General features: G+C 41.5%; 47 protein-coding genes and 1 pseudogene. 28 read left to right on the top strand and 20 right to left on the bottom strand.

Annotated features, from left to right (window positions below):
* A partial coding sequence (locus tag WBM98_RS02935) for an FISUMP domain-containing protein (protein WP_424364528.1) occupies nucleotides 1-1,101 on the top strand: 1,101 nt, incomplete at its 5' end.
* Nucleotides 1,102-1,123: 22 nt separating this feature from the next.
* Here the strand turns inward: WBM98_RS02935 and WBM98_RS02930 are convergent.
* Nucleotides 1,124-2,326, bottom strand: a complete 1,203-nt coding sequence (locus WBM98_RS02930; RefSeq protein ID WP_424364527.1) for a winged helix-turn-helix domain-containing protein — start codon at nucleotides 2,324-2,326, stop codon at nucleotides 1,124-1,126.
* A 291-nt stretch (nucleotides 2,327-2,617) separates the two neighbouring features.
* Between WBM98_RS02930 and WBM98_RS02925 the strand changes: the two genes are divergently transcribed.
* Entirely contained in the window at nucleotides 2,618-2,866 is a 249-nt protein-coding gene (locus WBM98_RS02925) for a hypothetical protein (protein WP_424364526.1), read from the top strand.
* A 192-nt stretch (nucleotides 2,867-3,058) separates the two neighbouring features.
* Here the strand turns inward: WBM98_RS02925 and WBM98_RS02920 are convergent, their stop codons facing one another.
* Together WBM98_RS02920 and WBM98_RS02915 are read right to left on the bottom strand one after the other, a co-directional pair.
* Nucleotides 3,059-3,571: a YybH family protein gene (locus tag WBM98_RS02920; protein WP_424364525.1), complete on the bottom strand. Its 513-nt coding sequence runs from the start codon at nucleotides 3,569-3,571 to the stop codon at nucleotides 3,059-3,061.
* A 205-nt stretch (nucleotides 3,572-3,776) separates the two neighbouring features.
* A complete protein-coding gene (locus tag WBM98_RS02915) occupies nucleotides 3,777-5,741 on the bottom strand; it encodes a helix-turn-helix domain-containing protein (protein ID WP_424364524.1) in 1,965 nt (654 codons plus the stop codon).
* Between the two features lie 396 nt (nucleotides 5,742-6,137).
* Here WBM98_RS02915 and WBM98_RS02910 point away from each other — a divergent pair, with 396 nt between their 5' ends.
* The gene (locus WBM98_RS02910) at nucleotides 6,138-6,980 is read left to right on the top strand and encodes a 1,4-dihydroxy-2-naphthoyl-CoA synthase (RefSeq protein WP_424364530.1); all 843 of its coding nucleotides are present in this window, start codon (nucleotides 6,138-6,140) and stop codon (nucleotides 6,978-6,980) included.
* Between the two features lie 281 nt (nucleotides 6,981-7,261).
* Here the strand turns inward: WBM98_RS02910 and WBM98_RS02905 are convergent, their stop codons facing one another.
* Nucleotides 7,262-8,590 (bottom strand): serine hydrolase domain-containing protein, encoded by a 1,329-nt coding sequence (locus WBM98_RS02905; protein ID WP_424364523.1) that lies wholly within the window; start codon nucleotides 8,588-8,590, stop codon nucleotides 7,262-7,264.
* 221 nt (nucleotides 8,591-8,811) lie between these two features.
* On the opposite strand from WBM98_RS02905, the gene WBM98_RS02900 reads away from it, so the two are divergent.
* The 4 genes from WBM98_RS02900 to WBM98_RS02885 are packed head-to-tail and all read left to right on the top strand — an operon-like array spanning nucleotide 8,812 to nucleotide 12,932.
* Complete coding sequence (locus WBM98_RS02900; RefSeq protein WP_424364522.1) at nucleotides 8,812-10,350, top strand: FG-GAP repeat domain-containing protein; 1,539 nt, start codon at nucleotides 8,812-8,814, stop codon at nucleotides 10,348-10,350.
* 4 nt (nucleotides 10,351-10,354) lie between these two features.
* Nucleotides 10,355-10,801, top strand: coding sequence for a 3D domain-containing protein (locus WBM98_RS02895; protein WP_424364521.1), 447 nt, complete (start codon nucleotides 10,355-10,357; stop codon nucleotides 10,799-10,801).
* Complete coding sequence (locus tag WBM98_RS02890; protein ID WP_424364520.1) at nucleotides 10,798-11,466, top strand: peptidoglycan recognition protein family protein; 669 nt, start codon at nucleotides 10,798-10,800, stop codon at nucleotides 11,464-11,466. The genes WBM98_RS02895 and WBM98_RS02890 overlap by 4 nt, the downstream gene beginning before the upstream one ends.
* A complete protein-coding gene (locus WBM98_RS02885) occupies nucleotides 11,463-12,932 on the top strand; it encodes a M14 family metallopeptidase (RefSeq protein WP_424364519.1) in 1,470 nt (489 codons plus the stop codon). Before WBM98_RS02890 ends, WBM98_RS02885 begins: the two co-directional genes overlap by 4 nt.
* Before the next feature lie 74 nt (nucleotides 12,933-13,006).
* On the opposite strand, the gene WBM98_RS02880 is transcribed toward WBM98_RS02885, so the two are convergent.
* Both WBM98_RS02880 and WBM98_RS02875 read right to left on the bottom strand, forming a co-directional pair.
* Nucleotides 13,007-13,174: a hypothetical protein gene (locus tag WBM98_RS02880; protein ID WP_424364518.1), complete on the bottom strand. Its 168-nt coding sequence runs from the start codon at nucleotides 13,172-13,174 to the stop codon at nucleotides 13,007-13,009.
* Nucleotides 13,175-13,371: 197 nt separating this feature from the next.
* Nucleotides 13,372-14,463 carry a vWA domain-containing protein gene (locus tag WBM98_RS02875; protein ID WP_424364517.1) on the bottom strand — a complete coding sequence of 364 codons (1,092 nt, stop codon included), beginning with the start codon at nucleotides 14,461-14,463 and terminating at the stop codon, nucleotides 13,372-13,374.
* Nucleotides 14,464-14,693: 230 nt separating this feature from the next.
* Between WBM98_RS02875 and WBM98_RS02870 the strand changes: the two genes are divergently transcribed.
* The 7 genes from WBM98_RS02870 (at nucleotide 14,694) to WBM98_RS02840 (ending at nucleotide 21,613) form a co-directional block, all read left to right on the top strand.
* Nucleotides 14,694-15,704 carry an XdhC family protein gene (locus tag WBM98_RS02870; RefSeq protein ID WP_424364516.1) on the top strand — a complete coding sequence of 337 codons (1,011 nt, stop codon included), beginning with the start codon at nucleotides 14,694-14,696 and terminating at the stop codon, nucleotides 15,702-15,704.
* Entirely contained in the window at nucleotides 15,704-16,315 is a 612-nt protein-coding gene (locus tag WBM98_RS02865) for a nucleotidyltransferase family protein (protein WP_424364515.1), read from the top strand. The genes WBM98_RS02870 and WBM98_RS02865 overlap by 1 nt, the downstream gene beginning before the upstream one ends.
* Before the next feature lie 4 nt (nucleotides 16,316-16,319).
* Nucleotides 16,320-17,414, top strand: coding sequence for an amidohydrolase family protein (locus tag WBM98_RS02860; RefSeq protein ID WP_424364514.1), 1,095 nt, complete (start codon nucleotides 16,320-16,322; stop codon nucleotides 17,412-17,414).
* A 119-nt stretch (nucleotides 17,415-17,533) separates the two neighbouring features.
* Nucleotides 17,534-19,237 carry a GMC oxidoreductase gene (locus tag WBM98_RS02855; protein ID WP_424364513.1) on the top strand — a complete coding sequence of 568 codons (1,704 nt, stop codon included), beginning with the start codon at nucleotides 17,534-17,536 and terminating at the stop codon, nucleotides 19,235-19,237.
* Between the two features lie 16 nt (nucleotides 19,238-19,253).
* The gene (locus WBM98_RS02850) at nucleotides 19,254-20,342 is read left to right on the top strand and encodes a Gfo/Idh/MocA family protein (protein ID WP_424364512.1); all 1,089 of its coding nucleotides are present in this window, start codon (nucleotides 19,254-19,256) and stop codon (nucleotides 20,340-20,342) included.
* A 7-nt stretch (nucleotides 20,343-20,349) separates the two neighbouring features.
* Complete coding sequence (locus WBM98_RS02845; RefSeq protein ID WP_424364511.1) at nucleotides 20,350-20,901, top strand: gluconate 2-dehydrogenase subunit 3 family protein; 552 nt, start codon at nucleotides 20,350-20,352, stop codon at nucleotides 20,899-20,901.
* A 1-nt stretch (nucleotide 20,902) separates the two neighbouring features.
* Entirely contained in the window at nucleotides 20,903-21,613 is a 711-nt protein-coding gene (locus WBM98_RS02840; RefSeq protein WP_424364510.1) for a galactosamine-6-phosphate isomerase, read from the top strand.
* Nucleotides 21,614-21,682: 69 nt separating this feature from the next.
* Here WBM98_RS02840 and WBM98_RS02835 read toward each other — a convergent pair whose 3' ends face one another.
* Nucleotides 21,683-21,850 carry a hypothetical protein gene (locus WBM98_RS02835; protein ID WP_424364509.1) on the bottom strand — a complete coding sequence of 56 codons (168 nt, stop codon included), beginning with the start codon at nucleotides 21,848-21,850 and terminating at the stop codon, nucleotides 21,683-21,685.
* A gap of 123 nt (nucleotides 21,851-21,973) precedes the next feature.
* The gene (locus WBM98_RS02830) at nucleotides 21,974-22,606 is read right to left on the bottom strand and encodes a GntR family transcriptional regulator (RefSeq protein WP_424364508.1); all 633 of its coding nucleotides are present in this window, start codon (nucleotides 22,604-22,606) and stop codon (nucleotides 21,974-21,976) included.
* A gap of 167 nt (nucleotides 22,607-22,773) precedes the next feature.
* Here WBM98_RS02830 and WBM98_RS02825 point away from each other — a divergent pair, with 167 nt between their 5' ends.
* The 9 genes from WBM98_RS02825 (at nucleotide 22,774) to WBM98_RS02785 (ending at nucleotide 34,726) form a co-directional block, all read left to right on the top strand.
* Nucleotides 22,774-24,939 carry a DUF5916 domain-containing protein gene (locus WBM98_RS02825; RefSeq protein ID WP_424364507.1) on the top strand — a complete coding sequence of 722 codons (2,166 nt, stop codon included), beginning with the start codon at nucleotides 22,774-22,776 and terminating at the stop codon, nucleotides 24,937-24,939.
* A 304-nt stretch (nucleotides 24,940-25,243) separates the two neighbouring features.
* Nucleotides 25,244-27,355 carry an elongation factor G gene (locus WBM98_RS02820; RefSeq protein ID WP_424364506.1) on the top strand — a complete coding sequence of 704 codons (2,112 nt, stop codon included), beginning with the start codon at nucleotides 25,244-25,246 and terminating at the stop codon, nucleotides 27,353-27,355.
* 1,006 nt (nucleotides 27,356-28,361) lie between these two features.
* Entirely contained in the window at nucleotides 28,362-28,805 is a 444-nt protein-coding gene (locus WBM98_RS02815) for a hypothetical protein (RefSeq protein WP_424364505.1), read from the top strand.
* A gap of 11 nt (nucleotides 28,806-28,816) precedes the next feature.
* On the top strand, nucleotides 28,817-29,185 hold the full coding sequence (locus tag WBM98_RS02810; RefSeq protein ID WP_424364504.1) for a GerW family sporulation protein: 369 nt from the start codon (nucleotides 28,817-28,819) through the stop codon (nucleotides 29,183-29,185).
* A 313-nt stretch (nucleotides 29,186-29,498) separates the two neighbouring features.
* Nucleotides 29,499-29,954 carry a cold-shock protein gene (locus tag WBM98_RS02805; protein WP_424364503.1) on the top strand — a complete coding sequence of 152 codons (456 nt, stop codon included), beginning with the start codon at nucleotides 29,499-29,501 and terminating at the stop codon, nucleotides 29,952-29,954.
* A gap of 241 nt (nucleotides 29,955-30,195) precedes the next feature.
* Nucleotides 30,196-31,125 carry a nuclear transport factor 2 family protein gene (locus tag WBM98_RS02800; RefSeq protein WP_424364502.1) on the top strand — a complete coding sequence of 310 codons (930 nt, stop codon included), beginning with the start codon at nucleotides 30,196-30,198 and terminating at the stop codon, nucleotides 31,123-31,125.
* Between the two features lie 157 nt (nucleotides 31,126-31,282).
* Complete coding sequence (locus WBM98_RS02795; RefSeq protein ID WP_424364501.1) at nucleotides 31,283-32,389, top strand: MBL fold metallo-hydrolase; 1,107 nt, start codon at nucleotides 31,283-31,285, stop codon at nucleotides 32,387-32,389.
* A gap of 188 nt (nucleotides 32,390-32,577) precedes the next feature.
* Entirely contained in the window at nucleotides 32,578-33,684 is a 1,107-nt protein-coding gene (locus WBM98_RS02790) for a DUF7486 family protein (RefSeq protein ID WP_424364500.1), read from the top strand.
* Between the two features lie 121 nt (nucleotides 33,685-33,805).
* Entirely contained in the window at nucleotides 33,806-34,726 is a 921-nt protein-coding gene (locus WBM98_RS02785) for an EamA family transporter (protein ID WP_424364499.1), read from the top strand.
* A gap of 4 nt (nucleotides 34,727-34,730) precedes the next feature.
* Here the strand turns inward: WBM98_RS02785 and WBM98_RS02780 are convergent, their stop codons facing one another.
* The 11 genes from WBM98_RS02780 to WBM98_RS02730 all read right to left on the bottom strand — a co-directional run bounded on the left by WBM98_RS02780 (nucleotide 34,731) and on the right by WBM98_RS02730 (nucleotide 45,112).
* A complete protein-coding gene (locus WBM98_RS02780; protein ID WP_424364498.1) occupies nucleotides 34,731-35,375 on the bottom strand; it encodes a Crp/Fnr family transcriptional regulator in 645 nt (214 codons plus the stop codon).
* 124 nt (nucleotides 35,376-35,499) lie between these two features.
* The gene (locus WBM98_RS02775) at nucleotides 35,500-36,543 is read right to left on the bottom strand and encodes a porin (RefSeq protein ID WP_424364497.1); all 1,044 of its coding nucleotides are present in this window, start codon (nucleotides 36,541-36,543) and stop codon (nucleotides 35,500-35,502) included.
* Between the two features lie 25 nt (nucleotides 36,544-36,568).
* Nucleotides 36,569-37,567, bottom strand: coding sequence for a rhodanese-like domain-containing protein (locus WBM98_RS02770; RefSeq protein WP_424364496.1), 999 nt, complete (start codon nucleotides 37,565-37,567; stop codon nucleotides 36,569-36,571).
* A 29-nt stretch (nucleotides 37,568-37,596) separates the two neighbouring features.
* A complete protein-coding gene (locus WBM98_RS02765; protein ID WP_424364495.1) occupies nucleotides 37,597-38,595 on the bottom strand; it encodes a rhodanese-like domain-containing protein in 999 nt (332 codons plus the stop codon).
* 335 nt (nucleotides 38,596-38,930) lie between these two features.
* Nucleotides 38,931-39,542, bottom strand: a complete 612-nt coding sequence (locus WBM98_RS02760) for a rhodanese-like domain-containing protein (protein ID WP_424364494.1) — start codon at nucleotides 39,540-39,542, stop codon at nucleotides 38,931-38,933.
* A 12-nt stretch (nucleotides 39,543-39,554) separates the two neighbouring features.
* On the bottom strand, nucleotides 39,555-40,211 hold the full coding sequence (locus WBM98_RS02755; protein ID WP_424364493.1) for a rhodanese-like domain-containing protein: 657 nt from the start codon (nucleotides 40,209-40,211) through the stop codon (nucleotides 39,555-39,557).
* Between the two features lie 18 nt (nucleotides 40,212-40,229).
* Nucleotides 40,230-40,820 (bottom strand): YeeE/YedE thiosulfate transporter family protein, encoded by a 591-nt coding sequence (locus WBM98_RS02750; RefSeq protein WP_424364492.1) that lies wholly within the window; start codon nucleotides 40,818-40,820, stop codon nucleotides 40,230-40,232.
* A gap of 21 nt (nucleotides 40,821-40,841) precedes the next feature.
* Nucleotides 40,842-41,372 (bottom strand): YeeE/YedE thiosulfate transporter family protein, encoded by a 531-nt coding sequence (locus tag WBM98_RS02745; RefSeq protein WP_424364491.1) that lies wholly within the window; start codon nucleotides 41,370-41,372, stop codon nucleotides 40,842-40,844.
* A 15-nt stretch (nucleotides 41,373-41,387) separates the two neighbouring features.
* A complete protein-coding gene (gene nrfD / locus WBM98_RS02740; protein WP_424364490.1) occupies nucleotides 41,388-42,329 on the bottom strand; it encodes an NrfD/PsrC family molybdoenzyme membrane anchor subunit in 942 nt (313 codons plus the stop codon).
* A gap of 9 nt (nucleotides 42,330-42,338) precedes the next feature.
* On the bottom strand, nucleotides 42,339-42,872 hold the full coding sequence (locus tag WBM98_RS02735) for a 4Fe-4S dicluster domain-containing protein (protein ID WP_424364489.1): 534 nt from the start codon (nucleotides 42,870-42,872) through the stop codon (nucleotides 42,339-42,341).
* Nucleotides 42,869-45,112 (bottom strand): molybdopterin-containing oxidoreductase family protein, encoded by a 2,244-nt coding sequence (locus WBM98_RS02730; RefSeq protein WP_424364488.1) that lies wholly within the window; start codon nucleotides 45,110-45,112, stop codon nucleotides 42,869-42,871. Before WBM98_RS02730 ends, WBM98_RS02735 begins: the two co-directional genes overlap by 4 nt.
* Before the next feature lie 182 nt (nucleotides 45,113-45,294).
* Between WBM98_RS02730 and WBM98_RS02725 the strand changes: the two genes are divergently transcribed.
* From WBM98_RS02725 to WBM98_RS02705, 5 genes and pseudogenes are all read left to right on the top strand, one after another.
* On the top strand, nucleotides 45,295-47,193 hold the full coding sequence (locus WBM98_RS02725; RefSeq protein WP_424364487.1) for a hypothetical protein: 1,899 nt from the start codon (nucleotides 45,295-45,297) through the stop codon (nucleotides 47,191-47,193).
* A gap of 184 nt (nucleotides 47,194-47,377) precedes the next feature.
* On the top strand, nucleotides 47,378-48,043 hold the full coding sequence (locus WBM98_RS02720; RefSeq protein WP_424364486.1) for a metal-dependent transcriptional regulator: 666 nt from the start codon (nucleotides 47,378-47,380) through the stop codon (nucleotides 48,041-48,043).
* Nucleotides 48,030-49,049, top strand: coding sequence for an iron dependent repressor, metal binding and dimerization domain protein (locus tag WBM98_RS02715; protein ID WP_424364485.1), 1,020 nt, complete (start codon nucleotides 48,030-48,032; stop codon nucleotides 49,047-49,049). The genes WBM98_RS02720 and WBM98_RS02715 overlap by 14 nt, the downstream gene beginning before the upstream one ends.
* 3 nt (nucleotides 49,050-49,052) lie before the next feature.
* Nucleotides 49,053-51,244 (top strand): annotated as a pseudogene (gene feoB / locus WBM98_RS02710) (ferrous iron transport protein B).
* A 58-nt stretch (nucleotides 51,245-51,302) separates the two neighbouring features.
* Nucleotides 51,303-51,989: a 3-keto-disaccharide hydrolase gene (locus WBM98_RS02705; protein ID WP_424364484.1), complete on the top strand. Its 687-nt coding sequence runs from the start codon at nucleotides 51,303-51,305 to the stop codon at nucleotides 51,987-51,989.
* A 9-nt stretch (nucleotides 51,990-51,998) separates the two neighbouring features.
* Here the strand turns inward: WBM98_RS02705 and WBM98_RS02700 are convergent, their stop codons facing one another.
* The gene (locus WBM98_RS02700; protein ID WP_424364529.1) at nucleotides 51,999-54,191 is read right to left on the bottom strand and encodes an amino acid permease; all 2,193 of its coding nucleotides are present in this window, start codon (nucleotides 54,189-54,191) and stop codon (nucleotides 51,999-52,001) included.
* Between the last annotated feature and the right edge of the window lie 5 nt (nucleotides 54,192-54,196).

The following is a 54,196-nucleotide window of genomic DNA, read 5'->3' as shown; positions in this document are numbered from 1 at the left end:
ATCACTGAAACTACGGCGAGTGGAGGGGGGCGCATCTATAATGCCGGGAAATCAACGGTAACTTCCCGAGGTATATGCTGGGCTACCGACCCCATGCCAACCCTTGCGGACAAGAAGACGATTAACGGCACTGGAGATGGTGGTTTCATCAGTGAGTTGACCAATTTAACCCCCAACACCACATACCATGTACGGGCTTATGCCAACAACGCAGAGGGCATTTCCTATGGTGACAATGTCACCTTTACTACCAAAAGCGCAGCGCTTCCCATCCTGCAAACCACCCCGATTTCAAATGTAACATCGACCTCTGCCAAAAGCGGGGGTACAATTGTATTTGAAGGCAAAGGGAGTGTAACAGCAAGAGGAGTGTGTTGGAGTGTCAATGATCTTCCGACCCTTACGGACCATAAAACCATGGATGGAATGGGTCAGGGAGTATTCACAAGCACGATTACCGGTATGGACCCTGATTCTACGTACTATGTAAGGGCCTATGCAACGAATAGCGAAGGTACCGCATATGGTAATTCGGTTTTTTTAAAGCCTTATAAGAATACGGTTACCGATGTGGAAGGCAATGTTTATGCCACGGTAACCATCGGAACACAGGTATGGACGGCCGAAAACCTGAAAACCACAACGTATCAAAATGGGGATCCCATTGAAAACATTCCCGACAATGGATTATGGAATACAACCCAAACAGGCGCCTATTGCGACTATGACAACAATGCGGGACATACCACCGATTACGGACGACTTTATAATTGGTATGCTGCCAGTGATCCAAGAAATATTGCCCCGAAAGGATGGCATGTCGCCACCTATGACGATTATCTGGTTTTGATCGACGAGCTGGGAGGTCCTTTTACAGCTGCTGAAAAAATGAATACAGGGGTATTTAAAGCGCTACCAGGTGGAAAAAGGAATAGGGATGGGGTTTTCTTCGATCAAGGGTTATTGCCCTATTTTTGGACAGCTACCGAATATCATGAAGGTAGCGCTTGGGCCCGGTTTATTCTGTTGGATCCCGGGGAGTTGAACATTATCAATCTTAGCAAGAATTATGGATTTTCAGTACGTTGTGTACGCGATTGAACTTGCTGAAAAAGGAATAAGGCTATGAACTTTCGAAATACCTGGATAGTTCCATTTTGATGCTATCGGGATTGGATTTATGTACATTGATTCGCGTACAGGCATTGAATTTCATGAACGCATCGAGCTCCTTAACAAATGCGGCTAAAAAGTTATCCATCCTTACGGTATTTTGTTCCATGAACATTTGATGTACATGTAAGACGGACGTCTTTCGGTCAGCCTTGCAGTCCATTCGGGCCACAAATTTGCCATTCCATAAAATCGGCAGCACAAAATAACCATATTTTCGTTTGGCCTCGGGAACATAACATTCGAGCACATAATCAAACCCGAATAGGTCCGAAATACGTTTACGCTGAATGATGAGATTATCAAAGGGGGATACGATTTTGCATTTGCTTCGCATCAATGGTCTGTTTAATAGTTCCAAAGATGTTGTTAGCGCATAATAGACCTCATTCCCCACCATAAGCGGTTGTACTTTTCCTTGCACGCACAGGTCATTCAGTGCACTGTCAATATGGGTCTTCATGTTTTTGAGCAAATAGCCCATTTCATTGGCTTTGGCTATTCCGTGGGCCCTAAGGAACGAAGTGATCAAAAATTGTGCATATTCATCGGGCGTGGGCATTGAAGTATTAATGGCATTCGGCAGTACACGTTCGGTGAGATCATACACTTTATGGAAGTTCTGTCGGGAACGGATCATGAGTTTGCCTTGCATATACAGGTTTTCCAAGGCCTTTTTTGCAGGTTTTGTCTGCCAGTCGCCAAGTTTCTTCCCCTTATTTTCAAAATCCTTAGCCATCAAGGGTCCCTGGGCTGCAATACGGTCAAGCACCCTTTGCATCAGTTTTTTATCCTTTGCATACCAATGCCTCTGTTCACCACTGGCAATCGCCATTTTGCGGGGCAGACTAAAACGATACTCCTTCATGGGAAGGTAGGCGGCCGCATGGGACCAATATTCAAAAATGGATTTATTGGCCATTAATTCCCCAAGATGTTCGTTTTTGTACCTAGGATTTCGGTTCCACAACGTATGGTGGTGCGCACGCGCAATTGTCGAAATTGTGTCAATTTGAATATACCCAAGATGTTCAATGGTAGCTAAAGTAGCGGCCAAAGCATTCCCTTTTTGATGGGTAGGGGGTATGCGTTGTGAAAGCAACACTAACTTACAGACCTGTTTTAAGGATATCGATGGTATGCTGTTACTCATGTAGTCTCCATTCTCATTTTGATGACCTGAAACATACAAAAGTATGCTACTAATCGACAAAAAAACATCAATTTTAGTATTTCTATTGCTTTTAGGTCCATGAAATCCTGCTTTTACACCGATGAAATACTCCTTTTTTCGGTAAGCTGTTTTTGGGGGACTTCCCGTTTATCGAGGGAATTTTACACTTTATCCCAAAATTGGTCGAATAACGATAAATAGGGGCGTTCAGCGTTTTTCAACCCTGTGAAATGCACTTGTTGCGGTTATAATTATATAACAAAACAAGTCATGAAAGCAATAGCAACCATCATCTTTATCATCTTCTTCGGAATCGCTGCCCAAGCACAAAACAATACCCAGGAAGTTAAGGTTGCAACTATTGAAATGAGCATCGTTACTACAACGGCTTCAGAAACCAAGAATGAAGTTAAGACTGAAACCACTACTGAGGTTGCCCGTTTATACAAATTCAAAAACTCCAGAGTTAAGAAAGCTCTTTCTTTTACCACGAAAAGAAACAAAGCTAAAATGGCGTAAGCAATTCAAAGAAGGTTTTTATTCTAAGCGAATAGAAAATTAATTAAGGTAGTTTCGTTATAGGTTGGTATATGAAAAGTAACGGATATAGGTATGCTTATTTTGCGTATTGTTTAAATGTATGAGAAAGCGCAAGTCATACTGATTTGCGCTTAATTAACTATTTTTTATATATCTTGTTGTAGCACGTTTTTAAATTTCCTCTTTTTTCAAAGGGGAATGATGCTCATGAACCATTTTCCATCCATCAGATGTTTTTACGAATAATAATGTGATTTGGTCGTTTACAACCATAAGATCTTCACCAAATTTGAGGTGAAAATCGGAGTGAAAGGTTAAATTGGCTACGTCACCATAAACGGCAATCTGTAAGTCATTGGCATCGAACTTAACCACTTCGGTTACAGAGCCAAAAACATTACGTTCGTGAGCTTCATTTGCCTCACCACCATTACGGGGTTCCCCATTTTTGAATTCAGTAAATTTTGGACCATAGGCGTGGAAGGAAATTAGTTTATCCAAATCACCATCTTTAATGCTTTGGGCAATAGCACCAAAGGTTTCCATAACTTCTTGCTTTGCTTCGGGAAATTCTTCAGTGATCAAGTCAATTTTTATTTCCTCCACTTTTGAAGTTTGTCCCTTACAACCTGTAAATGCAAGTAATAAAATACCAATAAACATAAATGTCGATCTTGTTTTCATAATTCTTGATTTTAGTGTTAAATTTTGATTGCAGTACAAGATTATCTTGCCCCTCAAAATTGAATGTTATAAAGATGCAAAGAAGTACCAAACACCACCTAACAGGCATGTTGCGGTATTATTAAATTTTTTTCCAGAGGTTGAAATTATGGTGCAGAACCTTCAAACGATGTTGAAAACGTCATTTTGGGGAAACTAATTTTTGTTAAGTCTTTATAGGTATTCCGATACTTGAAAAGCCAACTTTCCTGTACAGATCTACGTATCGTGGATCGTTCCTTAACGGGGCTAAAAGAGGTTCTTCCCGTAACCAGGTCAACTCGACTTCATGTCTTTCATAAGACTTGTTCAACCACTCAAAAGCGCGTTCATAATCATTCAAGGTGCAATAGTAGAGCGCTATGAACCAAGCAGGACTGCCCGATGAGCCTTCATTGTACTTAGTGAACAACTCTTCCAAATGTTTATTTACCTCATTCTGACTGCCATCCATCTGGGCATAAACCAAGTTCAGCCACATCAAAATCGGGGGATAATCGGAGAATTTGGATAGTATTTTATTAAGCTGCTTTTTTGACTTTTCATATTCACCAAGATAGAAATATATCTTTGCGGATTCTCGCAAATACCACAAGTTGTCGTCATATAAACTATTGGTGCTTTCCAACAATTCCAATGCCTCGTCCGTTCTATCAAGAAATAGGAATGTCTCTGCCTTGAAACAGAAAAGAACGCCGAAAGAAGGGTCGATCAAGAGAAGTTCATCCATAGCCTTCGCCGCCAGCAGGTATCTTCCTGTTTTTATGGCATAATCGGCAACTAAAGATGGCGTATCGTCAAAATAAGAATCTTTCAATATCTTTTGGTAATAGGGTTCTACCACTTCAAAATTCCAGTCATAGTAGAAATAGCCTGAATACAATTCTTCTTCCACCTCTTTATTACCGGGGTCAATTTCAAGCGCTTTTTCCAATAGCCTTTTGGTATTCTCCCATGCAGTCCGTTCATCAAAAATCCCCCAAACCAATCCACCAAAACTCCAAACCCTTGCCTGACTAATATAGGCTTCCACAAAACTGGAATCTATTTCAATCGATTTTTCATAAAGTTCGATAGCATTGTCATAGGTTGATTCATTCGCTTTATTTCGCTGAAACTCGGCTTGAAGAAAATAGGAATATGCCTGTTTACTTTTTGTAGGTATTTTTTGAATAGCCACCATTTCGTTTTCGGAAATGGTGGCCCTCATATTTTTGGCTATGGCTTCGACCACCTCGAACTGTATCTTGAAAATTTCATCACTTTTCCATTCTTTAGTGTATTCTTCGGACCATAGATGCACATTAGAACTGCCATGGATCATTTGTAGATTGATTTTAATCTGACTGCCGGAAATTTGAAGATTTCCCTGTAAAAGGTTAGCCACCTTCAATTCCTTCGCGATTTCTGATATGGTTTTTTCGGTATCCTTGTATTGTAGGACCGAGGCAAACGGAACTACCTTATCAATAGCTTCGATTTTCGTGAGTCTTGAGATAACGGCATCGGTCATACCATCGGAGATATATTCCAAATCAGGGTTTCCTGTCCAGTTTTTCAAGGGTAGTACGGCTATCGATTTTCCATGGATGTTGATTTCGTTTTTTTGCGATTCTTGGTTCTCCTTTGCATATGGACTAAAAAAATAAAAGACTACCAATACGAATATCGGTAGTAAAACTAACGCCCAAAGCAATCTTTTTTTGGTATTGCTTTGTACGATTGTGGTATCTCGACCATGGATAAGAATTTTAATTTCATTGCTGTTTTTTGATTTGACTTCTCCAGGGGTAATCCCATAAAATTTATGGAAACAGGTGTTGAAGTACGTTGGACTACTGAATCCTACCCGATATGCGGTCTCAGAGGCGGTAATCCCTTCGTTCCTAAGAATCTCCATAGCCCTCTTTAATCGGTATTCGCGGATAAATTGGCTTGTTGAAACACCCAAAAGTCTGTGCAATTTCCGGTGAAGACTAGACCTGCTCATTCCGACCGCCTGTGCCAAACTATCGACCCCGAATTGGTCATTGTTAAGATTAGACTCGATTTCATAGGTCAGTTTATCGACCAGAGTGCTACCGATTGGTTTTCCTTTAAAATCTTTATTTGAATTAAGATCCGTACTCATTTACATATCGAATTTCTTTAGTGGAGGGCATTACAAGTTAAACAAATTAAGAACTAATTGAGGTTTAACTAGATGGCATTTTATGAGTTTTATTAAACGATATAAGGAATTATCTTAGGCATAGTCTCAAATCAACTAAATGTGGTACAACATAATAGGATAAGGATTGGTTTTATCATGTATACCCACGGATAATCAAGTTAGCTGAAAATCTTAAATGTTTCAAGTGTAAAGCTATGACATGTTCACAAAAGTTTTAAATAAATAAAACAGTTTGCTCTTTTCAGATGATTTTGTTTTAAAAACCTTGATCATTCGTGAAATGTAAAGGCAAAAAACACCATTTACTTTTCCCAAATTGTAGTATTTTGCACTATAAAATTAAAGACCAAGATGATGCAAAAAGCCAAATGGGAAACTGCCCTCCAATTTGAGGATATCACGTATAAAAAGAGCAATGGGGTCGCCCGCATCGCCTTTAACCGGCCCAATGTGCGCAATGCCTTTCGGCCCAAGACCACCAGCGAACTTTATAAGGCATTTTATGATGCCCAAGAAGACACTTCGATTGGCGTGGTGTTGTTATCCGCCGAGGGTCCTTCGACCAAGGATGGGGTATACTCTTTTTGTAGCGGTGGCGATCAAAAGGCCCGAGGTCATAAAGGATATGTGGGGGAAGATGGCATGCACCGTTTGAACATTCTCGAAGTGCAACGGTTAATCCGTTTTATGCCCAAAGTGGTCATAGCTGTGGTACCTGGTTGGGCGGTAGGTGGTGGACATAGTCTGCATGTGGTTTGCGATCTGACCTTGGCCAGTAAGGAGCACGCCCTTTTTAAACAGACCGATGCCGATGTCACTAGTTTTGATGGAGGTTATGGCTCCGCATATCTCGCAAAGATGGTGGGTCAGAAGAAAGCCCGGGAAATCTTCTTTTTAGGGCGTAGTTATACGGCCCAGGCCGCCTATGAAATGGGGATGGTCAATGCCGTGATTCCCCATGAGGAATTGGAGGATACCGCCTATGAATGGGCGCAAGAAATATTGGAAAAATCACCTACGTCTATCAAAATGTTGAAATTCGCCATGAACCTTACCGATGACGGTATGGTCGGTCAACAGGTCTTCGCCGGCGAAGCTACCCGTTTGGCGTATATGACCGAAGAGGCCAAAGAAGGGCGAAATGCCTTCTTAGAGAAACGCAAACCTAATTTCGGGAAGAACAATTGGATTCCATAGGGATTTGTTTGCAAGGATATGACTTTGCCCTACCTAACGTTTTCAAAAATACACCCAACTAAAAAGGGTCTCACCGTTTTACCGACAAGACCCTTTTACGAGAACACTATATGAAAATGAAAAAATTTATTTACTTGATTACTACGATGTAAATATAGAAGGCCTATCCGGTATCATCGAATTATTGTTGTGAGCCTAGGCAGAAATGTGGTGAACGCCTTAAAAAAGTATATTTCAGGGTTGCGTAGGCATCTTTTTGATCTTTGACAAGAACTAACCCCCTAGTTCAGTGCTTTGATGATCTCGCTTAAAAAGTGGTTTACATCAAATTCTGGAGACTCAGCCAGTCCAGTACGCACCACCACTAAATCTTTTGAAGGAATAATGAATACGTATTGCCCTTGGTACCCATTGGCAGAATACAGGTCTTTGGGGACATCGGGAAATTTACCTTCCGCATTGAGCCAAAAATGGGCCCCATAGGTACCGTCTGAATGTAAGGTAGGTTTGGTAATATAATCGACCCAACGTGCATCAAAGAGTTGGTCGCCGTTCCAACGGCCCTTATTTAAATAGAGCAATCCGAATTTGGCCCAATCCCGTGTGCTGGCCCAACCATAGGAAGAGCCTACATAATTCCCTTCCATATCGGCCTCAATAAGCATGGAATACATGCCTATCTTATCGATTAAGGCAGTGTAAGGAAAGTCAAGATATTCTTGATGTGTGTCAAAATAACCCCTTAAAATGCCTGAGAGTAGGTTCGAAGTTCCTGAGGAATAGTTCCAAATTTCGGTGGGAGGGGCAAGAGCTTCCTTTTCCTCCTGGGCAAGGGTCATGTCGGCGTCTAGAAACAACATTCGGGTAACATCCGAAATACTGGAATAATCCTCATCCCAGGCCAGACCACTCTGCATGCGCAGTAAGTGGTTCAGGGTAATGTCCTTACGTTCATCATCTTGCCAGGAGGCGATGGGCGTGGGTTGGTTCAAATCGATTTTCCCTTCAAATTCTAAAATACCATATAAGGTGGCCAAAATACTTTTGGTCATTGACCAACCCAAAATAGGGGTTTCCTTGGTAAATCCGTCTATATACTTTTCTGAAACGATATGATTCTTATAGGCGACCAGCACGGTTCTTGTTTTTTGTATCCCGGCATTGGCAAAAGCCCCATCAACCGCTTTTTGTAGTTGTTGGTAGTCTACATTTGCAAAGAGCGTGTCTTTTGGTTCGTTATTCCCATAGGGGAAAGGTAGCCCAGTTTCCTTATGCGTTCGTTTGGGCGTAAAGTCATATCTATTGGGATCATAATCATCATTGATCAGTACACATCCCATTCCATCCCTACAAATGGCATCACGTTCCATGAGACCGTACACCGCAGCAGCAGCACCGTCCTCGATAACTTCAACATCGGCCAATTTGATCAAGGGTACATTAAGGTCGTTGGCTTTTACTGCTTCTAAATCTCGATGGGCAATAAACTGGTTCGAGGCCATACTTTTGGCGGCAAAACCCGAAATGATGTTCAATTTGGGGTAATTTATGTAGGCAAGTACCGCCAAAATAACAAGTAGTATTAAAAGAATGCGTTTTACTGATTTCATTCCTATGGTGCATTAATGTACAAATGTAATATTAAGATTTGTTTTTAGCCTTTTCCTAGATCAAAGCCCTACTACTTAAAACATATTTTATAACTTGCTCTACGATTATAAAACGATCAGGTTCGGCACTGGGTCACCAAGACATACGATATGGGTACTTTGGGCATTTTTTACCGGTGCCTACAAGAAAGTTACAGGCTCCTTGTACGGACATGATATTTATGAGAAACCAAGCCATACCGATGCGCATATCAAAAACGTTTCTACTCATTTACTCAATGGCCATGTTAGGGGTCTCCTGCAAGGATAGGAAAGAGCAAAAGGCCGTTGCATTGTTCAATTCCTACTGTGCCACATGCCATATAAAACCATCGATCCAATCGCTGCCCAAAGATTTATGGAAAAACAGGGTATTACCTGAAATGGGGGCGAGATTGGGCCTACGGGACACAGCCTTTAATCCATATGAAGGCCGTTCCTATAGGGACCAGGAAGCCATGATGCGATCAGGAATATATACCTTGCCGCCCATAATCAAGCATGAGGACTGGGAGTTATTGAAGGATTATATCATTGGGCAGGCCCCTGATTCCGTAAAGATGCCCCCTGTAAAAATCGCCCATGATCAATTAGACGGCTTTTTGCCCCAAACCATTACCTTTGATTCCTTATCAGGGTTGATGTTTACGTATCTTCATATAGATAGCATTACCCAAAAGATTGAATTGGGGGATATGTCAGGCCGGCTATTGACCTATGATTATCCGCAACGGAAATTGGGTTTTTTAAATAGTTTTCCCCGGCCAATCACAGGGCTCAATAGGTCCCAAAGTGCAGCTTATGTCACCTCGGTAGGCAAGTTGAATCCATCGGAAATCGCATCAGGGAGCATATTCATGGAGAAAGCGGGTACAATTACCGAATTACCCCTTGTTTTGCATAGGCCCGTGCATACGGTCGTTGATGATCTTAATGGAGATGGACGCGATGAGCTGTTGGTCAGCGAGTTTGGATATCTGACAGGTAAACTTTCCTTATTGAAACACAACGACAGCACCTATTTTGAAAGGCAAGTGCTCTCGGGGTTGCCTGGTGTGATCCGCTCGGTCATCAAGGATATGAACGGAGACGGCAAAAAGGATATCGTCGCCTTGTTTTCCCAAGGGGATGAAAATGTTACCATTTACTATCAATTGGAAGATCTGAAGTTCCGTATGGACAAGGTCATCCGCTTTAGTCCAATATATGGTAGCAGCTGGTTTGAATTGATCGACTATGATCTTGACGGGGATGATGATATCATCACTGTAAACGGCGATAATGCCGATCAAACGTATATTCCCAAACCCTATCATGGCTTACGGTTACACATCAATGATGGAAACAATCAATTCGAGGAAAAATATTTTTATCCCATGAATGGAGCCACAAGGGTGGTAGCCCGCGATTTTGATGAGGATGGGGATATTGATTTTGGGTTGTTGTCCACGTTTCCTGATTATGAAAATCCAGCGGAGCCTTCATTTATTTATCTGGAGAACAAAAATGCCTCAGCATTTACTTTTGAGAATTCAACGTTAAAGGAATCGAATTATGGCCGATGGTTGCTTATGGATGCGGGCGATGTAGATGGCGATGGGGACGAAGACATAATCCTGAGTTCCTTTCTATATTCCTTTACCCCGGTTCCGATAGAAAAAATCGACTTGTGGCGGGAAAAGGGTATTGATATCATGATATTGGAGAATAAATTAAAATAAGTTCATGACCGGCAAAAGCTTTATTGTGTTTCTTTTGATGGTTTCCCTCACGGGATGTAAGGAAAAAAAAGAGGATTCCTATGTCTGGTTGCCGATGGAAGTCACGGCAACTGCCTATAATTCGGTAAAATCACAAACCAATGAACAACCCACGATTACAGCATGGGGAGATACGTTGACACTCGATTCAAACTCATTGGCCGTTTCCAGGGATTTAATCGCGAAGGGGTTAACATACGGTACGATGGTCCGTATCGAAAAGTTTCCTGATACCTTTTTGATCAACGACAAGATGCATCCAAGATGGCGTAACCGAATCGATATCCATATGGGAAAAGATAGGAAAAGGGCAATGGAATGGGGAAGAAAAAAAATAAAGATCTACTATGCTGTTTTAAGGGATAGCTTGGACGCTTCTTCTATGGGCGCATCAGAAATCAACGAAAAATGAAGCAGTTATCGGCAATTTTAATTTTTGTTTTATTGGCATCCTGTTCATCTTCACGAAAGATTGTGGACAAACCTATTGTATTCAGTGAAGAACGCTCCGCCCTTACCTTAGACTACTTGAGGGACAGGTATGGATTGGCTCAGGAAGTTCCTACGATAGCACCTAAGATGGTGGTATTGCATTGGACCGCCATACCTACCTTGGAAGGATCCTTTGAGGCGTTTCTGGACCCAAAATTACCGAACTGGCGTCCAGATATCAATAGCGTCAGTGGCCTGAATGTCTCTGCCCATTTTTTGGTCGATAGGGATGGTACTATCTATAGACTGTTACCGGAAACAACCATGGGAAGACATGTCATTGGCCTGAACCATTGTGCGATAGGAGTGGAGAATGTTGGAGGCACAAAAGATACACCGCTGACCAAAGCGCAATTAAGATCGAATATCTGGTTGGTGCATTATCTAGCAAAAAAGTATGATATCGAATATGTCATCGGACACCATGAATATACCTTATTTGAAGGCCATAGTTTATGGCTGGAGAAAGATGACGGATACCGAACCAAAAAATCAGACCCAGGGGATGAATATATGTCCATGGTCCGCAAAGCAACGAAAAGTCTCCATATGAAGCCATTGCCCAAAATAAAACCAATACTATGAAATCAAGATTAATAGTCCTATTCCTGTTCCTTTTCTTATGTAACTTCGGACATGCCCAAGATCAGGAACTGACCACTAAACTATATGAAACATATACCCACTTCAAAGAGCAACAACTCAATAAGCGACGTATTAAGTATCATGATCTGCAGCCGCTGCTTGCACAGTATGCAGCAAATCATCTTTTCACGATTAAAAAAGTGGGGGAATCGATTGAAGGACGTGACCTTAACCTAATCAGTATAGGCACCGGAGACACCCATGTTTTTCTATGGTCGCAAATGCATGGGGATGAGCCTACAGCAACCCAGGCCATTTTCGATATATTCAAGTTTTTTTCGAGTGACGATTTCAATGCGGAGAAACAAGATATCCTAAACAACATTACCCTACATTTTTTACCGATGTTGAATCCTGATGGGGCAGAACGCTTTCAACGCAGAAACTTGTTGGGGATCGATATCAATCGGGATGCATTGCGGTTACAATCCCCTGAGAGCAAGACCTTAAAACGGGTCAGGGATAGCATACAGGCCGATTTTGGATTTAACCTGCATGACCAAAGTACCTATTACAATGCAGAGCTTACGGAGAAGCCGGCCACGATTTCCTACCTGGCACCAGCCTATAATTATGAAAAGGACATTAATGAGTCTCGTGGAAATGCCATGAAGATCATTGTTTTCATGAATAACATCATCCAGAAATACGCACCTGGACAAGTAGGGCGCTATAATGACGATTTTGAACCAAGGGCTTTTGGGGACAACATACAAAAATGGGGCACAAGTACCATCTTGATAGAATCAGGTGGCTATGCCAATGATATTGAAAAACAGGAAATCAGAAAACTAAACTACGTCTCTATCCTTGCTGCCATCTATACGATTGCCAATGGCAATTATAAGGATATACCTCTTGAGGACTATGAGGAAATCCCTGAAAATGACAGGAAACTCTTCGATTTAAAAATCTCCGATGTCACCTATAACCTATTGGGTACCGATTATATTCTCGATTTGGGGATCAACCGCTTGGAAGTCGATAAGAAAGGGAACTCCGATTTCTGGTACAGCAGCCGCATACTGGACCAAGGTGATTTGTCTACTTTTTACGGGTATGAAACCTTAGATGCGGCAGGGTTTACGTTAAAACAAGGTAACGTATATCCTAACACCCTGGCAACCATGGCCGAGATAAAGCAGCTCGATGTCATGAGCCTATTAAAACAAGGGTATACCTATCTCCGAGTGGCCAAGATTCCTTTGGAAGCATTGGAGTCCCCAATTCCACTCAATATAGTGGGAGGTACCTATAAACTATCCGAATTTCAATTGCAAGTAGGCATGAATCCTACTTTTTTATTGGAGAAGAACGGAAAGCCGGTCTATGCGGTAATCAATGGTTTTCTATTGGACCTCGGTACAGGCATAGGGAACTTTAAGAATGCGATGATTTATCGATAAATGGGGGGTAATATTAATCGAAAAGTATTCAGTATTGAGTACTGAATACTGAATATTTAAAACGGAGCAAAACCTCAATACCCAAACCGTATCGTCATATAGGGTCCATATACCAATAAGATCACAAGCATGGTCAGTAAAATCGATACAATGGTGGAAAACAATAATAGCACAAGGCTCTTATAGCCCTTAGACAGTTGGCCAGCTGCGCTGTTTTGAATAATTTCGTTGATTACATCCATGATTTTCAAACTTTAAATTAAACGTCTTCATAGTCTTTAGGATGTAGGTATTCAATATAAATGGGGTTGTTGGTAATAGAACAACAGGAAGAACAAAAACCCTACCTGAACTTTAGGAAAACAAACCATCATAAATTTTATAAAATAAAAAAGCGCCCTGTGTAGGACGCTTATATTCATGCTAGTGTATGCTGGAATCATTCACAACCACCGGTAAAGCCATCAGCACTGAATTCAGTCTGTACCGCTCCTTTTTGATTGCCATCAACAACTCGGATCACTAAATTATTGTCCCCACTACCATCGCGTTTGGGGCTACAATATTCGAAAAGATAAAAGCTGTTGGCGCGTTCTGAGATTTTAATGGAGATCGCATTAAAAGTATTTTCCAATTCCTCCGCATTTCCGGCAAAAACACTATAGGTCTTACCGATATCGGTTAGTACTTGCGTATCTATTTCCGAGCCTAGACCAATGGTAAAGAAGGATACGTTAGAGCTGGCATCATTCACTTTCTTCAAGGCCGCCTCTTCTGTATAGCGCGAGGCCTGATCGGTACCATCGGTGAAAATGACCACAGAGGCCGCACCGATAACTTCATTCTTTATACTCTCCTTTAACAAATCTTCTGCAATTTTGGTGGACTTTATCACCGCACCATAAAGATCCGTTGATGGGTCATTGCTGATATCCTCAGTAATCGAGTTGATAGCATCGACCAATTCCTGTTTTGAACTGGTTAAATCGTTCAAAAGATGTAATTCATCCTCCCCATCGAACCAATAAATGGCCATTTTATAAGACTCCTCCGAAGTAGTCGGCATCACATTGTTCACAAAACTCACCGACGCCGTCTTCAGTTCATCAAGACTACTACTCAACACACTGTTACTTAAATCCAAAACCAATAAGGTGTTTGCATTGAATATTTGGGAATTGGATGAGATTCGGGCTTGTGATTCCGATTGTGATATCGTATTGAAACAGGCATCATTACGTCCTTGTTCATAAATGGTGAATTGATCGGCAGTCAATCCTGCAACGGGGCTGCCATCGGTATCGGACACTTTGAATAAAATGGAGACCTTCCCGGGCAAGGTGGTGTATTGTTCCTGTATGGATAACACCAAATCACTTTCTCCAAAGGCAAGACAATCATCAACCGGTTTACCCTTTCCGAGGCCATCCCCGAAATTAAGGTCCAAATTAACATCATCATCGGCATTACCGCACGAAAAAGCTATAAAAAGCAACGTAAAAACACTGAAGTATCTTAGATAGGATTTCATTTTCATTATTTTGAGGTTCAACACACAGAACGTACAATTGGTTTTTAAATTATATGCGAATAAAAAAAGTTTGTTAAATCTTGTTAAAGTAAAATCCACCGGATTTTTTTATCGCTGAAAATAGAAGGGAATACCGCTTTAGTCTTTTGAAATAGCATTTTTGGATGTACATTTATGTTTTATCGTATCTCATTCCTAACTAGGATTATTTTTACTTATAATTTCGCAACATGACCCATGAGTTCAAGGCCATCGTAAAAGCCTACATTTCAGCAAAGGAACAGCACATTAAAACAGTTTTAGCCACAGTCGTTGACCTTGATGGTTCATCGTATAGAAGGCCTGGGGTTCGCATGTTGATTACAGGGGATGGGAAGTCCATTGGCGCCGTGAGTGGTGGTTGTGTAGAAAAAGAAGTGATTCGACAGGCCCAAAGTGTCTTAAAGGATGGTATTCCGAAAATGATGACCTATGACGGTAGATACCGTTTAGGCTGCGAGGGCCTACTCTATATTCTTATTGAACCTTTTAGTCCCAGTGACGAATTTTTAAATGCGTTCGAAATACATTTGGAAATCAGGAAACCTTTTCGTGTCACCTCTTATTTTTCACATAGTGAGGGGGTAAATGAATCCTTCGGATCATTGATCCAATTAGCTGACAAAACATATACCTTCAGGAATTACAAACGATCAAAAGAAGAAATGCAGGTTTTTGTCCAAGACATGAAACCCTGCTTTAAATTAATGATCATAGGGGCGGAACACGATGCCGTTCAATTAAGCGGCTATGCATCGCTTACGGGTTGGGAAGTCACCGTTGTGGTGGCGCCTTATGAGCGCAAAACCCTTGCAGATTTCCCTGGGGCCCAGGAATTGTGCTGCGTGGATGCGGAAAACCTAGAGGTAGGCCTTATTGATGATCAAACCGCAGTAATGCTCATGACCCATAATTATGTGAAGGACCTACAATTTCTTCTGAGAATAATGGAAGTGCAGCCCGCCTATCTTGGTATTTTAGGTCCTGCCAACCGTCGTGAAACACTTTTGGGGGAATTGATAGAACGTAATCCAGAAATCGAGCCCTCCTTTTTCGATACCATATACGGCCCTTCAGGCTTGAATATTGGGGCAGAGACCGCACAGGAGATAAGTATTGCTATTTTGGCCGAGATCTTGGCTGTGGTCCGTAATCAAAACCCAATAATGCTTAAGAATAAAACCCGTCCTATTCACTACTAATGGGTAAAAAAGATCAGATAGCAGTGATCCTATTGGCCGCTGGGGAATCTTCCCGCATGCGACAGCCGAAACAACTGTTACCTTGGGGCGATACCACACTCCTTGGCCATGCCATAAAAGTTGCACAGGATAGTAATGCCCAGGACGTATATGTAGTATTGGGGGGCCATGCACAAACGATCCAAGAACAGCTTGATCTTTCCCATATCAAATGTATCCTGAACAAAAATTGGAAGAAAGGTTTGGGTACTTCCATAGCATGTGCGGTGAAACACCTTGCACATGCGCACAAGGCCTATGATGGTTTACTTTTTATGCTTGGGGACCAACCATTAATCGATGCCCAGGTGCTGAATACCATGCTCAGAGCATTCAGTCAGGGGAATAAAGGCATGGTCGCTACAAAATATCCACAAGGCAATGGGACACCCGTACTTTTCCATAAGAAGTTTTTTGGATTTTTAAAGGAACTGGATGGGGACAAGGGGGCCAAAGAAATCATCGCGAACAACAGTGATGATGTAATAGCCCTTGCTCCCGACGGGAAAGAGGTGGACCTAGATACCTATGCGGAGTACCAACAGCTGAAACAACAATTAAAACCAAGATAACGCAATGGGGAATAAACAATTTTTCATAGGTATAATGGCCTTGTTATTATCATACGCCACGATTGTAGGTCAAGAAATGGATTTTGAGAACTATAATCCCAAATCAACCTTGGTGGTTCCTGTACATGAGGTGAAAAAGGCAAAATTTCCTTTTATCGACGTACATAGTCACCAAAGGGGCATGTCGGCTGAGGCCTTAACAGCGCTGATCAAGGATATGGATGCCCTCAATGAGGGTATTATGGTGAATCTGAGTGGTGGTTCGGGAGAAGGATTAAATTCCATGCTAAAAAACATAAAGGCAACCTACCCCAATCGGTTCGCGGTTTTTGCCAATGTGGATTTTGACGGAGTCGGTACCGAAGGATGGGGCCAGAAAGCTGCTTCCCAATTGGAAATCGATATCAGAAATGGTGCAAAAGGACTTAAAATTTTCAAAAGTCTGGGATTAAGATATAGGGATGCTGACGGCAAACGTTTAGCTATCGATGACCCCAGATTAGCCCCTATTTGGGCCAAGTGTGAGGAAATGGGTGTTCCGGTTCTTATCCATGCGGCCGATCCAAAGTCATTTTGGGACCCTATGGACAGTGACAATGAACGATGGTTGGAATTAAAGACCCATCCCCGAAGAAAAAGATCGGCCACCGATCCCGCGCCATGGGAACAGATCATACAGGAACAACACAATGTGTTCAAGAGACATCCAAAAACCAAATTCATCAATGCCCATATGGGTTGGTATGCCAATGACCTTAAAAAATTAGGGCAATTATTGGATGCCATGCCGAATATGTATGTGGGTATAGCTGCCGTTATCGCCGAGTTGGGAAGACAGCCCAAAACTGCCCATGAATTCTTTATTAAATACCAAGATCGGATTCTTTTTGGTAAGGATAGTTGGCAACCAGAGGAATTCCCCACCTATTTCAGGGTACTGGAAACTGGGGATGAATATTTTCCCTATTACAAGAAATATCATGCCTTTTGGGCGATGTACGGGCTCGATTTGCCCGATGACGTATTGAAAAAAGTCTACTATAAAAATGCGTTGCATCTCATTCCAGGCTTGGACAGCGGTTTGTTCCCCAAAGATTGATTGATGTGATCAATTATATCAGCAATGTATTTGGTATTCAATGGAAAAGATTGGAACTTTAAAGGATTATGTTTGAACGATGACCCTTCTATACAGATGCCCATATTAATTCATATACTATGACAGAACCCGAAGCGAATTCTTTTGATGCCATTGTTATTGGCTCCGGTATTTCCGGTGGCTGGGCCGCAAAGGAATTATGTGAAAAAGGCCTGAAGACCCTTGTGCTCGAACGAGGGCGAAATATTGAGCATTTAAAAGATTATCCTACAGCACATTTACATCCTTGGGAATTTAAATACCGAGGATCAATGAGTAAGGAATTTTATGACAAGAACCCATTGATAACCAAAGCAGCGGGTTTTGATGACAGTACAGACCATTTCTTTATTGAGGATGACGACCATCCTTATGTTCAGGAAAAACCATTCGATTGGATACGCGGCTACCAGGTGGGTGGCAGATCATTGACATGGGGTAGGGCCTGTCAGCGGTGGAGTGACTATGAATTTAAAGCCCCGAATAAGTATGGGTATGGTATTGAATGGCCTATTTCCTATGGGGACGTTGCACCATGGTATTCCCATGTGGAAAAATTCATTGGTGTGTGCGGCAATAAAGATGGTATTGAAGCCATGCCCGATGGGGATTTTTTACCCCCCTTCGAATTTAATTGCGTAGAGCAATATTTGAGCGATAAGATTAAAGAACACTATCCCGATAGGCATGTGGTACAAGGAAGGTGGGCACAATTGAGTGAACCCCAGGAAATTCATTTGGAACAAGGCCGTGGAAAGTGCCAGGCACGAAATTTGTGTATGAGGGGCTGCCCTTTTGGAGGCTATTTCAGTTCCGTATCCTCAACGCTTCCGTGGGCAGATAAGACTGGGAACCTTACCATTAGGCCTTTCTCCGTAGTACATTCCATTCTATATGATGAAGAAACCGGAAAAGCTTCCGGGGTAAAGGTAATCGACACCAATACACATGAGGAGATCGTCTATACCGCCCGGATCATTTTTGTGAATGCTTCCGCTCTGAACACCAATTTGATTTTGCTCAATTCAAAGTCATCCCGTTTTCCGAACGGTTTGGGCAATGACAACGGACTTTTGGGAAAATATATTTGTTTTCACATCTATAGGGGCTTCGCTGTTGGTAAGATCGATGGTTTTGAAGATAAGTATATTTATGGGAGAAAGCCATCAGAACCTATTTTGGCCAATTACCGTAATCTAAAGGAACAGGAAATGGACTATGTTGGTGGGTTCACTACCTTTTGCGGTGCGTATCGTGTGCGAAATAATGAACTACCAAAGAGTGAAATTCAGATTGGGGCCGACTTTAAGCATGCGATAAGTGAAGCGGGGCAATGGTATATTCAAATGTACATGCAGGGGGAAACCATTCCTAAAAAGACCAACACCGTTTATCTAAGTACCGAGAAGAAAGATCAATGGGGTGTTCCGCTATTGGTTACCGATGTGGACTATGATGAAAACGATGAGAGGATGGTGGCCGATTTTTTAAAGCAAAGTACCGAAATGTTGAAGAAAATAGGATGTACGGATGTCCATGTCCAGGATAGTAAGCAACCCCCAGGATTGGATATCCATGAAATGGGAGGTGTAAGAATGGGCCGTGATCCCAAAGACTCCCTCTTGAATGAATGGAACCAAATGCATTTGTGTAAAAATGTATTTGTCACCGATGGTGCTTGCATGACCAGTACGGGAAACCAAAGCCCGTCAATTCTATACATGGCACTTACAGCAAGAGCTGCAAACTATGCCGCTGAGGAATACAAAAAAGGAAATATATAAATTAATCGTTTTAAAAATGGAAAAAAAGATTGGTGTTGGACTCGTTGGCTCACAATTTATATCATCCATTCATGCAGAGGCCCTAAAATCGGTTTCTGATGCTGAGATCATTGCGGTCATGTCGCCAACCCCGGGCAACGCCAAGGAGTTTGCAACCAAACACGGCATCCCACATCATTTTAGCGATCTCGATAATCTATTGGCCATGAAAGAGATCGATTTGGTGGTCATTGGGGCGCCCAACAATGTACATTGTGAAATTGCTTTAAAAGCCGCAAAGGCAGGGAAGCACATGGTCGTGGAAAAACCCTTATGCATGAATTTGATGGAAGCAGATCTTATGATCGATGCCTGTAAAAAAGCCAATGTCAAATTAATGTATGCCGAAGAGTTGTGTTTTACCCCCAAGTATGTGCGACTAAAGGCATTGTTGGACGAAGGTGCCCTGGGTCACCCTGTTTTATTCAAACAATCCGAAAAACACGATGGCCCACATGCCGATCATTTTTGGGATGTGGAACGATCCGGTGGTGGTGTTACAATGGATATGGGTTGTCATGCCATTGAATTTTTTAGATGGTTGAACGGTAGAAAACCTATAAAATCGGTTTATGCACAAATGAATACCAGTGTCCATAAAGACAAAACCATTGGGGATGACAATGCCATCATTATACTTGAATTTGAAAATGATGTTATCGCCATGGCGGAAGAGAGCTGGACAAAATTAGGTGGCATGGATGACAGGGCAGAAATCCATGGTTCTGAAGGAGTAGCTTATGCCGATGTGCTCCAGGGAAATTCCATACAGACCTATAGTAAAAAAGGGGTAGGGTATGCCGTGGAAAAAGCTGGGAATACCGTGGGATGGAGCTTTACCATGTATGAGGAGATTTGGAATTATGGTTTTCCACAAGAATTTGCCCATTTTGTTGATTGTGTAAAGAACGATAAAAAACCGGCCGTTTCTGGGGAAGATGGGCGGGCCGTTTTAGAGGTTATTTTCGCGGCTTATGAATCGGCGGGTACGAACAAGAAAGTTTTCCTGCCATTTGAGTCAACCGTGGACAAGCCTTATAAATTATGGAAAAACCGAAATCAATAATATAGGTATGGATCGAAGAAAAGCACTTTTACTCACCACCAGTATCTTGGGCAGCACCATGATCGGCGCTGATTTTTTTCTATCGGGCTGTACACGTAAGATAACGAACAAAGCGCTGTTCTCAGATGCCGATATGCTCTTCTTGGATGAGGTGGGTGAAACGATTTTGCCGGAAACCGATCGTTCACCTGGGGCTAAGGCAGCCAAAATAGGTGCATTCATGGTGACCATCGTAACCGATTGCTATGATCAAAAGGAACAAACCATTTTCAAGGAAGGAATAGATACAATAGGGAAAATGGCCCATACCGCCTATTCCAAAAGCTTTTTGAAACTTGACCCAGATCATAGGCAGGATTTATTGGTACGCTTGGATAACCAAGCCAGAACCATCCCCGAAGGAGAACCCCCACATTATTTTACCATGCTGAAACAACTTACGATTTGGGGTTATTTCACTTCTGAACCGGGGGCTACAAAAGCATTGCGATATCTTCCGATTCCAGGGAGTTTTAAAGGATGTGTTCCTTATAACAAAGGTGATAAAGCATGGGCATGATATGAACGTACACTATTGTTCCGATTATCAAGAAATGAGCCAACGTGCCTATGAATCCATTATTGCAGATCTTAAAGGACATCCCGAACAATTGATTTGCACAGCAACCGGTAGTTCTCCGACGGGTGCCTACGAAAAATTGGCAAGAAGGTTCACGAAAAATCCCGAGTATTTCAAAGCATTGATGCTCTTAAAATTGGATGAGTGGGGAGGCATTGATAAGAAGGAACCCAGTAGCTGTGAATCTTACCTTCAAGAGAAAGTGATCCAACCATTACAGATTCCTAAGGACCGATTCATTGCTTTTGATTCCAATCCCGATTCCCCTGAGAAGGAGTGCGCACGAATACAAGGGGAGATTGAACAAAAAGGGCCTATCGATCTATGTATTTTAGGAATGGGTCAGAATGGCCATATAGGATTCAATGAACCTGCAAGTTCTTTATCCCCACATTGTCATGTAGCCAAACTCACTCCGGAATCCTTAAACCATCAAATGATACATACTTTGGGCAAAAAACCGAGTTATGGATTAACCTTGGGAATGGGGGATATACTGAAATCAAAAAAGATCATCCTATTCCTAACCGGAGCGAACAAAAAGGCTGTCATACAAAAATTCCTCTCCAAAAATGTCACAACCAGCTTACCAGCTTCATTTTTGTGGCTACATCCGAATGTGGAATGTTTTATCGATTCGACAGCTGTCTGAATCTTAAGTTTCTTTATGAAAGATAAAAGGGCAGACCGATCCCCTGGTTTCATTCAAGGATATAAGAGATTAGTCCATTTCAATGAAATCACTTCCTTTTAGATCTTGTTGAGGATTGGTATAACTAGATCCATAATCCTGAAAAATCCCACAGGAATAGACTTTTTTGGCCAATGGGGCTTCTTCTTTTATTTTCTTTTTGGACAAGGCTTTAATTTGGGGAGACAAAAAGTTCATGATGTATCTTTAAAGGCATTACTTCTTATTAAACGCATAAAAAGCCATTTTCATATGGCCTTTATAGATCCAATTTCATATTTTTTTCTTAAAACTGCGATTTTATTGTGTACGGTAAAAGGATTATATAAAACGAAGTTGCTTTTGAATATAATCTAGGATCAGCATCCAGTTCATTTTAAGCACTAACGCAGCGGTTGGTACATTATCATCTTCGATGGCGGAGATAATGCCATCATGTTGGTTATCCGACTTTGCATAAATGGAATCATCGGACATAAAAGCTTTTTCGTAAAAAATGATACGTGTTTTTAAATCGGTCAAGATTTGTTGGGCAAGGGCGTTTTCGTAATGTTGGGTCAGGATTTTATGGAATTCAAGCTTTGCATGTATCCGCGCTAACGTATCCTTTGCATTTTTGAATTTGATCTGTATCCGTTTTAAGTCCTCTATCGATGTTTCGTCAAATACCGAGTTTTCAAGGGCCAAAACCTCTAAATCAGCAACCAGTTCATATAAGTCTTTTGCCTCGGAATAATTCAAATCGGCAATGATAAACCCTCTATTGGGTATGGCCTTGATCAACATGGATTGTTGTAATTGGGTGAGTGCCTCCCGTATGGGTGTCACACTCACATCGAGTTTACGTGCCAAGGCTGCCAAATTCAGGGTCTTTCCAGGTTCCAATTTCCCTTGTGTCATTTGGTTTAAAAGATGTTCCCGTACTTGATCGCGTAAGATTACTTTTGAAATCATATGCTAATATACTATATCGTATACGATTTAACGCAAAATCTTTGTCGTTGGTATCTAACAAAAGGAAAAATGGTCAATACCAACTCATAATAATGACAAATTATAGCTGATAATAGTGGATATTTTACAAGTATTTTCCTTAATTATTGGCTACATTAGTTCTGATTATGAAGAGCCAACTTACCGCCATACTGCTCACCATTATTTGTTTTTCGGGTTGGGCACAAAAAAAGAATGAATCGTTCCGCTTGCATATCAGAAAAGCGACTGCACCCATTGTCATCGATGGAGTGGCCGACGATTCAGCATGGCAGGATACTGATGTAGCCGATGATTTTTTTATGGTTTTACCCATGGATGGTCGAAAAGCCCTTGAGAAGTCGGAAATTCGAATGGCATACGATGATAAACAGATCTATCTTGTCGCAACTTTCTATAATAGTACGAAAGGGAAGAATTTCGTGGAATCCTTGCGGAGGGATTTTAATTTCGGCAAGAATGATAATTTTCTACTTTTTTTAGACCCCTTTAATAACCAAACGACAGGATTTTCGTTTGGTTCAAATGCTGCAGGAGCACAATGGGACGGCACTATGTTCGGCGGCGGTAGCATTGATCTCAACTGGGATAGCAAATGGGTGTCCGAAGTAGTTCGCGATGAAGACAAATGGGTCTTTGAAATGGCCGTCCCCTTTAAATCGATCCGCTATAAGGATGGGGTAAAGGAATGGGGTATCAATTTTAGCCGGTTAGATTTAAAAGCGAGTGAAAAATCGAGTTGGACCCCCATTCCCCGACAATTCCCTACAGCTTCTTTGGCCTATACCGGGGTTTTGGTTTGGGATGCACCCCCACCTTCACCAGGAACCAATATATCGTTGATTCCCTATATGTTAGGTAGTGTGACTAATGATGATGAAGGCACGACGTACGACAAAAAAGTGGGGGGCGATGTTAAAGTCAGTCTAACATCGTCCTTAAATCTCGATTTAACGGTAAATCCTGATTTTTCCCAGGTAGAAGTCGATCGACAGGTCACCAATTTAGATCGGTTCGAACTGTTCTTTCCTGAAAAACGGCAGTTTTTTCTCGAAAACGGTGATCTTTTTGCCAATTTCGGCTATGCCAGCATTCGACCTTTTTTTTCAAGGCGTATCGGTCTAGGTGTTCCGATTAAGGCAGGGGCAAGGGTCAGTGGCAACCTAAATGAAAAGTGGCGTTTGGGACTCATGGATATGCAAACAGCCGCCGTTGACGAAACGGGGTTACCCAGTCAGAATTTCGGGGTGTTGTCATTGCAACGTAAAGTATTCGGTAGATCTAGTATCGGGCTGATGGTCGTTAACAAGGAATCGGTCAACTATCCCCAAGAGAACGATTCCTTGACCGCCCTTTATCCAAAATTCAATAGGAACGTGGGGATGGAGTATAATTTGGCCTCTTCGAACAATTTATGGAATGGTAAGGCCTTCCTATTAAAATCATTCTCCCCAAATGATCAGGGTAATGGATTGACACAGGCGGCACATTTGGAATACAATAGTAGAAAATGGAATTGGCGTATCCAAGAAGAATCCGTAGGCGAAAGTTATACGGCCGAAGTAGGTTATGTCCCTAGAAATGGATATGTCAGGATCCAGTCTTTTTTAGGACACCTATTCTTTCCCAAATCCGGCAAGATCTTAAGTCATGGTCCCACCTTGAATACCAGCTATTATTTCGACCAAAATTTTGCCCGTACCGACAATACGAGCTATTTGCTGTACGCTTTTGATTTTCGTGATCGAAGCAGTTTGAATTTCTTCATATCGGATGACTTTGTGGAATTACTTTCCCCTTTTGACCCTACGAGATTAGGTAAGGAGGAGTTGGCGGCAGGTACGAAACATCAATGGAACGCTTTTGGGTGGATGTACGCCTCCAAGCCCCAAAGTCTGTTCACCTACACCTTTGACTCTCGATTTGGCGGCTATTACGAAGACGGCAACAGAACGAGTCTTACCACGGAATTGGGATACCGGTTTCAACCCTATGTAAGCCTTAGTGCCAACTTGAATTACAACCGTATAAAAATGCCAGCCCCATGGAATACGAATGAATTCTGGCTTATTGGGTCGGAAGTCGACATCACCTTCACCAACACCTTGTTCTTTTCAAATCTTTTCCAATACAATGAGCAATCGAAGAATTTCGATTTGAATTCAAGGTTCCAGTGGCGTTATAAACCGGCTTCTGATCTATTCATTGTCTATACCAACAATCAGTTGTTGTCTCCCTACACCGGCCGAACCTGGTCACTTACCTTAAAACTGAATTATTGGTTCAATCCCTAGGCCTTTGGTAGGGATACCCATACTTGTCCTCACCCAATTAAGCCCGCAGGATTGCTTTAAACGTGAAACAGGCATAACAAATAGTGCCCAATCTTATTTTTCATAAAAGCAGAGGATTTTGGTTTTGATTTCAATCCATTTTAGTATTTTTAAGAGATACTTTATTGGTTTCCATATCAAAATCTTAAATAGGTGCTCCTTGCCTTAAGAATACAACATTATTTGGGTATAAAAACTAACAAATGTCATGTTATTCGACTGAATGAAATTCTAGATTTGTAAGACAACTAAAAACCACTACTCCATGAAGATATACGATGACAAACACATAAAAAATGTAGTTCTTGTAGGTGCTCATAACGCGGGGAAGACCACCTTGGCAGAGACCATGCTTTTTGAGGCAGGATTGATCAATAGAAGAGGTGCCGTTGAAAATTTCAATACCGTCTCGGATTATCATGAGCTTGAACATGAAAGAGGAAATTCAGTATATGCCACGCCTATGCATACCGAATGGCGGCAGTACAAGATCAACATTATGGATACACCCGGATTGGACGATTTCATCGGAGAGATCATTGCCTCGATCCGTGTGGCAGATACCATTGTCACGGTCATCAACGGCCAACAGGGAGTCGAAGTAGGTACAGAGATCATTTGGAACTATGTTGATAAATACCAAAAGCCAACGATATTCGTAATCAATCAAATTGACCATGAAAGCCTGAAGTTTGAGGAAAGTTATAATAGCCTTAGGAATTTGGTAGGCAATAACATCGTAAAAGTACAATATCCCATAAAGGTCGATGGTGCCCAGTGCATTATCGATGTATTAAAGATGAAAATGTACAAGTTCGGACCTGAAGGCGGAAAACCGGAAAAACATCCCATACCCGAAGACCAGAAAGAACTGGCGGATATACTACATAATGAGTTGGTCGAGAAAGCGGCAGAAAATGATGAGGAATTAATGGAGCTTTTCTTTGATAAAGGCACCTTGAACGAAGATGAAATGCGGCAAGGTATCAAGGCAGGTATGCTCAACCTTGAATTGTTCCCCGTATTCTGTACCTCTGGACTAAACGATATGGGGAGTGGACGACTTATGGGTTTCATTGATAATGTAGCCCCATCCGCGGCCGACCTTAAACCAGAACAAAGTGTCGAAGGCAATGCCATAGAACCAAAAAAGGAAGCCCCTACGGCGCTTTTCGTATTTAAGACCATACATCAACCTAATTTGGGCCAGATTACTTTTTTCAAGGTCAAAGCTGGAGAAATCAACCAGAATGATAAATTGGTGAATTCAAGAAATGGGGAAACCGAGATTTTGAACCAACTCTTTATTATGGATGGTAAAAAACGGGAACCGGTTTCAAAATTGACCGTTGGCGATATTGGCGCCACGCTGAAGTTGAAATACACCGAAACCAATGACACCCTGCATGAGGCTGGGAATCCCATAACGATCAAACCCATTCAATTTCCTGAACCTCGAACCAAAAAATCGATTTCAGCCGCCAATAAAAAAGAAGAGGAGAAATTGAGTGATGCCTTAAAGAAAATCCATAGTCAGGACCCAACAGTGGTCGTATCCTATTCAAAGGAATTAAAACAGCTTATTTTGGGTTGCCAGGGTGAACTGCATTTGGCAACCATTGATTGGGTATTAAAAAATGTCTATGGCATTGAAGCTAAATTTGAACGTCCTAAAATTGCCTATCGCGAAACGATTCAGCGATCTTCAAATGCGAGTTATCGACATAAAAAACAATCTGGGGGCGCAGGACAATTTGGAGAGGTGCATTTAAAGATAGAACCGTGGTATGAGGGCATGCCCGAACCCGATGGCTTCAATATCAGGGGCAAGGAAGAGGTGGATCTTCCATGGGGCGGTAAGCTTGTCTTTTACAATTGTATTGTCGGTGGTGTCATTGATACACGATATTTACCATCCATAATGAAAGGAATCTTGGAAGTCATGGAAACGGGCCCCTTAACAGGTTCCTATATCCGTGATGTGCGGGTTATGGTCTATGATGGCAAAATGCACTCTGTCGATTCCAATGATATTTCCTTTAAAATTGCCGGGGCCCACGCCTTTAAACAGGCATTTCTAAATGCGAATCCGAACTTATTGGAACCCGTTCAGGAATTGACCGTGAAAGTACCCGAAGAGATGGTGGGGAGTGTCATGACCGATCTTCAATCACGACGTTCCATAATTCAAGGAATAGAGACCCAGGACCATTCCCAAATTCTTAAATGTATGGTCCCGGCAGCAGAACTTTATGGGTACTCCACCAATTTAAGGTCCATGACCCAAGGTAGGGCTACCTTTAAATCCGTTTTTTCATCGTTTCAAGGTGTTCCTTCGAATGTGCAAAAAGAATTGGTACAACAATCTGAACAGTAAATCGCTAACCAACCTAAGTAGAGAGGGCCCTGACAATTCTGTCAGGGCCCTCTTGTTTCTTGCTCTAAGGATTTGATTCATAATCCCTATCTATAGTGGCGATGTGCAGTCCATTGCACTCTTTTACTATTCTTGAAATTGGAAAAATAAGAATTCTTCCGAGCTTCAGTGGGTGTGGATAATGTGACTATTGTTCTCATGTTTTTTGTTTTTATATCCCGAATGAATTTGGGATTAAGTTGTTGTTTGTTGTTTTTTTGCTATCAATTATGGCTTCTGTACTCAGCCCAACGTACCCGTTTGCTATCCTTAAAATGCGAGAAATAAGCATATTTTCTGGCCTCGGTGGGTGTCTTGCTTAATGTTGCTTTCATGATTTCTGTTTTTTATGACCTATCGAATGCGGTTTGGTCTGATTGTTTTTTGATTTGATGATGATGGTTTTATTAGCGATTATAATTCCTATAACCTGCCCATTGAACCCTTTTACTTTCTTTTAATGCGGAAAAGAATGAATTGACTCTTGTTTCCGTTGCTGTTCTTCTGCTTGATGCTCTCATGATTTCCTTTTTTAGTTGTTGTTTAAATTGTTTTTAGTTTTTAAGTCGTATAACCAATCGGTGTTCCAGCCTTTACCCATTTCAAAATAGATTTTAGGTCTTACTTGGTGTGGATGCAATGTTTTCATTTTCGTTGTATTTGATTGACTTACACTAAACAGACGAGAGAGGGATTGATTTGTTACAGTACTATGTATAAAAAGGTACTATTTTATAGATTATTTAACAAATCCAGGAGAGAGGTGGAGGGGGTAGTACCTTCTAATATATTGAATATAAGCGTATTAAGATGATGCTAAAAACAATAAAAAAAACTGTTAAATAGTTACATGGTTGATGTACATCATTGTTGAATTGACATTCTTCCATTTTATTTGCATAAAAATATGATGTCAGTGTATATAATCATCCTTATAATATGCCTAATTATGGTGTACCTATTATTTATGGATCTAATACTTTTCATAAATACGGGCACCAATGAATATTATATTCGTGCCAAAGGACTCATGAAAGCTTCTCTTGAACCACATAAGGAAGAGCTGATACGTATTCATATTCAGGCCTTGTTTATGAATTTCTATTTCTATCCCATTAAAAAGATCGGTGCCTCCAAAAAACAGAAAAAAACAAAAACCAAGAGTACGAAAAAAAAAGGCCATGTCTCTTTTCAAAAAGGAATACGCGTCATTCGAACATTCAAAGTCAAACGCTTCTCTGTTGATTTAGACACAGGCGATTGTATCACAAATGCAAAATTATATCCTGTGTTCGCTTTATTGAACCATCATACGGGCAATTTCAGGTTGAATTTTGAAGGTAGAAACCAACTCTTACTTTATATGCATAATAGACCAATACATATTTTAAAATCATTTATTAACTTCTAAAAACGCATATCATGGAATTACATTTTGAAGAATTATTAGGAAAAATTACCGACTTTATGAAGTCTGAGGCCAATACCGACACGGTTGTAGGCAAACAGTTTGATCTGGGGGAATTTAAATGTGTGCCAGTCATTAAGGTAGGCATGGGATTTGGTTCTGGCGGTGGTGAAGGTACTGAAGCCAAAGCAAAAAAAGGCCAAGGAATGGGTGCCGGTGCTGGCGTAGGCATAGAACCTATTGGTTTTTTGGTAACCAAAGGTGATGAAATCTCCTTCTTGCAAGCTGGCAAGACCCATGGTTTGGCCGCTGCTTTTGAAAAAGTGCCCGATTTAATTGAGAAAATCGTCAACAATAGGGCGAAAGAAGAAGCCGTGGCGTAAGACCGGCGTATTATTAAAAGTCAAAAAATTAAAACAAGGTTGGTTTGTTCACCAGACATTCCAACCTTTTATTTTTACAGTAATGGGCTTAAAAAGTAATTTAAAGGTGACTAAATGGAACGAAATCATGGCAACAATACCATACACCCCCCCACAATTAAAAGCAATACCTTATATTTGCATAAAAATTTAAGAAATGGGATTCCTCTTTTGAACAAAGAATCCTAGGTTTTCTTCAGGATTATTTTTTATCATTGAATGATATGTGTAGCCTTTCTTTCTTAAATTATTAACTAAAACAGCGAAGTATAGTATGGCGAAGTCGCAGCAGACATTCAATAAAAGTGAAAAGGAAAAGAAACGTTTAAAAAAACGGGAATTAAAGAATAAGAAAAAATTGGCCCGTAAAGCGGCATCCAAGGAAAGCGGGGGAGGTATTCAATTCGCCTATGTGGATTATAATGGCAATTTAACCGATACACCACCGGACCCATCCCTAAAGATTGAAATAGAGGCCGAGGATATTGTTTTGGGGATTCCCAAGAAAGAAGAAAGCGATGAGGAAAAGTTCGACCCGGTAAGAAACGGTAAGGTTTCCTTTTATGATTCATCAAAAGGATTCGGATTCATCATCGACAGCGTTAATCAAGAAAAATATTTCACCCATGTAAGTGGGTTGATCGATGAGATTATCGAAAACGATAAGGTATCTTTTGAACTCGAAAAAGGACAACGCGGCATGAACGCTGTCAGGGTAAAAAAGATATAACGCCACACAGATTCCAATAGAATATTATATAAAAAGACCGCAAACCATTTGCGGTCTTTTTATTTCTCGTAATTCATAGAGGGTTGGTAGCACAAACAGATAAATAAACACATGGTTTGGGACAGGAATAAGGGGTATTCGTCCTTTTTCATTATAAAAAAATCACAAAAGTTATTTCATTACGATAGAAATAGTGATGCAATAGTTGTATTCACAATGTATAATCTAACATTCTATTAAAATGAAAAAAGTAACACTCTTGACCCTACTGCTCATTGTGGCTTTGAGCTATTCACAAAAGAAAAAAAACGGGACGGTTTATTTGGAGCATCCCGCGTTGGATGCAGTTGACCAAATGCAACAAGCCTGGATGGCTGGTGATGCCGAAAAGGTTGCAACGTATTTAGCCGATGATTTTAAATCCTATTATGGATCCAACGTTAACAAAGATAGAAAGGGGCAAGATAGGGAGGGCTTTTTAAAACAAGTGAAATCCATAACCGAAAACTTATCCTATGTATCATTAAAACCCTCAGAAGGGGCTTTTCCCGATGCCATTGAATATAAGGATGGCGATACATGGGTACAGACTTGGGACCACATGAAGGCCATTCATGATAAGACCGGTGTAAAATTGGATATGCCTTTCCATAGATTATATAAGTTAGATGATAAGGGGAAAATCAGTGTACTGATCAACTACTATGAAAATAGGATGTTCTGGGAAATAGGGAGAAGTTATTCAGATCGGGAAAATGGCACCATCTATAATCACCACGATAATATTAACAGTGTTCGAAGAATGATGGGAGCCTTTGAAAATGCCGATTTTGAAACAGCTTATAGCTATTTTGACGATGATTGCCGTTTTAATACCTTAGAATTACCCGATGGTGAAACAATGAGTCTTGATGAAATCAAGGAACGCAATAAAAAAATGTGGGAAGCCTATGAATTCAATAGTATTGATGTCGTCGGATATCCAGATTATCTGGAATATGACCTGAGGGATGGTCGAGTGGTACAATCCTGGTGGAAATTTAGGTTGACAAGAAAATCGGATGGTAAAAAGTTCATCGTTCCAGCCATGTATACCCATGATTTCAATGAAGATGGTAAAATTGTAGGCTCAAATGCATATGTAAGCACAAAGGTTTTGGATGCCAAATAAACGTAATATGATTTGATAATGAAAGAGGGCTTTTGGCCCTCTTTTTATATAATATTGGCAAAAAACGGTTCCTATTCATACTTCAATTGTACTACATTTGCTTTTTTATTCTGGAAATTTTTAAATGCTCAAAATATTTTTAATACTAATAAAACGAATGTTGCTAGGAATTGGAATTCTCTCGGGTATAGTATTGATAACCACAACAGCCTTCATAAATATCAGCCCAGAATTTGGCGGTAAGGCAACTAAGGAACAAAAAGAGTTATACGCCAAGTCCAATAATTTTAAAGAAGGAAAGTTCATTAACCGTGACAATATTCAAATGAGCATGGACTTCAAGAAGTTCGTAAAAAGCATGATTGGTTATTTCAAACCTTTACCAAACACAAGACCTAACGCTGATATTTCCGTACAAAAGATAGATTCCCTAAATATTGTACAATACAAGGACAGCACGCGATTGGTATGGTTTGGCCATTCCACCTTTTTGCTTCAAATGAACGGAAAGAACATACTAATAGATCCAATGTTCGGTGATGTACCTGCACCACATCCGATGTTGGGCGGCAAAAGGTTCAGTGGTGAATTGCCCATTGAGATAGAAAAATTGCCTCATATTGATGCTGTAATTTTGTCCCATGACCATTATGACCATTTAGATTATGGATCAATACGGAAGCTAAAAGACAAGGTAGGCCATTTTTTTACTCCTTTAGGTGTGGGCATCCATTTACAGGAATGGGGTGTTGAAGCGGGGAAAATAACCGAGTTGGATTGGTGGCAGGAACGTAATTTTGACGATTTGATATTTAGATGCACACCGGCCCAACATTTTTCAGGTAGAGGGGTCAATGACCGAGGCAATACCCTCTGGGCCTCATGGATCATTGCTTCAGATACCGAGAATATATTTTTTAGTGGAGATAGTGGCTATGGCTCACATTTTAAGGAAATAGGGGACAAATATGGCCCTTTCGATTTTGCTATGATGGAGTGTGGGCAGTACAACGAAATGTGGACGGAAATCCATATGATGCCCGAAGAAACTGCGCAAGCCGGTCTCGATCTGAAGGCAAGAATAATTATGCCCATTCATTGGGGCGCCTTTAAGCTGGCCATGCATTCATGGACAGACCCCATTGAACGGCTTATGACCAAAGCATCCGATTTACAGGTACCCGTATTGGTGCCTCAAATAGGGGAACCTATTTTTATTACCGAACAAGAAATCAAAAACTCAAATTGGTGGGAACTATATTAGTAGTCCAGTCCACTTCGAGGTGATGGCCATCTTCCCATTTTATTTGATGTGGCCGCGTGTACGACAGCATGATTAATATCAGCTTTCTTTATGGTTTTGAACTGTAACTTTGAATACTAATCTAGATTCGATCCATATGCCCAAAGCGTATGGTGTAGTATATTTCGAACCTAATAAATCAATTGACGATGGGAAAAACATATCGTATTTTAACCGTACCCAAAAATTTCCGGAACATTATTTTTCTTGCTGTGGTGCTTGTTTTAAGCAACTGTAAGGACGCTGAAAAACAGGAATCTCCTACTATTGAAACAGCGCTGGTTGCAGCTGAAGAAGCGATTATCTGGCATATTAAGACCATTCATCCCGATGGAAGGCTCATTGATGTCAAGGCGATTGACAAGGATGGGAACCGCTATGATGTAAAGGCCATTCAAGATACGAAACAGACCAGTTTTTTAGATATAAAGGCAATGGTAGGTGACAAACAACTACCGGTAAAACTATTGGTAAGTGGGGATAAATATACCCGTGTAAAGGCACTTGCCGATGACGGTAGTGTATATGATATCAAGGCTTTGACTCCTGAAGGGGATACATTGGATGTCAAAGGGGTAAGTAGAACCAAAAACATCATCCATATAAAGGCTATAAGCAAAACAGGGGAATTTTATGGCATAAAGGCCATTTCTCCAGAAGGGCGGCTCAATGACGTCAAAGGGATAAAAATAAATGATGAACAAACGGAAGAATTGATCAATGGACATGCTATTTATGCCCACGTTAAGGCGCTCCCTCAAGCAGGTGCCGCAAGCAATAATGGAAGATGGCATATCAAGGCCATTCATCCGGAAGGCTATGTGTTGGATATTAAAGCCTTCGATACCGATGGCACTATTTATGACGTGAAGGCCATTCAGGATTCCTATCAAAGAAGCCTAATGGATATTAAGGCAATTGTAGGTGAGAATGGGTATTTACCTATAAAAATGATTGTAAGCACCGACGAATACAAACCCATAAAGGCAATTTCGGACAACGGAACCTTGCTTGATGTGAAAGCTATCGCTAAAGATGGTACTAAACTAGATGTGAAAGGGGTGTTGCGTGACGGAAATATTATCCATATTAAGGCAATAAATGCCGAGGGTAAGTTCTATGGTGTTCAAGCTATATCCCCAGATGGCGAGTTGAACGATGTAAAAGGAATAAAGTTGCACAAAGAAGATCTGGAAACCGAAACAAACGGACAAAAGGTTTTTGCACATGTAAAGGCCATTCCACAGGCCTATTAAAATAATGAATCAATAGGATTGAAAAAGAGGGTCATATACCCTCTTTTTTGTTTTAATTAAATCAAATAATAAAAAGGATATCTTTACCAATGAACTTTAAATGGTATAATTAAAGCTTTGTATGCCTAAATCCCAAAGTCCAATATTGATTATTTTGGCGTTTTTCTCCATATATGTAATATGGGGATCCACCTACCTATTGAATAAAATCGCTGTAAACGAATTACCTCCATTTATGCTTGCATCGATACGTTTTATCGTCGCTGGTGTATTGATTTTCATCATAGCGAAACTTATGGGAAAAAGCATAGCCATAAACTGGATACAGTTAAAGAACGCCACAATTGCAGGATTTTTATTCTTGACTTTTGGCAATGGGGTAGTGGTCTGGGCCCTTAGATATGTCGATAGCGGTTTCGCTGCTTTGGAAATATCGGCCCAACCATTGATCATTTTGCTGCTTATGCGCATCATGCAAGGCAAGAAAATACAAATGATGTCGGTGGTCGGTGTTGTCTTGGGGTTTGTTGGTATTTATTTATTGGTAAGTCAAAAGCAAGTGCTCAATCAGGAGAATTCCATAACGGGTATGCTCATGATCTTTGCCTGTATGCTGAGCTGGGGATATGGAAGCCTTTTTGTGGGTAAGGCCGATTTACCGCGTAATTATTTTGTGAATACCGGGTATCAAATGCTCACAGGGGGCATTATGTTGGCGTTTTCGAGTCTATGCTTTGGGGAATCTTGGAGTTCACCATGGGTGTGGACCAAACCCGTGCAATATTCCATGTTGTTGCTTATTGTTTTTGGGAGTATTGTAGCCTTTACTTCGTTCAATTACCTACTGAAAGTCGTCTCCCCTGAAAAAGTGGCCACCTCTACCTATGTAAATCCTATTATAGCCCTTGTTTTAGGCTGGTACTTTTTAAATGAGCAGATTACCCTGCAATCGATTTGCGCGGCCGTTATTCTGCTTACAGGTGTATATTTTATCAACACGAAAAGAAAATTTGTGGTTCTTCCGCGTTTTTTTCGATTTTGAAGGGCTACAATACCCTTATCTTGTTCCGTGTTGAAAAAATGTCGCCCTCATCGTGAAGTTCCTGTATTAATCGTGTTATTACAACCCTTGAGGTGTTCAGGTCTTCTGAGATTTCCTGATGGGTGATCTCAATCATAGAATCCTTGGAAGATTTCGCTATATTTCTTAGGTACTTGAGAAGGCGTTCCTTCATTTTCAGAAAGGCAAGGGCATCAATTGAATCGACCATTTCGAGCAACCTAAAATGATAACTATCTATGATATAATGTCGCCAGGATTCATATTTGACCAGCCAGCCTTCAATCCGATCGACCGGTAGCAGAAGCATTTCGGCATCCTTCTCCACCAAGCCCTTGAAAACACTTTTACTCGTGTGTAAACAGTTTGCGAATGATATGGCACAAGTGTCCCCCTGTTCCAAATAATACAGGGCTAGTTCCTTATCATTTTCTTTTCTACTTATTTTGATCGTTCCTTTTAAGATCAAAGGGATAAATTTCAGTTCATCACCGATATCGATCAAAAGATTCCCTTTTGTGATCGTCGCGTATTCGCTCACGTCACAGATTTCATTCAAGAGAGCCTCCTCAAATAAATTTGAATATTCATCCCGAAGTTTGTCACAAACAGAAGGGTCTATTTTTTGCATCTTTCCTTAAGATATATCGTTCTACACAAAGTTAACCAATAAAAAAAGAAACCCCTTGTAAATACAAGAGGTTTCTTGGATTAAAACTCAAATGATTGAACAAAAAAAAGCTAATTATAAACTTTTAGAACTTAACTTGAACCTGAGCCAATAACATATCATTATCAACATTGATATGGGTTTCTATATGGGCTTGGTAGTTTACCTGTACCCTGATTTTTTCGTTGACAAAGTAGTTGAATCCCAAGGTCATCATTTCTTGGTACCCAATTTTCTTTACATCGATATTAGGGTCAAAGTATTCGTATTTAAAGACGGGTTGTACTTTATATTTGGTATCATAGGAAGCCATGATGTAGGCTCCATCCCTTTTTTCACCAAGTTCAACTGGGGTGGCACCACAACCACCACCGGCGGCACGGTTATAATCCCCTTCATCATAAATATACTCTCCTTGAACTTTAAGATTGTTCAACACAACGGCAAATTCACCGCCAAAAGTGCTTCTGGATGTACCATTCGTATTTGGGTAACCATGTCTAAAACTACCCCCTAAGGTTAAGAAGTCAGTGACTTTATACGTAGCCCTACCTACAATATCCTTATTTGAGTTATTATCTACCACACCTAAGCCCCTACCGTTCATTAAAGCTAGGGCATAATTGAGTTTAGTGTATTGGTTGCCGCCGAACAAGCCGATCCCAAAATCCCTTTGTGGCGCTACCAATTGATCGGCCACTATGGATCTATCGATGGTGACAAGGCTATGGCATGGGGTTGCGACCTCTAGGCTAAAAGGCTGTTTATAGGAGCCCAAAGAGATTCTTGCCCAACTGTATTTTTCATATGTGACAAATGCATCCATGATATAAGCGTCACCGGTACTGCCAATAAAGGGACTGGTTTCGAGCATGAAATAGTATGAAAAATCATCCATGACTTTGCCTCTCACACCGATTCTAGCCCTCTTGAACTTAAAGGTACTTACACCGGGATCGGAGAACGTATAATCATATTGGGTTTGTAAATATCCAAATAGGATTGGTTTGTTCGCGCTAAGGGAATCAGTGCCCGCACTCGGCATATCACCTTCACAACCTTGCGAAAAAGCATTAGTTCCCAGGAATAGTAATGCAATTACTACGATACTATATATTTTGTTTATCATCAGATCTAAATTTTAAGGATTGGAATTAATTCACCAAGGGTAAATTTTTTGAATTGCTATCACCACCCCATTGATTAGATGTAAAAGCTGTATTGGAATTGAACATGCCATTCATTCCAAATAATAAACTGTAGGCATCATACCCCAAAACCCTTAAACAAGCTGTTAAAACCGCTGAAGTTTGCCCTGTATAACAATAGGACACAACTTTAGCATTGGGGTCTGGGTCAAGGCCTAAATAACTATTATCTGCAAGTGTTAGTGGTAGTATACGATGGGCACCATCGATATGACCAAAGCCGATATAGTCTGCTTCACTGAAATAATTATTGATAAAATAACCGCTAGGAGATGCCAAGACATCAGCACTAGTTACGGTCTTAAAACCACCGGCGACCACTTGTTCAACCCTGTCCTTAAGAATCTGGGCACCATCCGTTGAAAAACTGCTGATTACCGGGTCACTGAAAACGTTATTGGCAGGAGCCGCATCATAGGACCAATTGGCATTACCATCGGCTGCATTGCCTATGTTATTGTTCCAAGGACCTGCGGTAGCAGCATTCCAGCCGCTCATTCCCCATTTTAAGGCCCTTGTATGGGAATAACCATATAGTCGCATCAAAGCAGTCGCATAACATGCGGTTTGGCCGGTATAACAAACGACCAGAATTGGTTTTGTCGCTGCTGCGCCTTCAGTCAAAATATCGGCAAATGCAACATTTTTAGCGCCTTGAATATGGTTGGCCAGAAAATCGGTATTATTTCTGATATCGATAATGGTATATTTTGCAAGGAAAGCATCTAAATCAGCTTCAGCTGGGGCACCAACTACAAACTTTTCACCATCAGCATTCGTGTCAATATTGTTGACATCCAAACCATTGGCCATCATGTGGTCTTTAAGTAACGTAAATGCGGGAGTCGATTCACTATCAACAATATCATCCCCTCTATCACAAGAGGTAAACAATAACGAGGGTAACAATAAAAGTCCGACTAAATACAATGATATTCTTTTCATAATATATAATTTAAATTGGTTTGATTTTATTATTCAATAACAGGGAACATGTTGATTTCTTTTTTGGTAAAAGCATCCCAGTCTTTTTCTTTTAAGGTCTTATTCATAATCGCGTTGGCTCCATAGGCAACATTCCCGACTTCATATCCCAAAAGATTTAGGTAGGCAACCACATAGGCCGCTTCTTGCCCGGTAGCACTGAAAACAGCTACTTTCTTATCATTGGGTAGGGTAGCGAGGTCGGTAGTGGAAGCCAAAGAACCATTGGGCTCATATAGAACGGCACCTGGAATATGGCCATTTGCATATTTCTCCTGATTCCGGTAATCCAAAACGAAGTAGTCCGAAGGGTTTGTGAAAATATCCTCTGACTGTATGATAAACTCCTTGTAAGGAGTAGCAAACGCTTTTTCCAAACGGGTCCTTAAAATATCCTGTGCGTCTGTTTTACTCGTATTCAATGACGGATAGGCACCTTTTTCAGGTTTTGCATTTTCATTGGTTTCCAATTTGTCGGCAAAATCATCTGAAATGTTCTTTAGCCAGGTATCCTCTGCAAAATCCAACCGCCATGAACTCATTCCCCATTTCATACTATACACATTGTCATAGCCGGCCAAACGCAAAAGACTGGTAAAATAGGCAGCGGACTGTCCGGAATAACATATCACTACTATTTTGTCAAAATCGGCAGGGGTGATCTTGGTTTCAAAATAAGAGAGCAAATCTTCAGGTTGAACGTTGTTCGCATCCTTTATATGGGAATATTCGAACCAGCTATCCGTACGGATATCGATTATATGATATTTTGGATCCTTCATGTTCTTTTTGACTTCATCTGCCATGACCAAAGCAGGGGAGGCCGGACTATTGATAAAATTGTTATTGGCCTCCAAATAATTCAATAAAGTCTCAAATTCATTTGGGGGATACGTTGATGAACGATCAAGGTCATTATTTGTAAAGCTGCTCAGTAATGCCGCTAAAGAAATAAGTACCGCAATGAGATAAATAGAAAGCCTTTTCATATTATAATGGTTTAAAATGTTATTGATTAAAAACGTAAAATTAGATACCGCAACGGTCTATGTTTATGACATTTATCACATTTTGTAATACATAATCAGTTCATTCTGTAACAAATGTTACATAGGAATATATGGGCAGAAAACCATAAAGCCAAGCAAGGGAACATTGCTTTTTTGACTAGGGTCAATATACCGTAGAGCACTTACATTTCCACAAACAAAAAAGGCAGGAATCCTTATGATTCCTGCCTTTCAATAAATGAGTTAGTCTAAGCAATCTTTCCTCGTAAAAGGAATATTTTTAAGCGTAAAAGCTTTTGATCAATACCTTGGTCTCAGCATCCTCCCTCTGGCTTACGTTTTTTCTTTTTCTTTACGGCGATAACCTTTTTAGGTGGTGGGGGAGCCACTTTTTCAACAGGTGCAGCCTCATCGGATTCCACTTGTTTGAAAATGTCCATATAGTTTGGGATAGGCTTTTCCAAATCATGATTTTTTACCTGAAACTCGGTATTGACAAGGTGTGTGGTGCCATTCAGAATTTTTATATTATCATATCCCAATTGGTACAATAGCATATAGGCACTATTGGCTTCGTCTGGATTTTTGCCATAGAGTATCGCCGTTTTGCCTTGATCCCTCAGTTCGTTAAATAGCGAAATGCTGTTTGCATTCAATATTTCCGATGTTGGAATATTCAAGGCATTTTCAAGATGGTTTATTGAATAATCGAACTTATCCCGAATATCGATCAATACCGAATTTGTTTGGTCAATATCGGCATGGGCCACTAAATACTCCTGGGTTTTCAGCATGGCAAAGGTTTCCGCTTTCGTTTTTCTATACACGTTTGTTGGCATTTTAAAGGTCAACACTCCAATAACGAGTATCAATATGAATACTACCGTAGAGATTGAGATCCGCTTTGTTCTTTCCAATTCTTTCATATCGATATAATTTTAGCAACCACCTTCTGGTTTTCTTTTCTTCTTTTTGACAACAGGCACAACCACTTTCTTGGGCGCCACCTTTTCAACTTTATTATTTTTCTGTGTTTTCACTCCTACACCGAAATGCAATGCGGCCGCCTGTCTAAAATTATAACGTTCAAATTCTGCTGCAGGCATATTTTCGGTAGGTTTGGGTGGGTTTAAGATGGTATTATACCACCCATTGATACCGCCTTGGAGTACATGTAGGTTCTTATAGTTCATTCTGTTCAATAATAGCCAAGCCTGGTCTGCCTTGAAATTCTCGTTTGAAAACAAGACAATGTCATATTGGTCCTGATTCAGATACCCTTCAAAATCAGGGTTTAGAATGGAGTCGAACGGAATGTTGAGGGCTCCTGGCAAGGTATATTTTTCATATTCGGAGGCCTTCCTGACATCGACCAAAAGTATCGATGGGTCCTTCGAAATGATTTTATCGGCCAATACATCCTGGGTCATATAACGTTCCGGATTAATGACTTTTGCCAAAAGATGTTCAGCCGTTACATTTTCATTTTTTTGGTAGGATGGCAAGAGTACCAAACCCAAAGCGGCAATTAAAAGCAATGTGGCTAGTATAATGTATCTTTTGGAAAGGATTTTGGCAACGCTCCTGTTGATCATGATTTTTCTAGTTTTTATTTAATAAAATATCTTTTTGACGCGCTTGCGGATAATATCTGAAACAAAGAAGGCAATAAGGGCAATTACGGTGACGCCAAAAATAATCCAACTCGCAGGAAGCTCAAAACTATCTACAAGTGTAATATTTCCTAGATAGGAACCATTGTAAATATTTTCAAAGATGCCAAAGGCCTCTGAAAAAATCAGGATTCCGATCATGATCCCAATAACATAGACCCAAGCATCCAATTTTCCTATGGCCACAGCACATATGCTTGTTCCGGGGCAAAAACCTCCGGCAACGAATCCTATCCCCATAATGGCACCGCCAATAATACCTCCCCACAAATAAGTGGGGTGTACATAGAGCATTGACATGTTTATCCATCCTAGATAATCCATATAATACAATCCAATGACCGAAACCAATGCCGCTGTAAAGAACACTTTTAAAACAGCAAAATCATAACCGTAAAAAACACCAGCCAATTTTCTAGAAGAGGAAAATCCTGAGGCTTCCAATATAAAACCGAAAGCTAAACCAATTAAGACGGCAATTATGATATTCCATTCATAGGATAGAAAGCCGTTAGGAATCAATGGTCCCATAATTTTATTTTATTTTAATAGTTAAATCCAATTTTTTCTAAAGAAGTAGGCGAATAAAAAAGCAGTGCCGAAAATAGAGAGCATGGTAATAAAACCGCCTGTCGATAATACTGCCATACCACTTAAGGCGGCCCCACTGGTACATCCTCTTGCAATTTGTGCTCCCAGGCCAAATAAAACACCGCCCAATAGTGCAAATACCAATCGTCTTTTCACCGTGATCTTTGGGGAATGTTGTACCCTGAAACCTATTCTACCAGTCAGTGCGCCCGATAAAAAAGCACCGACTAAGACCCCTAAGGTTTCGAAAACCAACCAATTGTTCATGGGGGACTTGTCCGCACTTACAAATTGGCTGTAATAGGCATTTTTTTCCGTATGCTCATGTGAGACTTGATCCACCATGGTCACAACGCTGCTTTTCATCACTCCACTGGCCCCTAGGCCCCTGCCGGTCATATAAAAGGTGAAAATGATCAATAGCCCTAAAAGGAAACCGCCGAAATAGGGGTTCCAATATACATGCCGCTTATTTTCATGTGATTTATTCATTGAATACGCTTTATATTAATATAGATATCTTGTTAATTGACCAGCCTCAACCATAACGAATCGGAAGACTAACCCCCCAATAAGAATCAATATGGCCGGGACCACGACGGGAACTTTATACCCCCGTAATTCCAATATTTCCAAAAGTCCGGGTATCAATAACCCCAGAATAACCACAAAAACAAAGAACATCACGGTAAACTCACCGTTGACCAAGAGTTCCATAGCTTCCAATTGTACCTCTGAACCTGCCCAATAGCCCATGATCATATGAACAATAAGGGCCAATTCAATCACGATAAGGACGATATCGATTTTGCTGAAAAGATTTCTTTCGCTATGCGATTTGGAAAATAATATGATCGTGGCCGCAGCTGTAGAAAGTCCGGAAACCAAAAATAAGGGCCCCAAAATGGCATTGTTCCATAACGGTCTAGCATTGAAGGCTGAAAGTAGTATCCCAGTATAGATACCAAGGACCACTGAAAGTGGAATAAGTACATAGGCCATATTCATTCGATTATTGGCCAAATAGGATTGGAATTTTTTCACGATTCCGAATTTAAGGTCTATTTTAGGGAAAATCTCCTTCCAATAACTGAAAACCCAAAGCATCGATAGGGGAGTAATTAGTAACAATACCCAAGCCCCCCATGACATGGGCGATTCTATTCTGACAGTTGTGTACAATTGCCAAAAATAAAATTTATGGGTCAGGTCATAAAATAGGGCAATCAACCCCAGTACCAAAGCGATGGGAGCCATAACTACGGCGTATTTAACCGTGGCAGGTGCCTCACCATCTTTTTTAAGCACCGTAAATAAGGCCGCAAAAAACAATAGACCGGCCGCCAACCCCCCTAAAAAAAGATAGACCGATATGGGCCAATGCCAAATTTGTAATGCGGGATCGATGTTCGGTATGTTTCTACCACTTGTGAATAATTCTTCTTCCATTTCTAAGGCTTATATTAAATAATAAACATGGGGTTTTGTTCCTGCTTCAGGAGCTAATGTTTTGTGTTTTCTGGCTCTCAACAATTGTGACACCTCACTATTGGGGTTATCCAAATCACCGAAATACATGCATTTTGTGGGACATACGGAAACACATGCCGGGAGTTGGCCTTTTTTCAATCTATGATGGCAGAACGTACATTTATCAACATAACCATCAGGGTGTTGGAATCTGGCATCATAAGGGCACGATTCAATACAGGCTCCACAACCTATACATTCATTCGGGGTTACCAATACGACGCCACCTTCAACAATATGACTGGCACCTGTTGGACAACAACGTACACAAGGAGCGTTTTCGCAATGATTGCAACGTTCAGACCTCAATTCAAGTTCAAGCTCGGGATACGTACCTTCGACCCGTTCTGTTATCCAATCCCTGCAGTACCCAATGGGAACATTGTTCTCGGTCTGGCATGCAACCACACAGTCACTACAACCTACACACTTCTTGGTGTCGATTACCATAGCATATCTCATACTTCTACAGTTTTAGATGGATTTTCAGTTAATATCTTTACAAAGTTTCCGCGCATACCGGTACCTCCCATTATGGGGTCTATCGCCACTTGACTGATCAATTCGGTGTCACTGGCTCCTTTGCCATGGGCACGTCCCAATTTCTTATTGTTATGGCCAAAACCATGAACCATATACACAGAATCCCATCTTATTCTTTCTGTTACACGAACCCTGATAGGGAAGGATGATTGTACCCCATCTTGGTTCTCTAACCATACATATTGTCCTTTTTTCAAATTCAGTATCCGTGCCACCTTTGGGTTGACCCAAAGATCGTTCTCGCTCTTTAAATCATTCAGATTGGGGCTATTCACCGTTCTACTAAACGTATGCATGGGAGACCGTCCGTAATTCAAACGATAGTAGCCTACTTGCGGTTGAGGGTGCTGTGTGAATTTAGGCATGGGGTCAAACCCTGCCTTCTCCAAGGCTGCAGAGTAGAATTCAATTTTTCCGCTTGGCGTAAAAAATTCATAATCCTGCCCATCTTCCAAATACATTGGACCAGATTTTCTTTCGAATTTTTTTACCCCTATTTTTTCCATTTCCTCCAAAGAGGTGCCCATCTCTTTCAGTTGCCATGCAATGACCTCTTTATAATCATCGTAGTTGAAAAAGTCATGTAGTCCCAATTTTTCACCCAGTTGCTTGGCGATCCACCAGGCAGGTTTAGACTCGAACCTCGGGGGTACCGCAGGCATCCGCAAGGCAATTGATGGTTCGCGATTGGTGGCAGACCTGATGCCATCATAACGCTCCAAATAAGTACATTCGGGCAGCACTACATCGGCGTAACCTGTTATTTCCATTGGCATGGTATCTACCACGACCATGAAATCCAAGGCGTCGATAGCCTCTTCCAATAACTTTTTATTCGGTATGGAATTGTTCAGGTTGGTGCCGGCTACCATCCAAGCTTTTATGGGGTGTTCATTATCTTCTGAAGGAATGGAGGCCCTTATCAATTCATTGGTAATACCCATTTCTGCAAATGGATATTTTTCCCCAATTTCTTCCCATCCCCATTTTGGGGTAGGATAAGCAGGTTGCGGAAATTTAGGAACGCTTATACTTTCTTTAAAATAGAAGCCGCCCCTGCGTCCCCAAGACCCTAACAAACCATTTAAAATGGCCATGGCACGAGCCCTTTGGGTATCGTCGCCATACCAAGTGACATGGCGTCCGGGATGAATAATGGTGGCTGGGGCAGCAGCCGCCATAATCCGGGCAGTTTTTCTGATTTCATCGGGTTTGATGGTTGTAACGCCATACGCCCATTCCGGAGTGTATTCCTGTACATGGGCTTTCAACTGCTCAAATCCCAACCCATATTTATCAACATATTCCTTGTCGTATAGATTTTCATTGATAAGTACGTTCATCCAAGCGAGTAGAAGGGCAATATCGGTCGAAGGTTTGATGGGCAACCAATGCTGGGATTTACTGGCCGCAGTCGATAGACGTGGGTCGACCGTAATTATTGTGGCACCGTTATCAATGGCATCTGACATTTCCTGTACTTGGGTATTATGCATGTTCTCGCCAATGTGGGAACCGATCAACACCAAACATTTGGTATCCCTGATATCGGTTGGCTCAGGAGAGCCTACCCAAGACCCAAAGGTTAAACCAAAACCTGTTTCCCGAGGACCTCGACATTGGGCATAGGCAGGTTCCGCAATGCTATCGGAACCAAAGGCCTTGAACAAATGTTCAAAATGCGCCCCTGGAGCCCCATGTTTCAATAATCCCATACTTTCGGAACCATAGGTGTCCTTAATGGTTTTCATTTTAGATGCGACCAAGGTCAATGCTTCTTCCCAGCTTGTTTCAACAAAGGTTTCCTCTCCATCAACCACTTTTCTGATCAATGGTTTTTTTAAGCGATCATTATCAGAATACATACCAACGCCACCCGTTCCACGAGGACATAACCTTCCATTGCAATGAGGGTCAATTGCATTCCCAATAATTTTGTGAATGTTGCCATCACTGTCTGAGTGCACCCATCCGGCACATTTCCAGAAACAAACCTCACAATAGGTAGCTGTTTGTTTTAATTTTTCAGGGAAATTTTCCAATGCCATTCCCTCCAAATAGGAATTCAAACCTAAAGACTCCATAGCAGAAGCAGTAACAGCCACACCTCCAAAGCCTAAAGCAGAAATCCTAATAAATTTTCTTCTTGATGTACCCATATGATCAAATTTCAATAGTAGCGGATATAATCTTCAATTTAGGTGACAAAATTATAGGTCTATTAGAACCCGAATAATGATAAATGTCATGTTTTCAATACCTTAAGTGTAACAAATGTTACACAAGTAATGATTTTTACAACTGATATAAATCGTAATTTTGTGTTCGCAACGGCCTAAACATGAAGGGAAACACCTCTTGGGACATAAAAAAAATTAGCATTGCTTTTGGAATCTTTGGGGTTTTACTTTTTGTCATAGGACTGAAATATTTCAATTTGAATGTTAAAGGCCTTCACACCCCTTCAGAGTATAGCGCTATTTCATCAAATGAGGAAAGCTGCCTACAATGTCATGGGAACACTACAGGTTTTTCAGAGTACCACAATCCACAAATCATAGGATGCGTCAGCTGTCACTTGGGCAACGGCAAGGAAATGGATAAGGATAAATCACATCAGGACATGGTGTTGATTCCAGGTAACCTTAGTAATGCGAAAGAGACCTGTGGTAAATGCCATCCCAGTGAGTTATCAAAGATAGAGGCCTCCTTAATGACCACGAATAGCGGCATTGTGGCTGTTGATAAATTTATCTTCGGGGAAGCGGAAACACCAGATGATCATTATCATATTGAGAACATTGAATATACGGCCTCAGAAAAACACTTGAGGGACCTATGTGCCAATTGTCATTTGGGAGCGGAAAAGACCGAATTCGGTGCCATAACCACCTTGAGCCGGGGCGGTGGTTGCATTGCTTGCCATTTAAATTACTCCACCGGGGCAGAGACCGATCTGGTTGAATATCTGGCTACGGATAAAAAGACATTGCCCAGCATACACCCTGCAACGAATATCTTTGTAGACGACCAACACTGCTTTGGTTGTCATAGTCGATCAAGTCGAATCTCAACCAATTATGAAGGCTGGCAAGAAACCTTATTGGATGCGGATGAGGTAACGAATAAACCCGAATATCGTGTATTGGAAGATCTGAGGGTATATGCCAAAATGGAGGCCGATGTGCACCATTCCAATGATATGTTATGTATTGATTGTCATTCGAGCCATGAAGTCATGGGCGACGGCAAGGTATATGCCCATGAGGAACAAGCGGTGAAATTACAATGTTCCGATTGTCATTATACCAAAAAGCCCCAAACCATCCCTTATGATTCTTTGGATAATGAATCCCTACTCGTCTTTATGCATAGGAACTATACCCATTCCGACAAACCTATCTTAGTAGCCCAAAAGGACGGCCACCCCTTGGTAAATACGTATATGGAAAACGATACGGCGTTCTTGATCGGCAAGAAAGATGGCAAATTGCATGAGATAAAACCGCAATCCGAAGTCTGCTCAAGGGATAATGCCCATAAAAACGTGAGCTGTGCGACCTGTCACTCTTCCTGGACCAACAAATGTATTGGTTGTCACAATGTCTATGAACCCGATGACCCGAATGGCTTTGATCTCTTGGACAAAAAAGATGTCACCGGACAATGGGTAGAACATGTTGCCGAATTTTTAACATCCTATCCTACGCTCGGTGTTCGGGAGTCGAAAGAAGGCAAACATTTTGAACCTGCCATTCCGGGCATGATCATGACCTTGGACAAGGGTAGTTTTGAACATGGGCGGGTAGGGGAGAACGTTTCCTTTCATCGATTGTATGCGCCAAATTCCCCTCATACAACGACTAAGGTCGTAAGGGATTGCAAATCTTGCCACACCGACCCTGCAGCCCTAGGGTATGGCTCAGGGGAATTGCGCTATAGTACATCAAAAGAAACCGGGGAATGGACCTTTACCCCCGAATACGCCTTGAATACCAACGACAACTTGCCCGAAGATGCCTGGATCGGTTTTATGAACGAACAAAATCAAAATACGGTGAATACCACACGAACGGATTTTAGGCCCTTATCGATTAAAGAGCAACAACGCATGCTCTTGGTCGGGGCCTGTCTACAGTGTCATTCCGAAACATCTGAGGTCATGCAGCGCAGCTTGATCGATTTTCAGGAGGTACTAAATAATTTGGATTCCCAGTGTATCGTGCCGAGTCACCCTTGACAAAAGATACAGGCAACGCAAAGCGTCAAAGCAACGCAAATACCGACCAATAAGCACATCGAAGTAGTCCGTTACCCTGTATTTCCAAAGGGTATCCTTTTTCTATATACTATAAAGGAGTGGATATGCCATAATATTTAGATAAGCCTAAATATATTTTATATCTTTGTGAAAAATTGGTAAGATGTTATCCCAAGCGGAAGAAAATTATATAAAGGAAATCTATGCCCTGGAAGAGGAAACGTCCCAGTTGGTAAGTACCAATGCCATTGCCAAAAAAATGAGTACCAAGGCATCTTCCGCTACCGACATGTTGCAGAAGCTTAACCAAAAGGGGTTGGTAGACTATACCAAATACAGGGGTGCCAAGCTTTCGGCCAAGGGCAAGTCAAAGGCGATGACCATTGTCAGGAAACATCGGCTGTGGGAAACTTTTTTGGTCGAAAAACTTGGTTTTAACTGGGATGAAGTTCACGATATCGCTGAACAATTGGAACATATTCAATCAAAAACCCTAACCAATAGACTCGATGCTTTTCTAGAGTACCCTTCCTTTGACCCCCACGGGCATCCGATACCCAACGTTAATGGTAAAATCGTGGCCTCTGAAAGCACCCTGTTGGCCGAATTAAAGGTCCATGAAGGTGGTGTTTTGGTAGGGGTAAAGGATTCGTCAGACCATTTTTTAAAATATCTAAGCAAGATCAACATTACCATTGGGGATCATATTAAGGTACTCGATATTGAACCCTTCGATAATTCGGTAACCATTAGCAACAAAACTGCGAAGCTTACCATCTCGGGAAATGTAGCCAATAACCTATATATACATGCAAATGAACACGTATAACCCCATTATGGCGCTCATGGTATTTTTTGGGATATGCCTCTTGGCCTATCTACTTTTCAGACCCAATAACGGTTGGTTTTGGTTGATCAGGAAAGGTTCCCATTCGAACGATAAAATTATTGTGGAAGACATCCTAAAACGGTTATACCACAATGAAAATTCCGGGAAGTACCTAAATACCAATGACATCGTTCGCATATTAAAGCAAAATGAAAAAATGGTGATTGAAAGTATCGATCACATGGCCAACCAAGGATTGATCCGAATGGAAGGTGATGTGGTGAAATTGACCAAATTGGGCAGTGATTATGCGTTGCGTATCATAAGGGCCCACCGATTATGGGAACGATATTTGGCTGAAAAAACCGGGTTTAACAAAGCTGAATGGCATGAGCGAGCCGAACGGAAAGAACACGAATTATCGATGGATGAAACCAATCTCCTGGCCTATAAATTGGGGAACCCCCAATTTGATCCCCATGGAGATCCCATACCGACAATTACCGGGAAAATGGCGAAACTCAGAGGGGTACCCGTATCTGAGCTAAAGGTAAATACCATTGGGCGGATAATACATATCAAGGATAAGCCCGATATCATCTATAAGCAAATATTGGCCGAGAACATCCATATAGGTTCCATTATTCGGATCGTCGAAAAATCCAAGGAACGAATCGTGTTCCATTCCGAGGGAGAAGCCTTTAAATTGGCGCCGATTATGGCTGGGAATATAACGGTTTCCGTGCTTGAAAAAAATTTGGCCTTTGAGGATAATGTCTCAAGACTGAACATCCTTAAAGAAAATGAATCCGCAAAAATAATCGGTATTTCCAAGGAAATAAGAGGGGAAAGTAGACGTCGGTTGTTGGACCTGGGTTTTGTGAAAGGTGCTGAAGTACGTATTGATCTGTTGAACCCCTTGGGTGAACCCAAGGCGTATTTGATCAAGGGGACAAGTATTGCCTTGCGGAATAATCAGGCATCAAAAATTTTAATAAAAAAGTAGGCGATGGATGTGAAACCAAAAAGTGCATGTGATACCTGTGCGCATTTCAATGCGGCAGGATTGAAAAAATTAGGTGTGAACACCACGGCTTTTGACCATGTCATTGCCTTGGCCGGAAATCCGAACACGGGCAAAAGTACAGTATTCAATGCCCTTACCGGGCTACGTCAGCATACGGGCAATTGGCCCGGTAAAACCGTAACCAGGGCAGAGGGCGCTTTTGAGTATAATACTGAAAAATACAAATTGGTCGATTTGCCGGGCACCTATTCGTTGCTCTCTACCTCAGAGGATGAGGAAGTGGCACGTAACTTCATTCTTTTTGGGCGACCCACGGTCACGGTTATCGTTGTGGATGCGAGCCGATTGGAAAGAAACCTGAATTTGGTATTACAGATCTTGGAGATTACCGATAGGGCAGTCCTCTGTTTGAATTTGATGGATGAGGCCAAGCGTAATGAAATAACGATAAACACACGTACGTTGGCACGGGATCTAGGTATTCCCGTGGTACCGACCAGTGCACGCTATAATGAGGGTATACCAGAATTGATACAAACCATCAGTGAGGTCGCCAGCGGTGCCATTAAATGCAAACCCCATCGCATCAAGAACATTCCCGCGAATATTGAAAAGGCCGTTGAACAATTAAGTACGGAAATTAAAAAGGAATATCCCAATATGCCCAATAGCAGATGGATCGCTTTTCGATTATTGGAAGGGGACCAACACATCATAAAATTGCTCAAAACGGGCGAATTTGAAGAATACGCCATATGAATGCCAAGAATATAGATAATATCATTGCACAATCCAATGACCTTCGTTGGCAAATCGGGGACGAATTTCACGACAATCTGGCCGAAGGTATTTATGCCGACGCCGCTGAAATTGTGAAAGCGAGTGTTCATAAGCCCAATGAGAAGTATAGACTGCGTTTTGATGCCAAAATCGATAAGATCATTACGAGTAAAACTTGGGGATTTCCATTGATGTTCCTGATTTTGGCGGTGGTGCTCTGGCTGACCATTGTTGGCGCAAACTATCCTTCATCAATGCTGGCTGAATTGCTTTTGGAAACCATTCATCCTGCCTTAAAGGGATATGCCGCTTCGTTGGGTGTACCTTGGTGGTTGGATGGATTTTTGATCGATGGGGTATATATGGCGGTCGCATGGGTCATTGCGGTCATGTTGCCCCCCATGGCCATATTCTTTCCGCTATTCACCCTATTGGAAGACTTTGGATATTTACCAAGGGTGGCTTTCAATTTGGACCACTTGTTCAAACTTTCGGGAGCCCATGGCAAACAAGCCCTTACCATGAGTATGGGTTTTGGTTGTAATGCCGCAGGGGTTGTTGCAACGCGCATCATCGACAGTCCTAGGGAACGGCTGATTGCCATCATCACCAATAATTTTTCGCTCTGCAACGGCCGTTGGCCAACACAGATATTGATTGCCAGCATTTTTGTAGGTGCGGTTGTACCAGCATCTTTTGCAGGTCTTGCTTCGTTGGGCGCTGTCATTGGCATTGCCGTACTCGGTATTTGTTTCATGTTTTTGGTTTCCTGGGGGTTGTCAAAAACAGTATTGAAAGGGGAGGTATCGACCTTCAACCTTGAATTGCCACCCTATCGACCCCCGCGTTTTTGGAAAACGATATATACCTCGGTCATCGATAGGACCTTGATCGTATTATGGCGTGCCATCGTCTTTGCAGCACCTGCTGGGGCTGTCATCTGGCTTATTGCCAATATTCATGTTGGAGATTTGAGTGTGGCCGCTTGGTTGATACAGTCCTTAGACGGATTTGGATTTCTTTTGGGGTTGAATGGTGTTATTTTAGTGGCCTACATCGTGGCCATACCAGCGAATGAAATCGTTATCCCCACCATTTTGATGCTCACAGTGCTAGTAACGGGTGTTGCCGGAGGTGCAGGGGACGGCGTAATGTTCGAGTTGGATTCCGTGAATGCAACAGGGGATCTGCTCAGGGCTGGAGGGTGGACCTTATTGACGGCAGTCAACCTTATGCTGTTCAGTTTATTGCACAACCCATGCAGTACCACAATCTATACGATATATAAGGAAACCAAAAGTGTCAAATGGACCGTCGTGGCTTCCATACTACCAGTGATATTAGGATTTGTGGTAACGTTCTTGGTAGCCCAGGTTTGGCGTTTATTGGCATAGCTTATGACCCGCACGAAATTTGAAACGTCCCCCTTAAAATCAACAAATAATAAATCCTATGAAGCATCTTTTTTGCATCCTTTTGATTACTTTGACTTTTTTCTCTTGTATGCCACAAAATACCATTCGTCTTTTCAATGGTGATAATCTGGATAATTGGCATATCGATGTCCCGGCAATGGATAGCATTCCCGAGGCGATCAATCCGTTTATTGTGCGAAATGGAATGTTGGTGAGTTTGGGCAACCCTCAAGGGCATCTCATTACGGATAAGGATTATCAGGATTTTCGGTTGAATATTGAATATCGATTTGCAGGGGAACCCGGCAACTGCGGTGTTTTGGTTTTTGCTTCAACCCCACGGGCGTTGTATAAGATGTTCCCAAAATCGATAGAAGTGCAAATGATGCATGAAAATGCTGGGGACTTTTGGTGTATTGTTGAGGATATAGCAGTCGACAATATGGAGGAACGCCGCGGACCCAGGAAAGATTGGGGCATCACCGAGGGCAAGGAACGCAGGATCAAAAATTTAACCGATGACTCCGAGAACCCTATAGGGGAATGGAACCAGATGAAGATAGAATGCCTTAAGAACGAAATAAAGGTGTGGGTAAATGGGGATTTGGTCAACCATGGGTATAATGCCACAGCTTATCGAGGGCAAATTGCCTTACAGGCCGAAGGTGCCGAAGTGGAGTTCCGTAAAGTAGAATTGTCGCCTATAACCGAATTGAGTAACTAAGTACCCACACTAGGCCAATATACTTTCATGGCCCGAATCTTTGACGAAAAGACAGGAACTCCCCGTTTTAGCGCTAACTTCTTGGACAAAATTAAAGTCTAGATTTCCTTCCATCCCAAAGATGTTAAGGTCGGCAGCAGGTGCTACTTCCACGATTTCCCTAAAATTGCCCACATGCACATCGGTCAAGGTCTGGGGCAATCGAGCAAGATTCACCAAAGTCATCAGAAAATCTTGGGCGTTTTCTTTTTCCTTTTCATCATCAATAACGATAATCAACCTAATTTGGGCATCCCAATTCATTTTTAGTTTATAGGCCACTAAAATAGAAAGGTCCAAATTCCCGATATCCCATCCCAGGTCCCAATTGTGCTTTCTATCCCTGACCCAAACATTGATCATATTACGCTGGCCCAATAGCGCCTTTGGATGCGATAAATAAAGCAATACCCCAATTTCCAACCGTATACACTCTTTGATAACGGGTCGTAACTCCGTTTCATAATCATCGTGTTGTTGCAGATTTAGAAATACAATATTAGGCTTAAAAAATGCCCCTTGTAGCGCTTGGTTACCATAGTTGACACCCTTAGCGAAATCATCACTATGGATAACCGACCACGAAGAAAACACCCCTTTTTTTCGAAAGGATTCAGAAAGCGCGGCCAACTGGTCTCGGAAACCTGTCTTTTCAGTATAAGGTTCAATACCAAGAAGTTTGATAGAGCCTTTCGGCTTGGCGATATTCCTTAAAAATTGGAAATTGCCTTTGGCCCCATGAATATCCCGTATAGGAACCATAAGATTTGGTTTCCAGGCCCTTTGTTGCATGCTTTTCATGCCCCACGTATGTTTTGCGGCCCATTCCGCAAAGGAAACGAATAGTCCTGATCGGACATCCTCAAAGGGTGTTTCCAAATTTTGTCTTGATAAAAACCAATACACGACAAAAACAATACTGATCGAAAGGAGGCTAATGGTCGGATTGATGATGAACATGGCCAAAACAGAGGATATGAGCCCTAACCAGGGAATCCATTTATAAACCTTAAAAACAGGCCTATAACTTATTAGTCCCAAGCGTTGCTCAATGATCACGACAACATTGATCATTGCATAGGTTATAAGAAAGAACAACGTAACCAAAGGCGCAATCGCATTAAGGTCCCGCAAAAGCATAGAGATGAATATCATTATCCCGGTCACGATCATAGCATTCCTGGGTTGGCCATTGGCACTTTGCCCCGCAAGAAAAACACCGTAAGGCAACACCCGGTGTTCCCCCATGGCAAATAGAATTCTGGAAGATCCAACCAAGGAGGCCAATGCGGAGGAAAAAGTAGCGCCCAAAATCCCGGCAATAATCAACGGGCCCACATAGGATTTATCAACAATAATATTATAGTCCGAAATCAACTCTTGCTCGGTAGCCGTGCGTGCCAGCCAGTAGGCCAAAACCATATAGATCAAAAAGCTAACGGCAATGGCCCAAAGCGTGCCTTGGGGAATACTTTTCTTCGGATTTTTTAGTTCCCCCGACATATTGGCTCCTGCCATAATACCCGTCGCGGCTGGAAAGAAAACAGCAAAAACAAGCCAGAAATCACTGCCCGTAAACCCATTCTCAACAGACCCCTTGAACGTTCCCCATCGCACGGCATCTTCAGTTGGTATATACATTGATCCATAATAAGCTGCAAATACGATTGAAAACAAAGAAAGAATGATCACCACCATAATGAAAAATTGCGTTTTTATGGCCAAATCGGCACTGATATAGGCAATGGTAAGCAACACCCCAAAGACGAGGATATCTACTAAAAACGCATCATGCCCGGGGAAAATAGTTAGCCATCCCTCCCTAAATCCGAAAATATACATGGTAACCGCCAATCCTTGGGAAATATATCTGGGGATGCCCAAACTCCCACCTACTTCCAACCCAAGGGCTTGTGAAATTATGGCATAAGCCCCTCCAGCACCAATTCGGATGTTGGTGGTAATGGCCGACATGGATAAAGCCGTACAAAGTGTTATCAGGAATGAAATAATGATTATAAGCCACGCTCCCAACAAACCGGCATTACCTACTACCCAACCGAGCCGAAGGTACATAATCACCCCAAGAATCGTGAGCAGGGTAGGAGTAAAGACCCCAGCAAACGTCCCGAACTTTTTAATAGTATTCTTTTGTATATCCATCGTTG

This window comes from Maribacter sp. (assembly GCF_049667165.1).
In the GTDB taxonomy this organism is placed as follows: domain Bacteria; phylum Bacteroidota; class Bacteroidia; order Flavobacteriales; family Flavobacteriaceae; genus Maribacter_A.
The sequence above is the reverse complement of the archived record's forward strand: the minus strand, read 5'-3'. Positions and strand labels throughout refer to the sequence as shown.

Excerpts from the sequence above, each read along its gene's own strand:
- WBM98_RS02930 (WP_424364527.1), bottom strand. The coding sequence starts at position 2,326 with ATGAGTAACAGCATACCATCGATATCCTTAAAACAGGTCTGTAAGTTA.
- WBM98_RS02925 (WP_424364526.1), top strand. The coding sequence starts at position 2,618 with ATGAAAGCAATAGCAACCATCATCTTTATCATCTTCTTCGGAATCGCT.
- WBM98_RS02920 (WP_424364525.1), bottom strand. The coding sequence starts at position 3,571 with ATGAAAACAAGATCGACATTTATGTTTATTGGTATTTTATTACTTGCA.
- WBM98_RS02915 (WP_424364524.1), bottom strand. The coding sequence starts at position 5,741 with ATGAGTACGGATCTTAATTCAAATAAAGATTTTAAAGGAAAACCAATC.
- WBM98_RS02910 (WP_424364530.1), top strand. The coding sequence starts at position 6,138 with ATGCAAAAAGCCAAATGGGAAACTGCCCTCCAATTTGAGGATATCACG.
- WBM98_RS02905 (WP_424364523.1), bottom strand. The coding sequence starts at position 8,590 with ATGAAATCAGTAAAACGCATTCTTTTAATACTACTTGTTATTTTGGCG.
- WBM98_RS02900 (WP_424364522.1), top strand. The coding sequence starts at position 8,812 with ATGAGAAACCAAGCCATACCGATGCGCATATCAAAAACGTTTCTACTC.
- WBM98_RS02895 (WP_424364521.1), top strand. The coding sequence starts at position 10,355 with ATGACCGGCAAAAGCTTTATTGTGTTTCTTTTGATGGTTTCCCTCACG.
- WBM98_RS02890 (WP_424364520.1), top strand. The coding sequence starts at position 10,798 with ATGAAGCAGTTATCGGCAATTTTAATTTTTGTTTTATTGGCATCCTGT.
- WBM98_RS02885 (WP_424364519.1), top strand. The coding sequence starts at position 11,463 with ATGAAATCAAGATTAATAGTCCTATTCCTGTTCCTTTTCTTATGTAAC.
- WBM98_RS02880 (WP_424364518.1), bottom strand. The coding sequence starts at position 13,174 with ATGGATGTAATCAACGAAATTATTCAAAACAGCGCAGCTGGCCAACTG.
- WBM98_RS02875 (WP_424364517.1), bottom strand. The coding sequence starts at position 14,463 with ATGAAATCCTATCTAAGATACTTCAGTGTTTTTACGTTGCTTTTTATA.
- WBM98_RS02870 (WP_424364516.1), top strand. The coding sequence starts at position 14,694 with ATGACCCATGAGTTCAAGGCCATCGTAAAAGCCTACATTTCAGCAAAG.
- WBM98_RS02865 (WP_424364515.1), top strand. The coding sequence starts at position 15,704 with ATGGGTAAAAAAGATCAGATAGCAGTGATCCTATTGGCCGCTGGGGAA.
- WBM98_RS02860 (WP_424364514.1), top strand. The coding sequence starts at position 16,320 with ATGGGGAATAAACAATTTTTCATAGGTATAATGGCCTTGTTATTATCA.
- WBM98_RS02855 (WP_424364513.1), top strand. The coding sequence starts at position 17,534 with ATGACAGAACCCGAAGCGAATTCTTTTGATGCCATTGTTATTGGCTCC.
- WBM98_RS02850 (WP_424364512.1), top strand. The coding sequence starts at position 19,254 with ATGGAAAAAAAGATTGGTGTTGGACTCGTTGGCTCACAATTTATATCA.
- WBM98_RS02845 (WP_424364511.1), top strand. The coding sequence starts at position 20,350 with ATGGATCGAAGAAAAGCACTTTTACTCACCACCAGTATCTTGGGCAGC.
- WBM98_RS02840 (WP_424364510.1), top strand. The coding sequence starts at position 20,903 with ATGAACGTACACTATTGTTCCGATTATCAAGAAATGAGCCAACGTGCC.
- WBM98_RS02835 (WP_424364509.1), bottom strand. The coding sequence starts at position 21,850 with ATGAACTTTTTGTCTCCCCAAATTAAAGCCTTGTCCAAAAAGAAAATA.
- WBM98_RS02830 (WP_424364508.1), bottom strand. The coding sequence starts at position 22,606 with ATGATTTCAAAAGTAATCTTACGCGATCAAGTACGGGAACATCTTTTA.
- WBM98_RS02825 (WP_424364507.1), top strand. The coding sequence starts at position 22,774 with ATGAAGAGCCAACTTACCGCCATACTGCTCACCATTATTTGTTTTTCG.
- WBM98_RS02820 (WP_424364506.1), top strand. The coding sequence starts at position 25,244 with ATGAAGATATACGATGACAAACACATAAAAAATGTAGTTCTTGTAGGT.
- WBM98_RS02815 (WP_424364505.1), top strand. The coding sequence starts at position 28,362 with ATGGATCTAATACTTTTCATAAATACGGGCACCAATGAATATTATATT.
- WBM98_RS02810 (WP_424364504.1), top strand. The coding sequence starts at position 28,817 with ATGGAATTACATTTTGAAGAATTATTAGGAAAAATTACCGACTTTATG.
- WBM98_RS02805 (WP_424364503.1), top strand. The coding sequence starts at position 29,499 with ATGGCGAAGTCGCAGCAGACATTCAATAAAAGTGAAAAGGAAAAGAAA.
- WBM98_RS02800 (WP_424364502.1), top strand. The coding sequence starts at position 30,196 with ATGAAAAAAGTAACACTCTTGACCCTACTGCTCATTGTGGCTTTGAGC.
- WBM98_RS02795 (WP_424364501.1), top strand. The coding sequence starts at position 31,283 with ATGTTGCTAGGAATTGGAATTCTCTCGGGTATAGTATTGATAACCACA.
- WBM98_RS02790 (WP_424364500.1), top strand. The coding sequence starts at position 32,578 with ATGGGAAAAACATATCGTATTTTAACCGTACCCAAAAATTTCCGGAAC.
- WBM98_RS02785 (WP_424364499.1), top strand. The coding sequence starts at position 33,806 with ATGCCTAAATCCCAAAGTCCAATATTGATTATTTTGGCGTTTTTCTCC.
- WBM98_RS02780 (WP_424364498.1), bottom strand. The coding sequence starts at position 35,375 with ATGCAAAAAATAGACCCTTCTGTTTGTGACAAACTTCGGGATGAATAT.
- WBM98_RS02775 (WP_424364497.1), bottom strand. The coding sequence starts at position 36,543 with ATGATAAACAAAATATATAGTATCGTAGTAATTGCATTACTATTCCTG.
- WBM98_RS02770 (WP_424364496.1), bottom strand. The coding sequence starts at position 37,567 with ATGAAAAGAATATCATTGTATTTAGTCGGACTTTTATTGTTACCCTCG.
- WBM98_RS02765 (WP_424364495.1), bottom strand. The coding sequence starts at position 38,595 with ATGAAAAGGCTTTCTATTTATCTCATTGCGGTACTTATTTCTTTAGCG.
- WBM98_RS02760 (WP_424364494.1), bottom strand. The coding sequence starts at position 39,542 with ATGAAAGAATTGGAAAGAACAAAGCGGATCTCAATCTCTACGGTAGTA.
- WBM98_RS02755 (WP_424364493.1), bottom strand. The coding sequence starts at position 40,211 with ATGATCAACAGGAGCGTTGCCAAAATCCTTTCCAAAAGATACATTATA.
- WBM98_RS02750 (WP_424364492.1), bottom strand. The coding sequence starts at position 40,820 with ATGGGACCATTGATTCCTAACGGCTTTCTATCCTATGAATGGAATATC.
- WBM98_RS02745 (WP_424364491.1), bottom strand. The coding sequence starts at position 41,372 with ATGAATAAATCACATGAAAATAAGCGGCATGTATATTGGAACCCCTAT.
- nrfD (WP_424364490.1), bottom strand. The coding sequence starts at position 42,329 with ATGGAAGAAGAATTATTCACAAGTGGTAGAAACATACCGAACATCGAT.
- WBM98_RS02735 (WP_424364489.1), bottom strand. The coding sequence starts at position 42,872 with ATGAGATATGCTATGGTAATCGACACCAAGAAGTGTGTAGGTTGTAGT.
- WBM98_RS02730 (WP_424364488.1), bottom strand. The coding sequence starts at position 45,112 with ATGGGTACATCAAGAAGAAAATTTATTAGGATTTCTGCTTTAGGCTTT.
- WBM98_RS02725 (WP_424364487.1), top strand. The coding sequence starts at position 45,295 with ATGAAGGGAAACACCTCTTGGGACATAAAAAAAATTAGCATTGCTTTT.
- WBM98_RS02720 (WP_424364486.1), top strand. The coding sequence starts at position 47,378 with ATGTTATCCCAAGCGGAAGAAAATTATATAAAGGAAATCTATGCCCTG.
- WBM98_RS02715 (WP_424364485.1), top strand. The coding sequence starts at position 48,030 with ATGAACACGTATAACCCCATTATGGCGCTCATGGTATTTTTTGGGATA.
- WBM98_RS02705 (WP_424364484.1), top strand. The coding sequence starts at position 51,303 with ATGAAGCATCTTTTTTGCATCCTTTTGATTACTTTGACTTTTTTCTCT.
- WBM98_RS02700 (WP_424364529.1), bottom strand. The coding sequence starts at position 54,191 with ATGGATATACAAAAGAATACTATTAAAAAGTTCGGGACGTTTGCTGGG.